At 73.1% G+C, this 57,671-nt stretch carries 48 protein-coding genes (1 of these 48 only partly in view); 16 read left to right on the top strand and 32 right to left on the bottom strand.

From position 1 onward, the window contains the following. Positions 1–31: 31 nt before the first annotated feature. The 5 genes from ACWCSV_RS17895 to ACWCSV_RS17915 form a co-directional block, all read right to left on the bottom strand. Positions 32–232, bottom strand: a complete 201-nt coding sequence (locus tag ACWCSV_RS17895) for a hypothetical protein (protein ID WP_451143202.1) — start codon at positions 230–232, stop codon at positions 32–34. 325 nt (positions 233–557) lie between these two features. Then, on the bottom strand, positions 558–917 hold the full coding sequence (locus ACWCSV_RS17900; protein WP_390963399.1) for a hypothetical protein: 360 nt from the start codon (positions 915–917) through the stop codon (positions 558–560). Further along, a complete protein-coding gene (locus ACWCSV_RS17905; protein WP_327177870.1) occupies positions 914–1,282 on the bottom strand; it encodes a WhiB family transcriptional regulator in 369 nt (122 codons plus the stop codon). Before ACWCSV_RS17905 ends, ACWCSV_RS17900 begins: the two co-directional genes overlap by 4 nt. A 172-nt stretch (positions 1,283–1,454) precedes the next feature. Next, complete coding sequence (locus tag ACWCSV_RS17910; RefSeq protein ID WP_451143204.1) at positions 1,455–1,790, bottom strand: hypothetical protein; 336 nt, start codon at positions 1,788–1,790, stop codon at positions 1,455–1,457. Between the two features lie 176 nt (positions 1,791–1,966). Continuing rightward, positions 1,967–4,189 (bottom strand): ATP-dependent DNA helicase UvrD2, encoded by a 2,223-nt coding sequence (locus ACWCSV_RS17915; RefSeq protein ID WP_451143206.1) that lies wholly within the window; start codon positions 4,187–4,189, stop codon positions 1,967–1,969. Positions 4,190–4,676: 487 nt separating this feature from the next. On the opposite strand from ACWCSV_RS17915, the gene ACWCSV_RS17920 reads away from it, so the two are divergent. Further along, positions 4,677–4,934, top strand: a complete 258-nt coding sequence (locus ACWCSV_RS17920; protein WP_266708857.1) for a glutaredoxin domain-containing protein — start codon at positions 4,677–4,679, stop codon at positions 4,932–4,934. A 232-nt stretch (positions 4,935–5,166) separates the two neighbouring features. Here ACWCSV_RS17920 and nudC read toward each other — a convergent pair whose 3' ends face one another. The 5 genes from nudC to ACWCSV_RS17945 all read right to left on the bottom strand — a co-directional run bounded on the left by nudC (position 5,167) and on the right by ACWCSV_RS17945 (position 15,687). Further along, entirely contained in the window at positions 5,167–6,114 is a 948-nt protein-coding gene (gene nudC / locus ACWCSV_RS17925; RefSeq protein ID WP_451143208.1) for an NAD(+) diphosphatase, read from the bottom strand. A gap of 37 nt (positions 6,115–6,151) precedes the next feature. Further along, positions 6,152–7,555 carry a dipeptidase gene (locus tag ACWCSV_RS17930; protein ID WP_451143210.1) on the bottom strand — a complete coding sequence of 468 codons (1,404 nt, stop codon included), beginning with the start codon at positions 7,553–7,555 and terminating at the stop codon, positions 6,152–6,154. 10 nt (positions 7,556–7,565) lie between these two features. Continuing rightward, complete coding sequence (locus ACWCSV_RS17935) at positions 7,566–11,096, bottom strand: UvrD-helicase domain-containing protein (RefSeq protein WP_451143212.1); 3,531 nt, start codon at positions 11,094–11,096, stop codon at positions 7,566–7,568. A 214-nt stretch (positions 11,097–11,310) separates the two neighbouring features. Continuing rightward, positions 11,311–14,775, bottom strand: coding sequence for an ATP-dependent helicase (locus ACWCSV_RS17940; RefSeq protein ID WP_451143214.1), 3,465 nt, complete (start codon positions 14,773–14,775; stop codon positions 11,311–11,313). A gap of 384 nt (positions 14,776–15,159) precedes the next feature. Continuing rightward, positions 15,160–15,687, bottom strand: a complete 528-nt coding sequence (locus ACWCSV_RS17945) for an MGMT family protein (RefSeq protein WP_451143338.1) — start codon at positions 15,685–15,687, stop codon at positions 15,160–15,162. Between the two features lie 228 nt (positions 15,688–15,915). Between ACWCSV_RS17945 and ACWCSV_RS17950 the strand changes: the two genes are divergently transcribed. Together ACWCSV_RS17950 and ACWCSV_RS17955 are read left to right on the top strand one after the other, a co-directional pair. Next, positions 15,916–18,765: a lysylphosphatidylglycerol synthase domain-containing protein gene (locus tag ACWCSV_RS17950; RefSeq protein WP_451143216.1), complete on the top strand. Its 2,850-nt coding sequence runs from the start codon at positions 15,916–15,918 to the stop codon at positions 18,763–18,765. Between the two features lie 139 nt (positions 18,766–18,904). Next, positions 18,905–20,491: an alpha/beta hydrolase gene (locus ACWCSV_RS17955; RefSeq protein WP_451143218.1), complete on the top strand. Its 1,587-nt coding sequence runs from the start codon at positions 18,905–18,907 to the stop codon at positions 20,489–20,491. A gap of 84 nt (positions 20,492–20,575) precedes the next feature. On the opposite strand, the gene moeZ is transcribed toward ACWCSV_RS17955, so the two are convergent. The 12 genes from moeZ to ACWCSV_RS18015 form a co-directional block, all read right to left on the bottom strand. Then, positions 20,576–21,754: an adenylyltransferase/sulfurtransferase MoeZ gene (gene moeZ / locus ACWCSV_RS17960; protein ID WP_327177860.1), complete on the bottom strand. Its 1,179-nt coding sequence runs from the start codon at positions 21,752–21,754 to the stop codon at positions 20,576–20,578. A gap of 85 nt (positions 21,755–21,839) precedes the next feature. Beyond that, a complete protein-coding gene (locus ACWCSV_RS17965) occupies positions 21,840–22,673 on the bottom strand; it encodes a spherulation-specific family 4 protein (protein ID WP_451143220.1) in 834 nt (277 codons plus the stop codon). Next, positions 22,661–23,626: an NAD-dependent epimerase/dehydratase family protein gene (locus ACWCSV_RS17970; protein WP_328719545.1), complete on the bottom strand. Its 966-nt coding sequence runs from the start codon at positions 23,624–23,626 to the stop codon at positions 22,661–22,663. The genes ACWCSV_RS17965 and ACWCSV_RS17970 overlap by 13 nt, the downstream gene beginning before the upstream one ends. A 318-nt stretch (positions 23,627–23,944) precedes the next feature. After that, a complete protein-coding gene (locus ACWCSV_RS17975) occupies positions 23,945–25,309 on the bottom strand; it encodes a hypothetical protein (protein WP_451143222.1) in 1,365 nt (454 codons plus the stop codon). After that, on the bottom strand, positions 25,302–27,281 hold the full coding sequence (locus tag ACWCSV_RS17980) for a DUF3492 domain-containing protein (RefSeq protein WP_451143224.1): 1,980 nt from the start codon (positions 27,279–27,281) through the stop codon (positions 25,302–25,304). The genes ACWCSV_RS17975 and ACWCSV_RS17980 overlap by 8 nt, the downstream gene beginning before the upstream one ends. Positions 27,282–27,479: 198 nt before the next feature. Next, positions 27,480–29,153 carry a dipeptide ABC transporter ATP-binding protein gene (locus tag ACWCSV_RS17985; RefSeq protein WP_451143226.1) on the bottom strand — a complete coding sequence of 558 codons (1,674 nt, stop codon included), beginning with the start codon at positions 29,151–29,153 and terminating at the stop codon, positions 27,480–27,482. Then, a complete protein-coding gene (locus ACWCSV_RS17990; RefSeq protein ID WP_451143228.1) occupies positions 29,150–30,139 on the bottom strand; it encodes an ABC transporter permease in 990 nt (329 codons plus the stop codon). Before ACWCSV_RS17990 ends, ACWCSV_RS17985 begins: the two co-directional genes overlap by 4 nt. Beyond that, complete coding sequence (locus ACWCSV_RS17995) at positions 30,136–31,119, bottom strand: ABC transporter permease (RefSeq protein WP_451143230.1); 984 nt, start codon at positions 31,117–31,119, stop codon at positions 30,136–30,138. The genes ACWCSV_RS17990 and ACWCSV_RS17995 overlap by 4 nt, the downstream gene beginning before the upstream one ends. A gap of 2 nt (positions 31,120–31,121) precedes the next feature. Next, the gene (locus tag ACWCSV_RS18000; RefSeq protein WP_451143232.1) at positions 31,122–32,846 is read right to left on the bottom strand and encodes an ABC transporter substrate-binding protein; all 1,725 of its coding nucleotides are present in this window, start codon (positions 32,844–32,846) and stop codon (positions 31,122–31,124) included. A gap of 386 nt (positions 32,847–33,232) precedes the next feature. Continuing rightward, on the bottom strand, positions 33,233–33,328 hold the full coding sequence (locus ACWCSV_RS18005) for an Ms4533A family Cys-rich leader peptide (protein WP_327177851.1): 96 nt from the start codon (positions 33,326–33,328) through the stop codon (positions 33,233–33,235). A 78-nt stretch (positions 33,329–33,406) separates the two neighbouring features. After that, positions 33,407–34,852, bottom strand: coding sequence for a DUF3152 domain-containing protein (locus ACWCSV_RS18010; protein ID WP_451143234.1), 1,446 nt, complete (start codon positions 34,850–34,852; stop codon positions 33,407–33,409). Positions 34,853–34,860: 8 nt separating this feature from the next. Further along, positions 34,861–35,826, bottom strand: coding sequence for an alpha/beta fold hydrolase (locus tag ACWCSV_RS18015; RefSeq protein ID WP_451143236.1), 966 nt, complete (start codon positions 35,824–35,826; stop codon positions 34,861–34,863). A 114-nt stretch (positions 35,827–35,940) separates the two neighbouring features. Here ACWCSV_RS18015 and ACWCSV_RS18020 point away from each other — a divergent pair, with 114 nt between their 5' ends. The 4 genes from ACWCSV_RS18020 to ACWCSV_RS18035 all read left to right on the top strand — a co-directional run bounded on the left by ACWCSV_RS18020 (position 35,941) and on the right by ACWCSV_RS18035 (position 38,030). Then, on the top strand, positions 35,941–36,156 hold the full coding sequence (locus tag ACWCSV_RS18020) for a hypothetical protein (protein ID WP_451143238.1): 216 nt from the start codon (positions 35,941–35,943) through the stop codon (positions 36,154–36,156). A gap of 314 nt (positions 36,157–36,470) precedes the next feature. After that, positions 36,471–37,106 (top strand): TetR/AcrR family transcriptional regulator, encoded by a 636-nt coding sequence (locus ACWCSV_RS18025; protein WP_327177847.1) that lies wholly within the window; start codon positions 36,471–36,473, stop codon positions 37,104–37,106. Positions 37,107–37,229: 123 nt separating this feature from the next. Further along, positions 37,230–37,457, top strand: coding sequence for a DUF3107 domain-containing protein (locus tag ACWCSV_RS18030; protein ID WP_386894763.1), 228 nt, complete (start codon positions 37,230–37,232; stop codon positions 37,455–37,457). A gap of 297 nt (positions 37,458–37,754) precedes the next feature. Next, on the top strand, positions 37,755–38,030 hold the full coding sequence (locus tag ACWCSV_RS18035) for a hypothetical protein (protein ID WP_451143240.1): 276 nt from the start codon (positions 37,755–37,757) through the stop codon (positions 38,028–38,030). A 115-nt stretch (positions 38,031–38,145) separates the two neighbouring features. Here ACWCSV_RS18035 and ACWCSV_RS18040 read toward each other — a convergent pair whose 3' ends face one another. Beyond that, positions 38,146–38,892 carry a ferritin-like fold-containing protein gene (locus tag ACWCSV_RS18040; protein ID WP_390963425.1) on the bottom strand — a complete coding sequence of 249 codons (747 nt, stop codon included), beginning with the start codon at positions 38,890–38,892 and terminating at the stop codon, positions 38,146–38,148. 453 nt (positions 38,893–39,345) lie between these two features. Here ACWCSV_RS18040 and ACWCSV_RS18045 point away from each other — a divergent pair, with 453 nt between their 5' ends. Both ACWCSV_RS18045 and ACWCSV_RS18050 read left to right on the top strand, forming a co-directional pair. Further along, positions 39,346–41,433, top strand: a complete 2,088-nt coding sequence (locus ACWCSV_RS18045; protein WP_451143242.1) for a DEAD/DEAH box helicase — start codon at positions 39,346–39,348, stop codon at positions 41,431–41,433. A gap of 142 nt (positions 41,434–41,575) precedes the next feature. Further along, entirely contained in the window at positions 41,576–42,427 is an 852-nt protein-coding gene (locus ACWCSV_RS18050; RefSeq protein ID WP_451143244.1) for an alpha/beta fold hydrolase, read from the top strand. Positions 42,428–42,571: 144 nt separating this feature from the next. On the opposite strand, the gene ACWCSV_RS18055 is transcribed toward ACWCSV_RS18050, so the two are convergent. Beyond that, a complete protein-coding gene (locus ACWCSV_RS18055) occupies positions 42,572–43,480 on the bottom strand; it encodes an NYN domain-containing protein (protein ID WP_451143246.1) in 909 nt (302 codons plus the stop codon). Between the two features lie 211 nt (positions 43,481–43,691). Here ACWCSV_RS18055 and ACWCSV_RS18060 point away from each other — a divergent pair, with 211 nt between their 5' ends. Further along, positions 43,692–43,844, top strand: a complete 153-nt coding sequence (locus ACWCSV_RS18060) for a hypothetical protein (RefSeq protein ID WP_327177840.1) — start codon at positions 43,692–43,694, stop codon at positions 43,842–43,844. A 106-nt stretch (positions 43,845–43,950) separates the two neighbouring features. Here the strand turns inward: ACWCSV_RS18060 and ACWCSV_RS18065 are convergent, their stop codons facing one another. The 3 genes from ACWCSV_RS18065 to ACWCSV_RS18075 form a co-directional block, all read right to left on the bottom strand. Continuing rightward, on the bottom strand, positions 43,951–44,556 hold the full coding sequence (locus ACWCSV_RS18065; RefSeq protein ID WP_450771563.1) for a MarC family protein: 606 nt from the start codon (positions 44,554–44,556) through the stop codon (positions 43,951–43,953). A gap of 205 nt (positions 44,557–44,761) precedes the next feature. Then, complete coding sequence (locus tag ACWCSV_RS18070; RefSeq protein WP_451143248.1) at positions 44,762–45,628, bottom strand: PHP domain-containing protein; 867 nt, start codon at positions 45,626–45,628, stop codon at positions 44,762–44,764. A gap of 124 nt (positions 45,629–45,752) precedes the next feature. Continuing rightward, positions 45,753–46,430 (bottom strand): DUF6758 family protein, encoded by a 678-nt coding sequence (locus tag ACWCSV_RS18075; protein ID WP_390963435.1) that lies wholly within the window; start codon positions 46,428–46,430, stop codon positions 45,753–45,755. 247 nt (positions 46,431–46,677) lie between these two features. Between ACWCSV_RS18075 and ACWCSV_RS18080 the strand changes: the two genes are divergently transcribed. Further along, entirely contained in the window at positions 46,678–47,910 is a 1,233-nt protein-coding gene (locus ACWCSV_RS18080) for an MFS transporter (RefSeq protein WP_451143250.1), read from the top strand. A 90-nt stretch (positions 47,911–48,000) separates the two neighbouring features. Here ACWCSV_RS18080 and ACWCSV_RS18085 read toward each other — a convergent pair whose 3' ends face one another. Then, complete coding sequence (locus tag ACWCSV_RS18085; protein ID WP_451143252.1) at positions 48,001–48,585, bottom strand: suppressor of fused domain protein; 585 nt, start codon at positions 48,583–48,585, stop codon at positions 48,001–48,003. Between the two features lie 417 nt (positions 48,586–49,002). Here ACWCSV_RS18085 and ACWCSV_RS18090 point away from each other — a divergent pair, with 417 nt between their 5' ends. Beyond that, positions 49,003–50,130 (top strand): magnesium and cobalt transport protein CorA, encoded by a 1,128-nt coding sequence (locus ACWCSV_RS18090; protein ID WP_451143254.1) that lies wholly within the window; start codon positions 49,003–49,005, stop codon positions 50,128–50,130. 59 nt (positions 50,131–50,189) lie between these two features. Continuing rightward, positions 50,190–50,705 (top strand): hypothetical protein, encoded by a 516-nt coding sequence (locus tag ACWCSV_RS18095; protein ID WP_451143256.1) that lies wholly within the window; start codon positions 50,190–50,192, stop codon positions 50,703–50,705. 48 nt (positions 50,706–50,753) lie between these two features. Here the strand turns inward: ACWCSV_RS18095 and ACWCSV_RS18100 are convergent, their stop codons facing one another. Next, positions 50,754–51,509 carry a hypothetical protein gene (locus tag ACWCSV_RS18100; RefSeq protein ID WP_451143258.1) on the bottom strand — a complete coding sequence of 252 codons (756 nt, stop codon included), beginning with the start codon at positions 51,507–51,509 and terminating at the stop codon, positions 50,754–50,756. Positions 51,510–51,739: 230 nt separating this feature from the next. Here ACWCSV_RS18100 and ACWCSV_RS18105 point away from each other — a divergent pair, with 230 nt between their 5' ends. Genes ACWCSV_RS18105 through ACWCSV_RS18115 form a run of 3 tightly spaced genes read left to right on the top strand, consistent with a single transcriptional unit; the run spans position 51,740 to position 54,740 of the window. Next, the gene (locus tag ACWCSV_RS18105) at positions 51,740–53,014 is read left to right on the top strand and encodes a magnesium transporter MgtE N-terminal domain-containing protein (RefSeq protein WP_451143260.1); all 1,275 of its coding nucleotides are present in this window, start codon (positions 51,740–51,742) and stop codon (positions 53,012–53,014) included. Next, the gene (locus ACWCSV_RS18110; RefSeq protein WP_451143262.1) at positions 53,004–53,564 is read left to right on the top strand and encodes a DUF1003 domain-containing protein; all 561 of its coding nucleotides are present in this window, start codon (positions 53,004–53,006) and stop codon (positions 53,562–53,564) included. The genes ACWCSV_RS18105 and ACWCSV_RS18110 overlap by 11 nt, the downstream gene beginning before the upstream one ends. Positions 53,565–53,606: 42 nt before the next feature. Next, a complete protein-coding gene (locus ACWCSV_RS18115) occupies positions 53,607–54,740 on the top strand; it encodes an Mrp/NBP35 family ATP-binding protein (RefSeq protein WP_390963445.1) in 1,134 nt (377 codons plus the stop codon). Positions 54,741–54,808: 68 nt separating this feature from the next. Here the strand turns inward: ACWCSV_RS18115 and ACWCSV_RS18120 are convergent, their stop codons facing one another. The 3 genes from ACWCSV_RS18120 to ACWCSV_RS18130 form a co-directional block, all read right to left on the bottom strand. Then, positions 54,809–55,477 carry a hypothetical protein gene (locus ACWCSV_RS18120; RefSeq protein WP_451143264.1) on the bottom strand — a complete coding sequence of 223 codons (669 nt, stop codon included), beginning with the start codon at positions 55,475–55,477 and terminating at the stop codon, positions 54,809–54,811. Positions 55,478–55,599: 122 nt separating this feature from the next. Then, the gene (locus ACWCSV_RS18125) at positions 55,600–56,112 is read right to left on the bottom strand and encodes a sec-independent translocase (RefSeq protein WP_451143266.1); all 513 of its coding nucleotides are present in this window, start codon (positions 56,110–56,112) and stop codon (positions 55,600–55,602) included. A gap of 120 nt (positions 56,113–56,232) precedes the next feature. Beyond that, positions 56,233–57,671, bottom strand: partial view of a S1C family serine protease gene (locus ACWCSV_RS18130; protein WP_451143268.1) — the 3' portion only. It continues 169 nt past the right edge of the window; only the last 1,439 of its 1,608 coding nucleotides appear in the window; its start codon lies beyond the right edge, outside the window; it ends in the stop codon at positions 56,233–56,235.

The raw sequence follows: 57,671 nt of genomic DNA on the forward strand, positions 1-57,671 counted from the left end.
GGGCGGGCTCACCGGGGCTCGGGGATCGAGCTCACCAGGAGGCGGGGTCGAGCCGGCCTTCGATGGCCCGGATGTGGGTGCGGGCGCAGCTCTCGCAGAAGTACTGGCGCACGCCCCGCTCCACCGTGCACATCCAGGTGGGTGGTGCGCTCGTACTGGCGGTGGTGCCGCACCGCGCGCAGTGCGCATGGGGGGCTTCCGGCAGCGGGTGGTGATACGTCTCCTCGTCCACGCCGTGACGATAACTCCGCAGCTGACGGGCGGCGCGGCAGAACGCACGGCCGGAAACGAGACCGGGGTCCGCCCGACACATGGACGAAACCCCACGTCCTGCCCCGCTCCTGGGGCTCCTCCGCGCTCGGCCTCCCCCGTGCACGCGTGCGTGTCCCGCCCGTCCACGCGTCCGCGCGCAAACGAGCCCGCCCGCCGGGGCCGGCCCTGTTCGGCGGGCCCCGGCGGGCGGGGTGGTCACTCCTGCGTGGAGTGATGCGTACGTGCGGTGGCTCGTGCGTGGGGCACTCTGCTCCGGGGTGCGCGCGGCTCCTGCCGCATGCCCTCTACTGCATGACCGCCATGGCGAGCGCGCGGCGGGCGCGCAGCGACGCACGCTCGGCCTTGCGCTGCATCCGCCGGGCGTAGACCAGGCGGACGGCCAGGCGTTCCGCCTCGGCGACGGCCAGGCGGTCGTGCATATGCGCACGAGCCATGGCTTCTGGGATGAGTTGCATCTCGCGGTTCCTGTTCTGACGCGAGTCGTTCGCGCCGGAGGTGGTGACGTCGGGGGTGGCAGAGCCGACGGGCTCCTTCGTGGGGGTGGTCATGGGTGCCTGATTTCGCGGGTCATGAGTGTGGGGGCGGTCGATGGTGCCGACCAGGTGCAGTACTGCGGGAGACATCGCTCCCAGGTCGGCGGTCACGCCGCGACCGGGTTCTTGCGCGGACGGCCCCGGGGCCGCTTCCGGGCGACGACGACGCCCTGGACGAAGAGCTCGCCGCCCCAGACGCCCCAGGGCTCGCGGCGCTCCTGCGCGCCGGCGAGGCAGGCCTCGACGAGCGGGCAGGTCCGGCAGAGGGACTTGGCGTACTCGACGTCGGCCGGCGACTCGGCGAAGAAGACCTCGGGGTCGTAGGAACGGCAGGGCACCGGAGTGCCGAGATTCTCGATGGCGTCGTCGAGGGCGGTGAGGGTGGAGAGGGGGAACAAGGTGGGGTCCTCCGTGGAACCAGGCGGGACGATCATGTCGGAAGGCGGTACGGACGGGGCGTGCGCTTCGAGTTGCACGGTGAGTGGTGTCCTCGTCTGGTCGTTCCGGCTGTTGGCCGGTTATCGGCTGGTACCAGGTACTGCTTGTCCCGAGGCTCCTTCGTTCCGTCTCATCCGTTCGGACAAAACAAAAGGGCCGCGGATCCCGAGTGGGGTTCCGCGGCCCTGAAGGTGCCGACCTGATGCTGGATCAGGCTGGATCGCTCCAGGGTTCAGGCCCACGGAAGGCCCACATCGTGTGGTGGTGCGTCATCTGGCTCTTGCTTGCGAATCCGGCACCGGCCGCCGCAAAGGCATAGGCCTGAGCCTTTTCCGCCTTCGCTCCTGCTGCCGCCGATGCCTGCATCGGTCGCTCATTGCGCTCCCGGACTACGGGCAGGGACGCCAGAGGCAGCGGACGCGCGGCGGAAATGCCGGACAGACCGGTGCTGATGAGCGAGACATCCGAGGAGCCGAGGAGGCCGAGCGAGCATGCGGAGACGACGGGGCGATCGGTCATTTTGACGGTCTTGATGATGCTGATCACTGGAATCGCCTCCTCTCGGCGTCTCGGGGGACCGGTCGGAGCCGGTCCTGCGTATTCGGATGGGTACAGACAAGTACAGCACGGAAGGTGGGCTTCGGAGAAGCCGCTGTTTCCGTGGTTAAGAACCTATGGTGACGACTGGTGCGGGCGCAAACTATTTTTCCGACGAGTTTTCCTCACTCCTCCCCGACACCCTCGTGATCTCCCTCATTCACCTCCTCACCTGCGCAGATGGCGAGTACGTCGCTCCCGAAGCGGCTCATCTTGCGGGTGCCGACGCCCGCGATGACGATGAGCTCGCGTTCGCTGCCGGGTACGGCCTCCGCGATGGCCATCAGGGTCTTGTCGGTGAACACGCACCAGGCGGGCTGGGAGAGTTCCCCGGCGCGGGCGGCCCGCCAGGTGTGGAGCCTCTCGTAGAGCGCCTCGTCCATGTCGGAGGGGCAGTCCTCGCAGCGCATCAGCTTCATCTCGCCGGCCTCGGTCAGCGTCCGGCCGCAGACCCGGCACCGCACCGGCCCCCACTTCTTGCGCTGGACGGTGCCGTCCGCGCGGGTGGCCGTGGTGGCGGTCCCCGTGCGCGTACCGCGATCGATGCCGCCGCCGCCTCCGGCGCCGCCCCGGGCGCTCCCGGAGCCGGTGCGGAGTCCGTTGAGGAAGCGGGTGGGCCGCCGGCCGGCCCGGCCTCCCGGGGAACGCGACACCGCCCACGAGAGCGCCAGGTGGAAGCGGGCCCGGGTGATCCCGACGTAGAGGAGGCGGCGCTCCTCCTCGACCTGCTCGTCGGTCTTGGCGTACGCGATCGGCATCATGCCCTCGGTCAGCCCGACCAGGAACACCGCGTCCCACTCCAGCCCCTTGGCCGCGTGCAGCGATGCCAGGGTGACGCCCTGGACGGTCGGCGCGTGCTGGGCGGCGGCGCGCTCGGCGAGTTCCCGGACGAGATCGGCGAGCGTCGCGCCGGGCTTCGCGCGTTCGAAGTCCTCGGCCAGCCGGACCAGCGCGGCCAGCGACTCCCAGCGGTCGCGCACCGCCCCGGAGCCGGCGGGCGGCCGGTGCGTCCAGCCCTGGGTGGAGAGCACGGCCCGCACCTGGGAGGGCAGGCCCTCGGCGCCGTCGAGCAGGGCGTCGTTCCCCCCGGCGCGGGCGGCACCCCGCAGGGCGACCTCCGCCTCCCGGACCTCCCTGCGCTCGAAGAACCGCTCGGCGCCGCGCAGCTGGTAGGGCACCCCGGCGTCGGCGAGGGCCTGTTCGTAGACCCCGGACTGGGAGTTCACCCGGTAGAGGACGGCGATCTCCCCCGCCGGGACGCCCGCGGCGATGAGGTCGCGGATGCGGCGGGCGGTGCCCTCCGCCTCGGCCGGCTCGTCCGCGTACTCCGTGTAGACGGGCTCCGGGCCCTTCTCACGCTGGGAGACGAGTTCGAGACGGTGCTCGGCGGCCCGTCCGCTCGCCTGGCTCAGCAGCCCGTTGGCGAGGTGGACGACCTGGGGGGTGGAGCGGTAGTCGCGGACCAGCTTGATCACGGTGGCGTTCGGGTGGGCGGTGCGGAAGTTCAGCAGGTGGTCGGGGGTGGCGCCGGTGAAGGAGTAGATCGTCTGGCTGGCGTCGCCCACCACGCAGAGGTTGTCCCGGCCGCCCACCCAGAGGTCGAGCAGCCGCTGCTGGAGCGGGCTGACGTCCTGGTACTCGTCGACCACGAAGTGCTGGTACTGGGCGCGGACGTGGTCGGCGATGTCCCGGCGGTCCTGGAGGATCGCGACGGTGAGCAGCAGCACGTCCTCGAAGTCGATCACCGACCGGTCGCGCTTCAGCTGTTCGTACATCGCGTAGATCTTGGCGAGCTCCGCCGGGTCGCGGGGGGCGTCGCGGAGGCTCTTGGCGACGGCCGCCGGGTAGTCCGCCGGGACGGTCTGGGTGACCTTGGACCACTCGATCTCGCTCGTGGCGTCACGGAGTTCGTTGCGGTCGAGGCGGACCTCGCAGCGGGCCGCCGCCTCGGCGACCAGCTGCACCTTGCGCTCCAGCAGCCGGGGCAGCTCGCCACCGACTGCTTTCGGCCAGAAGTACTGGAGCTGGCGCAGCGCGGCGGAGTGGAACGTGCGCGCCTGCACCCCGGACGCGCCGAGCTGGCGGAGGCGTCCGCGCATCTCCCCGGCGGCCCGGTTGGTGAACGTGACGGCCAGCACGGTCGAGGGCTGGAGGATCCCGGCGCGGACGCCGTACGCGATGCGGTGGGTGATCGCGCGGGTCTTGCCGGTACCCGCTCCGGCCAGCACGCACACCGGCCCGTGCAGGGCGAGGGCGACCTCGCGCTGCTCGGGATCGAGCCCGTCCAGGACCGCGTCCGGGGACTCGGGCACCTGGGGGAAGAGAGTGGAGTGCGTTGCTGCTGTCACCCTGCCATGCTGCCAGGTCGCCGAAGGGCACCGGAATTGTTGTCCACAGGGGTGACCCATCCGTCATACCGGAGCGGTCTCCCGGTCGGGACGGCAGCGGCCAGGGGCGGCAGGGGGCCAGACCCGGGACGGCAGGGACCAGGCCCGGGACGGCAGGGGCCAGGACCGGGACGGCAGGGGCCAGGACCGGGACGGCAGGGACCAGGCCCGGGACGGCAGGGGCCAGGACCGGGACGGCAGGGGCCAGGACCGGGACGGCAGGGGCCAGGACCGGGACGGCAGGGGCCAGGGTCGGGACGGTCCGGGCAGGCCGGCCCGGGGCAGGCCGGGAATGGTGGCAGGGGTGCGAGCGTTGTGCGAGCGGGCCCCGCGTTCGCCGTTCCTCACGGGTGCGGCGTGCGGAGACCCGGACACCGCACCTTTTCGGCCTTTTCCGGCGTCGGGCGTGCGGCGAAACGGACGAGACGACCAGAGGAGCACCAGCGACATGCCGGGCACTGTGACGATGTACAGCACCACGTGGTGCGGCTACTGCCGCCGCCTCAAGGGCCAGATGGACCGCGAGGGCATCGGGTACACCGAGATCAACATCGAGCTGGACCCGGAGTCGGCCGCCTTCGTCGAGAAGGCGAACGGCGGGAACCAGACGGTCCCCACCGTCCGGATCGTTCCGGCGCAGGGCGGCTCCGAGGTGGTCATGACCAACCCGAGCCTGGCCCAGGTCAAGCAGGCGCTCGGCGCCTGACCGCCACGCTCCACCCGCCGTACGCGACGCACGAGGCCCCCGCCGGTGAAGAACCCGGCGGGGGCCTCGTGCGCTGTGTGATCATCCGATGGGTGATCGGCCGCTGCCTGAGCGCCTGCAACGGCCCAGCGGTCCCCCTTCGGCCCGAAGGTCTCGGAGACCCCGTCGGCCCGAAGGCCTCGAAGACCCCGTCGGCCCGAAGGCCTCGAAGACCCCGCGGGCCCCGACGGGCTCAGCCCAGGGGGCGGGCCTTCGGGAGGGGCTTGCCGTACCACATCTCGATGAGCCGGGCCGCGATCGAGATGCCGTTCGGGGGCAGCACCGCACCCGACTCGAAGGCCTCCGTCAGCTCGTCGCGGGAGAACCAGCGGGCCTCCTCGATCTCGTCGCCGTCCACGTCGATCTTGGACGTGGTCGCCCGTGCGAAGAAGCCGAGCATCAGGCTGGAGGGGAAGGGCCAGGGCTGGCTGGCGACGTACTCGACCTCGCCGATGGTGATCCCGGCCTCTTCCAGCACCTCGCGGGCGACCGACTGCTCGATCGACTCGCCCGGCTCCACGAACCCGGCGAGGGTCGAGAACCGGCCTTCGGGCCAGTGCACCTGGCGACCGAGGAGGGCCCGGTCCTGGTCGTCGAGGACCAGCATGATCACGGCGGGATCGGTACGGGGGTAGTGCTCGGCGCCGCACGCCTGGCAGCGGCGGATGTGCCCGGCCGCAGCGATCATGGTGCGCTCGCCGCAGCGGGAGCAGAAGCGGTGCAGCCGCTGCCAGTTCTCCAGGGCCACCGCGTGCACCATCAGACCGGCGTCTCGGGCGCTGAGGAGCAGGCCCGCCTCGCGCAGTCCGGCCGGCCGGGCCTGCTGGTCCATCCGTCCGGGCAGGGAGTCCTTCTGGAGGGCGAAGTAGCTGACGCCGTCCTCGTCGGTGCCGAGGAAGTAGCGGTGGGTCTCGGTCAGCGGGGCCTCGAAGGCCGGTGTCATGACGATCTCGGTGCCGCCGTCGGCCGTGTCGTCGACCAGGACCTGGCCGCCGGAGACGACGAAGACCTTGGTGGTGGGATGGCTCCACGCGACGGCGAGCCACGCCTCGTCCAGGCGGTGGTGGGCAGCGCGGTCGATGCCGCTCGGTGCGGTGAGGCCGATGGGACGGTCGATGTGGTCGTTGTCGAAGGTACTCAAGGTGCTGCTTCCTACTCCCCCGGGGCGGATCGGGTACTCAGTTGGTTCGGCGGAGTGCGGCGGCCAGCTCACCCCAGAGGTGGGCGGTGGTCTCCACGCCCTTGAAGAGGAGGCCGAGCTCGACTTTCTCGTCGGGTGCGTGCCAGCCGTCGGACGGTACGGAGATGCCGAGGAAGAGGACGGGTGCGCCGAGCACGTCCTGAAGATCGGCGGCGGGGCCGGAGCCCCCTTCACGGGTGAAGAGGACCTGTTTGCCGAAGGCCCTTCCCATGGCCCGGGCCAGCGCCTGGAGGGCGGGGTGGTCGAGCGGGGTCAGGCAGGGGCGGGTCGCGGGCGCGAAGGTCATCCGGTGGCGGATGCCCTCCGGAATCCTGCTCTCGGCCCAGGTGCGTACGAGCTTCTCCACCCGGTCCGGTTCCTGGCCGGCGACCAGCCGGAAGCTGATCTTGACCAGGGCGGAGGCGGGGATGATCGTCTTGCTGCCGGCGCCCTGGTAGCCGCCGCCGATGCCGTTGACCTCGGCGGTGGGGCGCGCCCAGACGCGTTCGAGGGTGGTGTAGCCGTCCTCGCCGGAGGCGGCGGTGGACTTGGCGGTACGCAGCCAGGTGGCCTCGTCGAAGGGCAGCTCGGCGAAGAGCGAGCGCTCGGCATCCGTGAGCTCGGCCACACCGTCGTAGAAACCGGGGACGGCGACGCGGCCCTGCTCGTCGTGGAGGGCGGTGACCAGCCGGGCGACCTCGGTCGCGGGGTTGGGGACGGCGCCGCCGAACGATCCGGAGTGGATGTCCTGCTCGGGGCCGTACAGCTCGATCTCGCACTCGGCGAGGCCGCGCATGCCGGTGCAGACGGTCGGGGTGTCCTCGTCCCACATGCCGGTGTCGGAGACGATCACGGCGTCGGCGGCGAGGCGGTCGGCACGCTCCTCGACCAGGGCGCGGAAGTGCGGGGAACCGGACTCCTCCTCGCCCTCGATCAGCAGCTTGAGGTGGACGGCCGGGGTGGTGCGGCCGGTCGCGGCGAGGTGCGCGCGGACACCGAGTGTGTGGAAGAACACCTGGCCCTTGTCGTCGGCGGCGCCCCTTCCGTACATCCGGCCGTCCCGGACGACCGGTTCGAACGGGTCCGTGTGCCAGCCGTCGGCGCGGGCGGCCGGCTGTACGTCGTGGTGGCCGTAGACCAGGACGACGGGGGCCTCGGGGTCGTCGGAGGGCCACTCGGCGAAGACGGCCGGGGCGCCGGGCGTCTCCCAGACCTCGGAGACCGGGAATCCGGTCGCCCTGAGCTTGTCGGACAGCCACGCGGCGCTGCGCCGTACGTCCTCGGCGTGCTCCGGCTGGGCGGAGACGGAGGGGATGCGGAGCCACGCCGCGAGGTCGTCGAGGAAGGACTCGCGGTGCTGCTCGATGTACGGGTGGACGGCGCTGTCCGGGGTGTCGCTCATGCCATTGAGCCTAACGGGCCCGCGAAGGTGGCTCGTCCCGGAGCAGTCGCTCCAGCTCCGGACGGCCGGGCAGCGAGCGCGGCCGGACGGTCTCGCCGGTGCGCACGTAGAGGAACGTCGCGGTCACGGAGTCGAGCGGCAGTTCGTGGAGTTCGGCCCAGGCGAGCCGGTACACGGCGAGCTGGAGCGGGTCGGCGGTGCGGTGGCGGCTGGTCTTCCAGTCGACGATCTCGTGACTGCCGTCGTCCGCGCGGTACACCGCGTCGATCCGGCCCCGGACGGTCCGTCCCGCGAGCGAGATCTGGAACGGGGTCTCGACCCGGTACGGGGTGCGGCGGGCGTACTCGGTCCGTTCGAACGCCTCCTTCAGCTCGGCGAGCTCGCGCTCGTCCTCGATGTCGGCGTCGGAGTCCCCGCCGCCCGGGAGTTCGTCGAAGCCGAGCATCGGCAGCGGGAGCTCTTCCCAGCGGGACTCGACCCAGGCGTGGAAGCGGGTGCCCCGGCGGGCGGCGGGCTGCGGCGGGCGGGGCATCGGGCGGGCCAGTTCGCGTGCGAAGGCGTCCGGGTCCTCGGCGAGGAGGAGGAGCTGGGTGGCGGAGAGCGAGGCGGGTACGACGACGTCCCGCACGGTGGCACGGGCGCGGCGCAGCTCGCCGGCGAGGGCGTCGAGGTCGCGGTCCCAGGAGGCGAGGGTGCGGCTCTCCTCGGGGGTCAGCTCGCTCTCGGGGGTCAGCTCGCTCTCGGGGGCCGGCCCGCCGGGGGGCCGGGCGGCGGGGACGTACGGGAGGGGACCGGCGGGCCCGGCGGGGGCGTCGACGGCGGCCTGCGGGGTCTCCCCGGGCCGGTCGGTGGCGAGGGAAGCCCGGTCGGTGGCGAGGGAGTCCCAGTCGTCCCAGTCCGGCTCCTCCTCGTACGGCTCCTCGTACGGCTCCTCGTACGACTCCTCGTACAGCTCCGCGTCCTCCTCTCCTTCGAGGGGTGCGGGCGGCGGCTCAGGCTCCGCTCCGCCCTGCGGGAGTGCCTCCGCGCCCGCCCAGGCGTCCAGGTGCGCGAGGACCGTGTCCCGGGCGGCGCGGCGGCGGGCGGTCGCGGCGGCGTCCAGGGGCAGCGGCCAGGCGATGTCGGCGTCCTGGGCGGCGAGTGCCGGATTCTCCTCGTCGGCCTCCGGCTCCTCGGCCCAGACCTCGATCTCGCCGTACCCGGCGGCGCAGTGCTCGTACAGCGCGTCCAGGAACGCCGACGGGCCCCGGGTCTTCTTCTGCGAGGGGCCCCACCAGTGGCCGGAGCCGAGCAGCAGGGAGCGGGGGCGGGTGAAGGTGACGTAGCCGAGGCGGAGTTCCTCGGTGTGCTGGTGTTCCTTCATCTCCCGCTGGTACGCCTTGAGCGCCTTGGCGTCGTAGGTGTCCAGCGCCGGGAGGGTGGCCGCGTCGCCGCGCAGGGCGTGCGGGAGCACCTGCGCCTGGGAGGTCCAGGATTCGCGGGCGCGGCTGCTGGGGAACTGGCCGGTGACCAGGCCGGGGACGGCGACCACGTCCCACTCCAGCCCCTTGGACTTGTGGGCGGTGAGCACCTTGACGGTGTTCTCGCCGCCGGGCAGGGCGTTGTCGAGCCCCTTCTCGTACTGGGCGGCGGTGCGCAGGAAGCCGAGGAAGGCGAGGAGGGTGGCCTCGCCGTCGAGGGAGGCGAAACCGGCCGCGACGTCGAGAAAGTTGGCGAGGGTCTCACGGCGGCGGGCGGCGAGCGCGTGCGGGGAGGCGGAGAGCTCGACTTCGAGGCCGGTGGTGGCGAGGACCCGGTGCAGCACGTCCATCAGCGGGTCGGCGAGCGAGCGGCGCAGGTCGCGGAGTTCGGCGGCGAGGCGGGCGAACCTGACCCGGGCCTCGGCGGAGAAGGGCAGCCCGTCGTCCTCGTCGCCGCCCTGGTCGAGGAAGGTGTCCAGGGCGTCGGCGAGCGAGATCACCTCGGCCGGGTCGGTGCCCTCGACGGCTTCGGCGAGCCGCAGGTCGGCGTCGGCGTCCCCGTCGCCCGGGGAGGTGCGGTGGACGAGGTGGCGGGCCCTCCGGCCGAGCAGGGCGAGGTCGCGGGGGCCGATGCGCCAGCGCGGGCCGGTGAGCAGCCGGACGAGGGAGGCGTTGGCCCCCGGGTCCTGGAGGACCTCGCAGACGGCGACCAGGTCGGCGACCTCGGGGAGGTGGAGCAGCCCGGACAGCCCGACGACCTCGACGGGGATGTCACGGGCCACCAGCGCGGCCTGGATCTGCGGGAAGTCGGAGGCGGTGCGGCAGAGCACGGCGATCTCGGCGGGCTCGGTGCCGGTCCGCACGAGGTGGGCGAGGGAGTCGGCGAGCCAGTCGATCTCCTCGGTGTGGGTCCTGAGCAGGGCGCAGCGGACGATGCCGTCGTGTTCGGCCCCGGGAGCGGGGCGCAGCGCCTCGACGCCCTCGTGCCGGGCGCGCAGCGGTTCGGCGAGGCCGTTGGCGAGCTGGAGGAGGCGGCCGCCGCTGCGGCGGTTCTCGCTGAGGCTGTGGCGGGTGGCGGGGGTGCCGTCGGCGTGCGGGAAGTGGCGGGGGAAGTCGTCGAGGTTCGCGACGGAGGCGCCGCGCCAGCCGTAGATCGCCTGGCAGGGGTCGCCGACGGCGGTGACGGCGTGGCCGGTGGTGCCGCCGGGGCCGTGGCCGAAGAGGGCCGAGAGGAGCAGCCGCTGGGCGACTGAGGTGTCCTGGTACTCGTCCAGGAGCACCACCCGGAACTCGTCGCGCAGCAGGGCGCCGACCTCGGGCCGGGTGAGGGCGAGGCGGGCGGAGAGGGCGATCTGGTCGCCGAAGTCGGCCAGGTCCCGGCCGCGCTTGGCCTGCCGGTACCGCTCGGTGAGGGTGAGGAGTTCGCCCCGGGCCCGGGCGGTCTCGGGGAGTTTGCGCAGCTGTTCGTTGGAGAGCGTGGCTCCTTCGAGGGTGCCGAGGAGGCCGGTGTCGTACGCGGCGAGGGCGTCGGGCTCGACCAGGTGCTCGGCGAGCTCGGCGTCGAGTGCGAGGAGGTCGCCGACGAGGGTGGGGAAGGAGTGGGTGAGCGCCGGGTAGGGGCCCGGGGCGTCCCGCAGCACCCGGGCGGCGAGCTGGTAGCGGGTGGCGTCGGCGAGCAGCCGGGTGGTGGGTTCGAGTCCGATCCGCAGCCCGTGGTCGGTGAGCAGCCGTCCGGCGAAGGCGTGGTACGTGGAGATGCTCGGCTCGCCCGGCGGGTTGTCCGGGTCGATGGCGTCGGGGTCGGTGACCCCGGCGGCGATCAGGGCCTTGCGGACGCGTTCGGCGAGCTCGCCCGCGGCCTTGTTGGTGAAGGTGAGGCCGAGGACCTGTTCGGGGGCGACCTGGCCGGTGCCGACGAGCCAGACCACGCGGGCGGCCATCACGGTCGTCTTACCGGAGCCGGCTCCGGCCACGATCACCTGCGGGGCGGGCGGCGCGGTGATGCAGGCCGTCTGCTCCGGGGTGAAGGGGATGCCCAGCAGCTCCTTGAGCTGCTCGGGATCGGTGAGACGTGAGGACACCCAAGAACGGTAACCGGCCCCGCCGACATCGTGTCCCGGACCGTGGCCACCGCCCCCGGGACCGTACGTACGCGGTCGCCCGGGCCGTACGTACGCGGTCGGCCGGGCCGTACGTACGCGGTCGCCCGGGCCGTACGTACGCGGTCGGCCGGGCCGTACGTGCGCCGTCGCCCGGGCCGTACGTCCGGCGGTCGGCGCGCGGTTGTGGTCACCGTCACTCCACCACGTGGCGCCCCTCGGGCTGGGCGCTGCAGGAGGCGCGGAAGGTGCAGTGGCCGCAGTGCGTGCCGGTGGTGGGGGTGAAGCGTTCGTCGAGGACGCGTCCGGCGGCGGTGGCGAGCAGGTCGGAGACCCATTCCCCGGCGAGCGGCTGCTGGGCCTGCACCTGGGGCGAGGTCTCGCCGCCCTCCTTCTTGGGGGCGGGGCGGCGCAGCTGGACGAGTTCGGCGCCGCCGGGTTCGGGGCGCCGCCCGTCGAAGACCTCGTCGACGGCGCCTTCGCGGACGGCCAGCTGGTAGACGGCGAGCTGGGGGTGGCGGGCCACCTCCTCCTTGGTGGGTGCCTGCTTGCCGGTCTTGAAGTCGACGACGTACGCCCGGTCCTCGGCGTCGCGTTCGACGCGGTCCATGGAGCCGCGGATGCGGACGGCGTACTCCCCCGCCTCGAGGGTCACGTCGAAGCCGTGCTCCCCGGCGACGGGGGTGCGGCCGGAGCGGTCCATGACGTGCCAGTGGAGGAAGCGTTCGAGGGCGGCGCGGGCCTGACCCTTCTCCTGGTCGGACTTCCAGGGGGCGTCGAAGGCCAGGCCGTTCCAGACCGTGTCGAGCCGTTCCATCAGGACGTCCAGGTCGGCGGGGGTACGGCCGGAGGCGACCTCGTCGGCGAGTACGTGCACCACGTTGCCGAAGCCCTGGGCGGCGGTGGCGGGGGCGTCGGCCTTGACCTCGCGGCCGAGGAACCACTGGAGCGCACAGGTGTGGGCGAGCTGGTCGAGGGCGCTGCCGGACAGCACGACGGGCTGGTCCCGGTCGCGGAGCGGGACGGCGGACCGGGTCGGCTCGTCCAGGCCCCACCAGCGGTGCGGGTGGGCGGCGGGCACCAGCGGGCGGTCCTCGTCGTCGGTGAGCGCGGCGAGCCGGGCGAGGCGCTGGGCGGCGGCCTCGCGCAGCGCGTCGGAGGCGGCGGGGTCCACGGTGGTGGCGCGCAGTTCGGCGACGAGGGAGGCCACGGCGAGCGGCCTGCGGGGGCGGCCGGTGACGTCGCGGGGCTCGACGCCCAGTTCGGCCAGGAACCGGGACGGCTGGTCGCCGTCGTCGGCGGGTGCCTTGACGGCGGTGACGATCAGGCGTTCGCGGGCGCGGGTCGCGGCGACGTAGAAGAGCCGGCGTTCCTCGGTGAGGAGCGCGCCGGGCGTCAGGGGTTCGGCGAGTCCGTCGCGGCCGATCCGGTCGGCTTCCAGCAGGGAGCCCCGGCGGCGCAGGTCGGGCCAGAGCCCTTCCTGCACCCCGGCGACCACGACGAGCCGCCACTCCAGGCCCTTGGAGCGGTGGGCGGTCATCAGGCGGACCGCGTCGGGCCGGGCGACCCGGCGCGACAGGGTGTCGGCGGCGATGTCCTGGGCGTCCACCTCCTCCAGGAAGTTGAGCGCGCCGCGCCCGCCGGTGCGTTCCTCGGCGCGGGCCGCCGTCTCGAAAAGGGCGCACACGGCGTCCAGGTCCCGGTCGGCGTTGCGCCCGCCGGCGCCCCCGCGCAGCGCGGCGCGCTCCAGTCGGCCGGGCCAGGGGGTGCCGTTCCACAGGGTCCAGAGCGCCTCCTCGGCGGTGCCCCCTTCCTGGAGGAGGGTCCGGGCCCGGGCCAGCAGGGTGCCGAGGCGCTGGGCGCCCCGGGCGTAGACGGGGTCGTGGGTGGCGAGGCGCTCGGGTTCGGCGAGGGCCAGTGCGAGCAGCTCGCCGGAGGGCGGCGGTACGCGGTTGCCGGCGGCCCGCTCGTCGTCGCGCAGGGCCCGGCCGAGGCGGCGCAGGTCGGCGGCGTCCATGGCGCCGAGCGGGGAGGTGAGCAGGGTGAGGGCGGTCTCCTCGTCCAGCACGCTCTTCGCGGGAGCGGTCACGGTCGCGGCCACCGCGCCGTTTCCGTCCGTGTCGCCGGTGTCGCCGGTGTCGCCGCTGTCGCCGGCCGGTGGCTGACGCAGGGCGGCCTCCGCCACCGCGCGCAGGGCGGTGAGCAGCGGGGCGACGGCGGGTTCGTGGCGGAGCGGGAGGTCGTCGCCGTCGACCTCCAGCGGCACCCCGGCGGAGGTCAGCGCCCGGCGCACGGAGGGCATCGAACGCCCGCCGGCGCGGACCAGCACCGCCATCTCGTTCCAGGGCACGCCGTCCTCCAGATGGGCGCGGCGCAGCAGGTCGGCGATGTTGTCGAGTTCGGTGGAGGCGGTCGGGTAGGTGTACGCCTCGGCCCGGCCGCCCTCGCGGACGGCGGAGAGTTCGCGGTGGGCGCGCACCTTGTCGGCGGGCAGCCGGGTGAGCGGCATCCGGCGTGTGAGCAGCCGGGTCGCGGCGAGCAGGCCTGCGCCGGAGCGCCGGGAGGTGGTGAGGACGCCCACGGGCGCGGGGGCCCCGTCCGCACGCCGGAAGACATCGGGGAAGTCGAGGATGCCGTTCACGTCGGCGCCCCGGAAGGCGTAGATGGACTGGTCCGGGTCGCCGAACGCGATCAGCGTCCGGCCGCCGCCCCGCGCCTCTCCGCCCGGCGCCTCTCCACCCGGTACCGCTCCGCCCGGTGCGCCCGCGCCGGGACCCGTGCCCGCCGGCGTGCGCCCCACGCGGTTGCCGGCCAGCGCGTGCAGCAGCCGTACCTGGGACGGGTCGGTGTCCTGGTACTCGTCGACGTACACGGCGTCGTACTCCCCGGCCAGCCGCTCCGCGACCTCGGGGCGTTCGGCGAGCAGGACCGCGCGGTGCACCAGTTCGGCGTAGTCGAGGACGCCCTGCGCGTCCAGCACGTCCAGGTACTCCGCGAGGAACTGGGCCGCCGCGCCCCAGTCGGGGCGGCCGGTGCGGCGGGCGAAGTCGTCCAGGGCATCCGCGTCGAGGCCCAGCTCGCGGCTGCGGGCCAGGACGGCGCGCACCTCGTCGGCGAAGCCTCGGGTGGTCAGGCAGGCCCGCAGTTCGTCGGGCCAGCGGATGTGGGTGCGGCCGGACTTCTCCAGGTCGAGCTGGCCCGCCAGCAGTTCGCGGACGGTGACGTCCTGTTCGGGCCCGGAGAGCAGGCGCAGCGGGTCGGCGAAGAGGTCGGCGTCCTGGTGGGCGCGGATCAGGGCGTAGCAGTACGAGTGGAAGGTGGTGGCCTGCGGTCCGCGGGCCGCGCCGAGCCGGGCGGCCATCCGGTCGCGCAGTTCCACGGCGGCCTTGCGGCTGAAGGTGAGCACGAGGATGCGGGCCGGGTCCGTACCGGCGGCCACCCGCGCGGCGACGGACTCCACGAGCGTCGTGGTCTTGCCCGTGCCGGGTCCGGCGAGCACGAGGAGCGGTCCGCCCGGGTGATCAACCACCGCGCGCTGCGCCGCGTCCAGCACAGGGGGCTCCACCGACCCGGGGGGCGTGCGCACCAGCCGGTACGCGCCCGGCGCCCGCCGTCGCGTTTCGCGGGGCGGGTCGTGCCGGGTGGTGGAGGAGGAGCTCACTGGTTCGCCGGTCCTGTTGGTGGTGCGCTGAAGGGTGACGCACGGGCTGGTGGTGCGCTGACGGGTGACGCACGGGTTGGTGGTGCACCGGACTGATGCCGGCGCGCGGGCTGGTGGTGCACCGGCCGGGGCGGGTCGGGGGAGGTCGGGAGAGGTGGGAGGGGTACGCGGATGGAAGCGGTACGGCAGAGGCCCGGCTCCGCGCCGGGCATCGACGCTACGCCAGTGGGGGCGCGGGCGGACGCGGGTCCGCTGCGTCGCTCGTCACGTGCGCGGTTCGCGCGGGCCCGCCCGGGGTGTACCCGGCTCCGTCGGGCCCGTCCGGCGACGCGCGGGACAGGGGACCGGAGGAGGGCGACTGCCGGGCTCCGATGGCCGAAGCTGTCAGGTGTGAGCTTCCTCGCCCCTGTCCGGTCCGGCGGTCCCGCCGGGTTCCCCGGTACCGCCGTCCCACCGCGCGCGCCGCATGTCGATCCGCGGCAGATGCCCCTCCGCCGACCGGGCGGCACCGCGCAGCGGGGTGCCCTCGTCGCGGTAGTGGCCCAGGGCGCGGAGTTCGTGGCCGGGCAGGAGCGTGCCGTCGGACCGTACGACGCGCCACCAGGGCACCGCGGAGCCGTAGAGCGCCATCGCCCGGCCGACCTGGCGCGGTCCGCCGTCGCCCAGCCACTCGGCGACGTCGCCGTAGGTCATGACGTGGCCGGGCGGGATCAGGTCGGCGACGTCGAGGACCCGCTCGGCGTACTCCGGGAGCTCGGCGTGGGCCTGCGCGGCCGGGGCACCGGCCGTACCACCCTCCGCCGCCCGCCGGCCGGAGGTGGCGTCGGCCACACCGTCGTCCGCGCCGTCGTCCGCGCCGCCGTGCCGGGGCGTCCGGTCCTGTCTCATCCGTCCCATCTTGCCGTACGCCACCGACATCGGGGCGCCCGTGCGGACATTTCCGGAAGTCCCGGCGGGGAGCGCGCGAACCGCGCCGGCCGGGAACGCGCGCCCGGGCAAAGGAGCGAATCCTCCCCCTCGCGCGCGCGGGCAGTGCACCCTGATGGCTCCGTGTGTCCTCCCGCCGTGCCACCATCGTGCGGGCGGTGACCGGTGATACGAGAACACGAAGATCGACCAGATGCGACGAAGGAGCAGGGCGTGCAGCCATCCCGGGCGGCGGACGCCTCCGATGCCGACTCGCAGCCAGGCGGCTCCGGCTCCACGCCGGATCCCACCGGTGACCCCACCCGTACGGAGAAGGCCGCGGCCACCGAAAGCCCCGGCGACACCGGCGAGGCATCCGGCGCGTCAGGCGCACCGGATGCCGCACCCGGCACCACCCCCGACGGCCCGCCGCGCCTGACCGGCTCGACCCGTGCGGGCACCGGCGAGGGTCCCACCGAACGCGTCTCGGGCGACGAGCCGCTGCTCGCCGCCCGGGTGCACCGCCCGTCCGACCTGCTGCGGCTGCTCGTCGGCGTGCTCGCCATCGCGGTGCTGCTGGCCGTCGCCGCCTTCGCCCAGGGCACGACGACGGGTCTGGAGGACGACATCTCCCGGGGCACCGAGCAGGCGCCCGACCTCCTGATCAAGATCGCCGGGCTGGTGTCGAGCATCGCGGTGCTGCTCGTCCCGGTCGCCTTCGCCATCGAGCGCCTGATCAAACGCGACGGGCTCCGCATCGCGGACGGGGTGCTCGCCGCCGTGCTCGCGCACGGGGTGACCCTCGCCACCGATCTCTGGGTCTCCCGGTCCGCCCCCGGCTCGATCCAGGACGCGCTGACCCAGCAGCAGCCCGGTCACGCGCTGACCGACCCGGTGCACGGCTACCTCGCGCCCGTCATCGCGTACATGACGGCGGTGGGCATGGCGCGGCGCCCGCGCTGGCGGGTCGTGCTCTGGGTGGTGCTGCTGCTCGACGCGTTCGCCATGCTGGTGGGCGGGTACACCACCCCGTTCTCGATCATCCTCACCGTGCTGATCGGCTGGACCGTCGCGTACGGAACGCTGTACGGCGTCGGCTCCCCGAACGTCCGGCCCACCGGCCAGCACCTGATGGCCGGTCTGCGGCACGTCGGTTTCCGGCCGGTCGCCGCCCTGCGCGCCGAGGAGCCGCCCGAGAACCCGGACCAGAACGACCGGGGGCGGCGCTACCGGGTCACCCTGGAGGACGGTCCGCCGCTCGACGTGACCGTCGTGGACCGGGAGCAACAGGCGCAAGGGTTCTTCTACCGGGCCTGGCGGCGGATCACGCTGCGCAGCATCACCCAGCGGCGGACCGTCCAGTCGCTGCGCCAGGCGCTGGAACAGGAGGCGCTGCTCGCGTACGCGGCCATCGCGGCCGGGGCGAACGCGCCGAAGCTGATCGCCACCTCCGAGCTGGGCCCGGACGCGGTGATGCTGGTGTACGAGCACATCGGCGGCCGGTCGCTGGACGCCCTGGAGGACGCGGAGATCACCGACGAGCTGGTGCGCGGCGCCTGGGAGCAGGTGCGGTCGCTCCAGTCGCGGCGGATCGCGCACCGCAGGCTCGCGGGGGACGCGATCCTGGTGGACGACGAGGGCCAGGTGTACGTCACCGATCTGCGCGGCGGCGAGATCGCGGCCGGTGACCTGATCCTGCGGATGGACGTGGCCCAGCTGCTGACCACGCTCGGTCTGCGGGTGGGGGCCGAGCGGTCGGTGGCCGCGGCGCTCGCCGTGCTGGGGCCGGACGCGGTGGCCGGGTGTCTGCCGCTGCTCCAGCCGATCGCGCTGACCCGCTCCACCCGGGCGACCCTGCGCAGGCTCGCCCGCGAGCGGGCGCAGCGGGAGCGCGAGGCGGCGCTGGAGGCCTCGGACGCGGCCCGCCGGGACCGTGCGGAGTCCGCTTCCTCCTCGGTGGCCTCCCCCGTCGACCGGAAGTCGGAGCGGAAGTCCGAGCGGAAGTCGGTGCGTACGGAGAAGCAGGCCGAGAAGCGGGCCCTGGACGAGGCACGGGAGGAGGCCCGCGAGGAGGACCTGCTCACCCAGATCCGCCGCCAGGTGCTGCTGATCCGCCCGCAGGCCCCGGTCGAGCCGGTCCGGCTGGAGCGCATCAAGCCGCGCACCCTGCTGAGCTTCATCGCCGGGTCCATCGCCGCGTACTTCGTCATCTCGCAGATCACCCAGGCCGACTTCGGCACGGTCGTGGAGGAGGCGGAGTGGGGCTGGGTGGCGGCGGCGCTGGGCTTCTCGGCGCTGAGTTACGTGGCCGCCGCGATGAGCCTGCTGGGCTTCGTGCCCGAGCGGGTGCCGTTCCGGCGGACGGTGCTGGCGCAGGTGGCCGGGTCGTTCGTGAAGATCGTGGCCCCGGCGGCGGTCGGCGGGGTGGCGCTGAACACCCGTTTCCTCCAGCGCCAGGGGGTGCGGCCCGGTCTCGCGGTCGCGAGTGTGGGTGCTTCGCAGCTGTTCGGGCTGGGCTGCCACATCCTGCTGCTGGCCCTGTTCGGGTATCTGACGGGTACGGAGAAGACGCCGGACTCGCTGACCCCGTCCCGTACGGTCATCGCCGGGCTGCTCACGGTCGCGGTGCTGGTGCTGGTGGTGACGGCCATCCCGTTCCTGCGGAAGTTCGTGGTGACGCGGGTGCGGTCGCTGTTCGCGGGGGTCGTGCCGCGCATGCTGGATGTGGTGCAGCGTCCGCAGAAGCTGGCCACCGGCATCGGCGGGATGCTGCTGCTGACGGTGCTGTTCGTGCTCTGCCTGGACGCGTCGGTCCGGGCGTTCAGCGGGCCGGACGTGCCGCAGCTGTCGTACGCGAGTGTCGCGGTGGTCTTCCTCGCGGGCAACGCCCTGGGTTCGGCGGCGCCCACCCCGGGCGGCATGGGCGCGGTGGAGGGTGCGCTGACGATCGGTCTCATCGCGGTCGGGCTGCCCAAGGAGGTCGCGGCTCCGGCGGTGCTGCTGTTCCGCGTGATGACGCTCTGGCTGCCGGTGCTGCCCGGCTGGCTCTGCTTCAACCAGCTGACGCGCCGGGGCCAGCTGTAGCGAGGGGCGTGCGCCGCCGGAAGTGCGTGCGCGTACGGCTCCCGGCGGCGGACGGTGTCCGCGTCCCCACTACCGTGGCGGCACACATGTCGTGCCGGGGCGGTCCGCCGCTCCGGGCACCGGGGAGGACGACGACACCATGTACATGCACCCACGCGCTCGCCGCGTCACGGCTCTGACCGGGGCGGCGCTGCTCACCGCGGTCGCGCTCGCGGGCTGCGACGGCTCCACGGAGGCCGCCCCCTCGGACAAGGGCAGCGCGACGGCGGGGACTCCGGCCGCCTCCGCGACCGCCACGCCCGCACCCGCCACCACCGCACTGCCGACCGCGCTCACCTCGCAGAAGGCCGACTGGACGAAGTGCGAGGCCCCCGAGGGCGGTGAGGCCCCCGGCAGTCGCTGGCGGTGCGCCACCGTCCAGGTGCCGCTGGACTACGGGAAGCCGGACGGGGAGACGATCGGCATCGCTCTGATCAAGCGTCAGGCGACCTCCACCGGGCGGCGGATCGGCTCGCTGCTCTTCAACTTCGGCGGCCCGGGCGGCTCCGGGGTGAGCATCCTGCCCCAGGCCGCGACCTCGTACGGGAAGCTCAACGCCCGTTACGACCTGGTGAGTTTCGACCCGCGCGGGGTGGCCGCCAGCGAGGGGGTGGACTGCCGGAGCGACGGCGCGACCGAAGCGGCCCTGAAACGCGTCGACATGACCCCGGACACGCCGGCGGAGGAGGCGGCCTTCCTGAAGGACGGCGCGGACATGGGCGCCGGCTGCGAGAAGGGCTCGGGCAAGGTCCTGCCGTACCTGACGACCACCAACACGGCCCGCGACATGGACCTGATCCGCCAGGTGCTCGGCGACCGGAAGCTGTACTACTTCGGCATGTCGTACGGCACGGAGCTGGGCGGTACGTACGCCCACCTCTTCCCGGAGAACGTCGGCCGGGTGGTGCTGGACGCGGTCGTGGACCCCACGGCGGACACACTCGGGCACGCCCGGAACCAGGCGACCGGCTTCCAGCGCGCACTGGAGAACTACCTGAAGGACCGGGGCGAGGACCCGGAGGCGGGGAGCGCGCGCATCGCCCGGCTGCTCGCGAAGCTGGACAAGGACCCGCTGCCGACCGACTCCGGCCGCATGCTCAGCGAGTCGCTCGCCGTCACCGGCATCGTCGCTCCCCTCTACGCCCAGAGCAACTGGCCGACGCTGACGCAGGCGCTCGACGAGGCGGAGAACAACGGCACCGGCAACACACTGCTCGCGCTGGCCGATTCGTACAACGGCCGTGACGAGAACGGGCATTACGACACGATGTCGCAGTCCCAGCGGGCCATCTCCTGCGCGGACAGCACCGCACGGCCGACCGCCGACGAGGCCCGGGCGCTGCTGCCGGAGTTCCGGAAGCTCTCGCCGGTCTTCGGCCCGTTCCTCGCCTGGGACACCGCCGGCTGGTGCGCCGGCTGGCCGGTGGCCGGGGAGCACGCCACCCCGGAGGCGAGCGCCCCGGGCGCGGCGCCGGTCCTGGTGATCGGGACGACCGGCGACCCGGCGACCCCGTACGAGGGCGCGAAGCGGATGGCGGAGGAGCTCGGCGAGGGCGTCGGCGTGATGCTCACCAACAAGGGCGAGGGTCACGGCTCCTACGGCAACGGCACCTGCGTGACCGCGAAGACGGACGCCTACTTCCTGGACGGGACGGTTCCGGCGGACGGCTCGGTCTGCTCGTCCTGACGCGGTACGGACACGGGTCCGGGTACGCGAGGAGGGGCCGTGCCACGGTGTGATCGTGGCACGGCCCCTCCTCGGCGCGCGGGTCTAGTACACCGGCTTCGACGGCTCGATCTGGTTGACCCAGCCGATGACGCCGCCGCCCACGTGCACCGCGTCGGCGAAGCCCGCCGACTTGAGGACCGCGAGGACCTCGGCGCTGCGGACACCGGTCTTGCAGTGCAGGACGATGCGCTTGTCCTGCGGCAGGCCCTGGAGGGCGTTGCCCATCAGGAACTCGTTCTTCGGGATCAGCTTGGCACCCGGGATCGAGACGATCTCGTACTCGTTCGGCTCGCGGACGTCGATGATCTCGATCTTCTCGTCGGCGTCGATCCACTCCTTGAGCTGCTTGGGAGTGATCGTGGAGCCGAGCGCCGCCTCCTGGGCCTCCTCGGACACGACGCCGCAGAAGGCCTCGTAGTCGATGAGCTCGGTGACGGTCGGGTTCTCGCCGCAGACCGCGCAGTCGGGGTCCTTGCGCACCTTGACCTGGCGGTACTGCATCTCCAGCGCGTCGTAGATCATCAGACGGCCGACGAGCGGGTCGCCGACACCGGCGAGCAGCTTGATGGCCTCGGTGACCTGGATGGAGCCGATGGACGCGCAGAGCACGCCCAGCACCCCGCCCTCGGCGCAGGAGGGAACCATGCCCGGCGGGGGCGGCTCCGGGTAGAGGCAGCGGTAGCAGGGGCCGTGCTCGGACCAGAACACGGACGCCTGTCCGTCGAACCGGTAGATGGAGCCCCAGACGTACGGCTTGTTCAGCAGTACGGCGGCGTCGTTGACGAGATAGCGGGTGGCGAAGTTGTCCGTGCCGTCCACGATCAGGTCGTACTGGGCGAAGATCTCCAGCACGTTCTCGGCTTCGAGCCGCTCCTCGTGCAGGATCACGTTCACGTACGGGTTGATGCCCAGCACGGAGTCCTTGGCCGATTCGGCCTTGGAGCGGCCGATGTCGGCCTGGCTGTGGATGATCTGGCGCTGCAGGTTCGACTCGTCGACCTCGTCGAACTCCACGATGCCGAGCGTGCCGACACCAGCGGCGGCCAGGTACATCAGGGCGGGCGAGCCGAGGCCGCCGGCGCCGACACAGAGCACCTTCGCGTTCTTCAGCCGCTTCTGTCCGTCCATCCCGACATCCGGGATGATCAGGTGGCGGGAGTACCTGCGGACCTCATCGACGGTGAGCTCGGCAGCCGGCTCGACCAAGGGTGGCAGCGACACAGGAACCTCAACAATGCAGGTGGTCGGTTTCTACGTACTTCAGTTACGTACGGTTGTTCTCCCGGTAACACTGCCACGCCCCCACTCATTCCGAGATACCCGGTCCGATCCGCGAGACGATTTCGTCCCAGTAACCGGGCAGCGCCGCGAATGGATCGGTTTGTCGGTTACGTCCATCCCGGTCGGTGAAGAAGATCGTGCCGGCGCCCTGCCACCGCGCGATGCGCATCGCCTCGTCCAGGTGGGTGCGCGGGACGCCGTGGACGAAGTGCGCGAACCGCTCGGGCGGGTACTCGGCCGTCCACTGGGCCACCTGCGACCAGCGGTAGTCGGGCCAGCACCCCCGGAAGGTGACGAGTTGGTCGGCGGCCTCGGCGTAACCGGGGTACGGATGGGTGCCGAGCCCCAGCACGATCCGCCCGCCGTCACCCGCCGGGGCACCGCGGTCGACCTCGCTCTGCGCGACCAGTTCGCGCAGGGTGACGGTGAGCCGGCGGACCGCCGGGAGGCCGGCCCGCTCGGTGGGGCAGCGGCCGAGGTAGAAGCCGCCGACCCGGTACCAGTCCAGGAACCGCTTGGCGTCGACGACGAGATCGCCGAACGGCCGTGCCCCGTGGACGAGATCGAGATGGCCGAGCAGCCGGCCGCCCGTGGCGGCGGCGCCGGGAGCGCACCCCTGCAGGGCGCGCTCCCGGGCGATGTGCAGCTTTCCCGCCGCTTCCAGGCAGTGCGGGTCGGGCCGGGTGCCCGGCCCGTCCGCGATGTTGAGGACCGCCCAGTGCAACGGTGTGCCGGGCCGGGTGAGTTCCGCCCACTCCGTCGGAGCGAGCAACGGGTGAGCGTATCCAGGCACACCGAAACCCATCTGCTCATTGCCGCTCGCCCGGCGGGCCGTTCCCGTGCCGGTCAGATGCGGCACGCCGCCTCCATCCAGATATCGGCGAGGGACTCCTCCAGGTTGATCCGGGGGCGCCAGCCCAGTCGGTCCCGGGCGGTGCGCACATCGGCCTGCTGCCAGGCGCCGCAGCCGTCCGGATAGGGCGACGGGGTGGCCGCGAGGTGCTCCATCACCGATTCGGCGGAGGTGCGCTGGGCACCGATCGGGAGGCGGCCGGGCGGCACCTCCAGCTCGTGGAGCACACCGGCGAACCCGGAGACCCGGGCGAGCACCGCGGCGGCGTCGCGCAGCCGGACGGCGCGGCCGGTACCGATGTTGACGACGCCCTGGGCGGCGGAGAGCGAGGCGGCGTGCACGGCCCGCGCCACGTCCCGTACGTCCACGAAGTCGCGCTGGACGCCGAGCCCGCTGAGCTTCAGCTCGCCGTCGCCGGACTGCATCGCGCGGCGCATGGCCTCGGCGAGCCGGCCGAGCGGGGAGCCGGCCGGGGTGCCGGGGCCGACCGGCGAGAAGACCCGCAGCACGACGGCGTCGAGCCCGGAGCCGAGGACGAGTTCGGTGGCGGCCAGCTTGCTGACGCCGTACGGGCCGCCGGGGCGCGGCACGGCGTCCTCGGCGGTGGAGGACCCGGGCTGCGAGGGCCCGTACTCCGAGGCGCAGCCGACCTGGACGAGTCGCGCCCCGCAGCCGCTGCGGCGCAGTGCCTCGCAGACGGTGGCGACGGCGACGGTGTTGTGCCGGGTCAGTTCGCGGGCCTGGCCCCGGGTGGCCCCTGCGCAGTTGACGACGACCCCGGGGTGGACGGCGTCCAGGAAGCGGGTGAGCGCCCCGGGGCTGCCGCCCGCGAGGTCGAACCGTACGTCGGCGTCGTCGCCCCGGCCGAGGGCCGTGAGATGGACGGCCGGGTCGGCCAGCAGGCGGTCCGCGACGAAGCGGCCGAGGAATCCGTTGGCGCCGAGCAGCAGAACCCTCATCGTGCACTCCCTGGGTGCCGGCGGCGAGTGGCCGGTGCGGCGGGTCGGCGGGTCATGTCCGGTTTCTCCTTGATGGGAAAGGCGTGTGCGGTACGGATCTCCCGCGGCGTCGGCTCCGCGGGCGGTGGGAAGTACGGGGTGGGGCGCGGTGGTACGGGGTGGTCGGTGCGCGGTGGAACGGGGGTGGTGGGTGCGCGGTGGTACGAGGTGGTGCGGTCGTCGGCCGGACCGGGCACGGTCCGGCTGCGGGGCCCTCGCGGCCGGTGCGCGCGGCACTCGGTGCCCGGGGCCGGTGGGCCCGGTGCCGGCGCGCGGGGGTCAGTGCCGGTGGTGGGCGGAGGCTCGGGAGAGCGCCACGGCTGCGTGCGCCAGCAGCCCGAGCGCCCCGCCGCCGCAGGCCAGGGCGGGCACGGCGCCGGTACCGCCCGCCATCACCAGCAGGTCGACGGGCCGGGCCAGGAGGCCGAGGCCGGGCAGCCGGCCGCTCAGCACGAGGAGCGGGGCCACCGCCTCGACCGCGCAGGCGGCGGCCAGCGCGGTGACGGCGGGGACCGGAAGGCCGTGCGCCGTCTCCAGCCTGGCCAGGAAGAGCAGCAGTCCGAGGGCGTAGGCCGAGAGCGGGACGCCGTGTCCGCCGTACCCGAGGCCGGCGAGGAGCATGAGCGGCGGCAGGGCGGCGAGGAAGAGGGCGACGCTCGTCAGCAGCACCGGTCGCACCCCCGCGCCGAACTCCTCGAGCGCCCGGCTGCCGCCGAGTTTGCGCCGGGCGTGCACCGCGAAGAGGTGGGCGCACCAGGCGGCCGGGACCACGGCGAGGGAGAGGCCGAGGAGCGGGGCCGGGGTGCCGGGCCAGTGGCCGTCCGGGCCCCCGCTGAGGACCTGGGCGAGCAGCTCCTCCCCGTACACCGCGTAGCCGAGGAGCCAGCAGGTGTAGCGGGCGGTCCGGCCGGAGCCCGCCGGGGCGTGCAGCGGGCCGGTGGCCAGGGCGGACCGCAGCGCGAGGAAGACCAGCAGGACGCCGGCAGCCGTCAGGACGTTGCGTGCTCCGGTGCCGAGCGCCCCCTCCGTCACCCGGAGCGCCCCCACGGTGGCGAGGCAGGCGGCCCCGGGCAGCAGCGCGTGCAGCGTCCAGGCGGCACGGTGGTCGGGATCGTGCCCGGTCCGCCGGTCGGCCACCGCCCGGACCGGGCCGGTGGCGGGCCGGGGTACCCGGGCGTAGAGCTCCTCGGCCAGCGAGAAGACGTCCCGGTGGCGGTAGCGGGCGGCAGCCCGGTCGGTGAGCCCGTGCGCCTCCAGACCGGCGGCGATCTCCAGCGGGTCGACGGCGCGCTCGCAGAGCTCGCGGTGGCGGTGGAGCAGGGCGCGCACGGGGTCGGCCGGCGTGGGGACGGCCCTCGGGTCGGGGATGGCCGGCGCGAGGCCGTTCGGCACGGGGACGGTCGCGATGGGGACGGTCGGTGCGGTGTCCGTGGGCGCGGTGTCCGTGGCCGCGGTGCCTGCCGGCTCCGCGTGTTCCGCCTCCGCGCTCTCCTCCGGAGCGCGCTCGGCCGCCGGGGCGGGTGACGACGCGGGGGCGGGCGAGGGACCGTTCGGCACGTCGAGGGCTTCGGGCGCGCGGCCCATGAGGATTCCTCCGTACGGTTCGTTGCCCGGGGCGGACAGGTGGTCGAGGGGGTCACGCATCGCCGTCACCCGCTCCGGCAGCCGCGGCGGCGCCGACCTTCTCGGGTGCCACCGCCCAGGACGTGGTCCGCCCGGCGGCGGCCCTGACGGGCCGTCGCCCCGCTGGTTCGGTACGGGGGCGGCCGTGGCGTACGTACTCCTCGGGTGGGACAGCGAAGGGGCGGGGCGCCGAGGCGTCCGGTGTTCCGCCGCTCCGTGCGCTCCCGGCCGCCGGGCGGCCGGTGGCGGGCGCGGTGCCCGTCGGGTGCGGCGGGTGGCCCGTGGTCAGCTCCTCGTAGAGCGCGCGGAAGGCGGCGAGGTTCTGCTCCACGGTGAAGAGTTCGAGGGCGCGCTCCCGTGCCGCCGCACCCAGGCGCGCACGGCGCTCCGGGTCGCGCAGCAGCGCCAGGCAGGCGTCCGCGAGCGCCGGGGTGTCGCGCGGGGGGACCACGAGGCCGGTGCCGCCGATGACCTCTGTCACCGCGCCCACGTCCGTCGAAACAGTGGCCCGGCCGCAGAACATCGCTTCCACCAGGCTGATCGGGAAGCCCTCGACGACGCTGGACAGCACGACGACCCCGCCCGCCGCGTACGCCCCGGCGAGATCGTCCGCTCCGGAAGCCCCGCCGATCTCCTCGAAGGTGACCGGGCGCACCACGCCCCCGGGTCCTCCGGCCCCGGGCTTCCCCGCCCCCCGCGCGTCTCCGCCCCCGTTCCCGTCCCCGGCCTCGTCTCCGGCCCTGTCCCCGTCCCCGTCCCCGTCCCCGTCCCCGACAAGGGTCCCGGGGAAGAGCAGCTCCGCCAGGGCGCGGCAGTGCGCGAGGTACGCGGCGCCTTCGGCACCCTCGGCGGGGGCGCCGAAGATCCGCAGCCGGGCCCCGGGTTCGGCCCGGTGCACCTCGGCGAAGGCGTGCAGCAGGGCGACGAGGTCCTTGGCGGGCTCGACCCGGCCCACCCACACCAGGGTGTCCGGACCGGCACCGTCCCCCTCCCCCACCTGCGGGAAGCGCCCGGTCTCCATGCCCGGGTACACCGTGCGCAGCTTCGCGGCGTCCGCACCGCAGCGCTGCTGCCAGCGGCGTACGTGGGTGTTGCCGGGGGTCACGACGGCGGCCTGGCGGTAGACCTCGGCCGCCAGGAGCGCGTGGAAGTTGGCGAGCAGGGCGCGTACCGGCGCACCGAACGGCGCGTCCGAGGCGGAGAGGTAGTGCGTGCGGAGCGGCAGTCCGTGCTCGGTGACCAGGAGGGGAACACCGAAGAAGCGTTTGGCCAGCAGCCCGGGGAGGGCGGCGGTGCCACCGGAGGCCGCGTGGCAGACGTCCACGCCGCCGAGCGCCTCGGCGGTGTACCAGTCGAGGGAGAGCGGCAGCAGCAGACGGGCGAGTTCGGCGGCGAAGGCCAGGTGGTCGGTGACGGTGGCGCGCTGCACGGTACGGCCGGTGCCACGGGCGCGGCAGGCGGATTCCAGCACGCGCAGGGCCGTCTCGGAACGGAGTGCGGCGGGCAGTCCGCCGTGCTCCCGGGCCAGTTCGGCGAGTCCGTAGAGAGCGTCGCCGAAAACCTCGGCCGGCCCTTCCGCCGCCCGCCCGGCCCCGCCCGGCGCGTCGCACCCGGCGGACACCGGCGCACCGGCACCGGAGGCGCCGACCGCCGTGGCGAGCGCCGTCAGATGCGCCGTGAAGCGCCGGCGCTCGCGGCGCCCGTAGGCGCCCCCGCTGCCCGTCACGAACCGGCTGAGGCGACCGCCCCGTTCGTCCTGACGCGCACTCGCGTCCGGAGTGCCGGGCCGCGTGGTCCACAGCGGCGCGGTACGCACCTGCCCCACCTGGGGCGGCAGGCTGACCCAGCCGAGCTTCTCCTGGTGGGCGGAGCGGCTCAGCGCGTAGAGGTCGAACTCGTGCTGGGGCAGACCACGAACCAAGCGGTCGCACCACAGTCTGGACTCACCGTCCGCATACGGATAACCGCCGTCGGTGAGCAGGCCGATACGCACGAGTACACCCCCGATCTCCCATGTGGGCGGCCACCGTTGGCCGGTGACCAGCGTCGGGACGACCGTAAGCGGATACGCCGGTGGCGCGACGGACGGTTGTCCGTCACGCCACCAGAAGGGGTGAACCGGCGTAACTTTCCCGCTCTTTGTGCGTTTCGCCGCGAAACACCCCTCGGGGCGCCTCCGCCGCACGCCCTGTCAGGCCGCGGTGAGCTCCTTGCGCGCGGCCCGCCGGGCCGCCGCCACCCCCGGGTCGAGAGCGGGCACGGCTGCCAGGAGCTGCCGGGTGTACGGGTCCCGGGGAGAGCCGTACACCTCCTCGACGGCACCCTGTTCGACGATCCGTCCGTGGCGCATGACCGCGACCCGGTCGCTGACCTGCCGGACCACGGCGAGGTCGTGGGCGATGAAGACGAGGCCGATGCCGAGTTCCCGCTGGAGTTCCGCGAGGAGCGCGACGACCTGGGCCTGGGTGGTGACGTCGAGCGCGGAGACGGGCTCGTCGCAGACGATGATCCGGGGTTCGGCGGCGAGCGCGCGGGCGATCCCGACCCGCTGGCGCTGCCCGCCGCTGAACTCGTGCGGGTAGCTGTCGTACCGGGCCGCGTCCAGCCCCACGCGCTCCAGGAGTTCGCCGACCCTCAGCCGGATGCGGGTGTCGTCGCGCTCGCCGGCCGCGCGCAGCGGATCGGCGACGGACTCGCCCACCGAGCGCCTCGGGTTGAGGGAGGCGACCGGGTCCTGGAAGATCATCTGGAGCTCGCGCCGGTGCGGGAGCAGTTCCCTCGCCGACAGCGCGCCGATCTCCGCGCCCGCGTAGCGGAGCCGGCCGTCGGTCGGGTCGAGAAGACGTACCAGCATGCGCCCGAGGGTGGTCTTGCCGCTCCCGCTCTCACCGACGATGCCGAGCGTCTCGCCGGCCCGGAGGGTGAGCGAGACTCCGTCGACGGCCGTGACCCGGTCGCGGCCCCGGCCGAACTCGCACCGCAGGCCCAGCGCTTCGAGCAGCGGCTCCCCCTCGTCGGCGGCCCCGGGGACGGCGGCCCCCTCGTCGGCGGCCCCGGCCCGGGGGGCCGCGGGAACGCGTGGGCCGCGCGGCGCGTCGACGCGGGGAACGGCCGACAGGAGCGCGCGGGTGTACGGGTGCCGGGGAGCGCCCAGCACCTCGGCGACCGGACCGCGTTCGACGTCCCGGCCGCCCCGCATCACCAGGATGTCGTCGACGGTCGAGGCGGCGACCCCGACGTCGTGGGTGACGAGCAGCAGTCCCATGCCGGTCTCCCGGCGGAGGTCGTGGAGCAGGTCGAGGACCTGCGCCTGCACGGTGACGTCCAGGGCGGTGGTCGGTTCGTCGGCGATGAGCAGTTCCGGCTCGCAGGCCAGCGCCATGGCGATGAGCACCCGCTGCCGCATGCCGCCGGAGAACTCGTGCGGCCGGGAGCGCGAGCGGCGTACCGGGTCCGGGATGCCGACCCGGCCGAGGACGTCCACCGCGCGGGCCCGGGCGGCGCGCCGGGACACCCGGTGGTGCACCCGGTACACCTCGGCGATCTGGTCGCCGACGGCGTAGTAGGGGTCGAGCGAGGAGAGCGGGTCCTGGAACACCATGGCGGCCTTGGCTCCGCGCAGCGCCCGCAGTCCCGCGTCGTCCGCGGCCTGTACGTCGACCCCGGCCACGGTGACCGAGCCGCCCACGGCCGCCCCGGTCCCCCGGTGGAGGCCGAGCAGGGCGTACGCGGAGGCGCTCTTGCCGGAGCCGGACTCCCCGACGACCCCGAGGGCGGCGCCCTTCTCCAGGGTGAAGGAGAGGTCGTCGACGGCGCGCACGCCGCCGAAGTCGATGGTCAGACCGGATACATCGACCAAGCTCATGACAGCACCACCCGACGGTCGGCCGCCGCGTGCAGGATGTCCGCGACGACGTTGGCGAGGACGACGAAGAATCCGGTGACGAGCACCAGTCCGACGACGACGGGGAGATCGACGGTCTGGACGGCGTCGACGAGTTCCCGGCCCACGCCGGGGATGTTGAAGAGCGACTCCGTGAGCACGGCGCCGCCGAACATCGTGCCGATGTCCACCGCGCCGAGTGCGATCACGGGTGCGAGCGCTCCGCGCAGGGCGTGCCGGACGACGATCCGCCGTTCGCTCACCCCGTAGGCGCGGAAGGTGCGCACATGGTCCTCGGCGAGGGTCTCCAGCATCGCCGCGCGGGTCATCCGGGCGTACGGGGCGGCGGAGACGAGGGCCAGCGAGACCCAGGGCAGCAGCAGGTTCCAGAACCACTGTTCGGGGTCGTCGGTCAGCGGGACGTAGACGGGGAACGGGAGGATCTGCAGCGTCGAGCAGCAGACGATGATCAGCATCAGGCCCAGTACGAACACGGGCGTGGCCATGCCCGCCAGCGTCACCCCGGTGAGGATCCGCTCGGTCGCCCGGCCGCGCCGCCACACCGAGAGCAGCCCGGTGCCGACTCCGACGAGGATCCAGAGCACGAAGGCGCCGGCGGCGAGCGAGGCGGTGGCGGGGAGCTTGCCGAGGATCAGCCGCATGACCTGCTCGTCGTCCCGGTAGGAACGGCCGAGGCAGGGTGCCGGGCAGTGCTCGGTGCCGGTGCCGGTCGAGTAGTCGTGGCCGGTGAAGAGTGACTGGACGAAGTGGGCGTACTGCACGTACACCGGGTCGTCTAGCCGGAGTTGCGCGGTGACCTGGGCGACCTGGGCGGGCGAGCAGCGCGGGCCGCAGGCGATCTGCGCGACGTCGCCCGGGGCGACGTAGAAGACGGCGTACACGAGGACGCTGAGGGCGAGGAGCACGAGGAGCGCTCCGCCGAGACGCCGCAGCAGGAAGCGGGTCATGCGCCGGCCTCCTTCTTGGTTCCGGTGCCGACCCGCAGCCGCGAGGCGACCCGGGGGTCGAGGGCGTTGCGTACCCCCTCGCCCAGCACCGTCAGCGCCAGCACGGTGACGAAGAGGAGCAGGGCGGGGACGAGCAGGTAGGTGGGCGCGGCCTGGTACCAGGTGTCCGCGTCGCTGAGCATCTGTCCCCAGGACGGCGTGGGCGGCTTGATGCCGACGCCGAGGAAGGAGAGCGCGGCCTCCATGACGATGTTGCCGGGGAAGAGCAGCACGGCGTAGGTGATGACGGGTGCGGCGAGGCCGGGCAGCAGTTCGCGCCGGGCGATCCGCGCGCCGCTCCAGCCGCTGAGCCGGGCGGCGGAGACGTGGTCGGCCTGTTTGAGGGCGAGGGTCTGGGCGCGTACGACCTTGGAGAGGTGGGCCCAGCCGACGAGCCCGACCATGCCCGCGATCAGCACGGGACGGGGAAAGCCCGCGGGGACCACGGCGAGCGCGCCGAGTGCGGTGACCATGACGGGGAGGGCGACGACGACGTCGGTGGCACGGCTGATCACCTGGTCGACGAGGCGGTTGCCGAGTCCGGCCGCCATGCCGAGGGTGACGCCGATGGCGGCCTGGACCAGGGTGGCGGCGAGTGCCACACCGAGCGAGACGCGGGCGCCGTAGACGACGCGGGCGAACAGGTCGCGTCCGGTGAGGGGTTCGACGCCGAGCCAGTGGTCGGCGCTGATCCCGCCGAAGGAGCCGAGGGGGACGCCGCCGGTCGCGGAGTCCACCAGGTCGGCGTGGAAGGCGTTGGGGTCCTGGCCCTCGGCCGCCGCGAGCAGCGGGGCGGCCAGGGCGGTGAGGGCGAGCAGCGTGACGACGACGGCCGCCACGAGTGCGGAGCGCCGGGCGCGGAGCCGGCGCCAGAACGGGAGCGCCCCGGAGGCGGGGGCCGTGTCGGTCCCCGCCTCCGTGACCAGCAGAGCTTCGCTCATGGCTACTTGACCGAGACCAGGGCGATGTCGAGGACGCCGGTCCAGTCGCTGATGACGACGTTCTTCACGTCCGCGCCGTAGAGGCGCTGGTAGACCGGGTGGAAGAGCGGCACGGTCAGTGCCTGCTCGCCGATCTTCTTGTCCAGGGCGCCCCAGCGCGCGGCGGCGGCGCCGAGGTCGGTCAGCTGGTTGATCTCGTCGATCTCCTTGTTGACCGAGGCGTCGTTCAGGCGGCCGGTGTTGAAGTTGTAGCCGTCCTCGACGATCTGGCGGCCGTCGAAGATCGGCGCGAGGAAGGGGCCGCCCGAGGGCCAGTCGGCGCCCCAGCCGGCGAGGAAGAAGCCGGGCTCGGTCTTCACGTTGTACGCGGTCTCCGAGTAGGCGTTGTCCTCCAGGCCCTGGAGCTTGACCGTGATCCCGGCCTTCTTCAGGGCTTCCTGGATCGCGGTGGCGACCTCGGGGCTGGTGGCGAAGTTCTTCTCGTTGTCGTGCGTGAGGGTGACGGTCAGCCCGTTCGGGTAACCGGCCTCCTTCAGCAGCGCCTTGGCCTTGGCCGCGTCGCCCGTGTCACCGGAGGGGAAGGCGTCGTACGGCGTGTACCCGAACGACTTCTGCTCGGGCAGGAAGGTGGTGGCGGGCTCGGCGAGCGAGGAGCCGCCGGCCGCGTTGATGACGGAGGTGCGGTTGACGGCGTACGAGATCGCCTGGCGCACCTTCGGGTTGTCGAACGGCTTCACCTTCGGGTTGAAGGCGATGTAGTTGGTGTAGCCGAAGTGGCCTTCGCCGACGCGGGCGGCGAGGGCCTTGTCGCCGGTGACCTTGGCGAGCTCGGCCGGCCCCAGGTTGGTGTCGGTGGTGACGGCGGCGGCGTCGGCCCCGCGCGAGGCGGAGAGGCGCTGGTTGACGACGGCCGGGTCCAGACCGGAGCGGACGTCGATCTTGTCCGGGTAGGCCTTGCGCTCGGAGTCGGTCTTCTCGGACCAGTAGGGGTTGCGCTCCAGGACGAGGTGCTCGCCGTCGCCCTCGTTGGAGACGACCTTGTACGGCCCCGAGGAGACGGGGTGGTTCTCGTAGGTCGCGCCGGTGTCCTTGGCCTGCGGCACCGGTGTGGTCTGGGTCTGCGTCGCCAGGTAGGGGAACTCGCCCTCCGGCTTGTTCAGGTGGAAGACGATGGTCCGGTCGTCGGGCGTCTCGATCGACGCGAGGCCCTTCTTGTCCTTGTACGGCCCCGCGTAGTCGGCGCCGCCGATCAGCCAGTCGCGCAGGTAGGGCGCGCCGCCGGAGAGTTCGGCGGCGAAGGAGCGCTCGATGCCGTACTTGACGTCCGCGCTGGTGATCGCGGTGCCGTCCTCGTACTTCAGCCCGTCCTTGAGCGTGTACGTCCACACGGTGGCGTTCTCGCTGGGCGTGCCCAGGTCGGTCGCCAGGTCGGGGACCACCTCCGCGCCGGCGGCACCGGCCTCGCGGTTGCGGGTGGTGAGGGTGCGGAAGACCAGCGAGGGGACGGCGCCGCCGCCGGAGGTGTAGAGACGCGCCGGGTCGAAGTTCGTCTGGGGGGCGCGGTTGAGGACGCTGAGGGTGCCGCCCTTGGCGGGAGCGGCCGAGGAGGCACCGGAACCGGCGTCGCTCCCGCTCTCCTTCGGGCCGCAGGCCGCGACGGACGAGCCCACGACGAGAACCACGACGGCCGCTGCGACGCGGCGGGATATGACGGACGGTTGACGCATCGGAAGAGGACCTCTCGGTACCGCTCGGCCGGATCGGCGAGCTGAAGAAAGCAGGAGAAAGCAGGAGAAAGCGATGGAAGGCGGCCGGTCGGGAGATGGCGCCGGAGCACGGGGGGCCGCGGAAGCGCGGGTGCTTCACCGGGGGCCCGTACGCGTCGCGCGAGGGCCTGGGGGAAGGAGGTCCGCCCGGCCGCCCGGCGCGTCGGGAATCGGGCCAGGTCCCGGAGGAAGCGGACCCGGGCCCGGGCCCGGAGGAACCGGGCCCGGGTCATCCGCCGGAAGGGGCCGCGCCTGCGGGCCGGTGGGTGCCGGGGACGTGGGCCGGAGCGCCGTGCCGGATGCCCTTCGGGGCTGCGGACGACGGCCGGAGCACGACCGGGCAGGGGTCAGCGACAGAGAATGTCGGCGACGCAGTGCCTGGTCACGCCGATGAGCGCGCGCTCCAGGGCGGCGCTCTCGGAGGTGATCAGAATGCGTGACATGCGGAGAAATATGAACGACCGCTCATCGGCATGTCAATGCGAAATGAGACGGTCGTACCAATATATGGACAAGCTGAATCAACTGACCGGGTACACCCACGGGTTGGGCTTGCACTTGATGCCGTCGATGTCGAGTGATTTCGTCTGCTGCTGCATCACGGGCGCGAGCGTTCCCGGGGTCCGGCAGCTCACGTGGTTGTGTCCGAGCCGGTGCCCGACCTCGTGGTTGATGAGCATCTGCCGGTAGGGCAGGAGCTTGTCGGGGCCGAAGGTGACCGAACCCTGGGCCCACCGGTAGGCGTTGATCATGACGCGCTCGGTGGCCGCGGAGTCGCAGGAGACGTTGTCCTCGGTGGTGTCCAGACCGGACTTCTCGCACCAGACTCCGGTGGTGCCGGGGCTCGCCAGGGTGATGACGAAGTCGGGCGTGCCCGTGGAGATCCGCTCGAACGTCATGTCCCCGTGGTGCGCCCAACTGCGGTCGTCGTTGAGGGTCTTCTGCACGGCTTCGGCGAAGAGACCCTGGTCGAGGCCGAGTCCCGCCTCCACGTCGATCCGGTAACGGTACTTGTGCCCGGTGCCGGGCGCCTTCGCCGCGCCCGGGACGACCTCGAACTTCCCGCCGCCCGCCAGGTCGGCGGCGAGGGGGTAGGGCGTGGCCATCTTCTCCTCGTACGACATGGCCTTGAGCGGTGCGGACTTGGCCGTCCCGGGGGTCGGGCGGGTGTCGGAGCGCGAGGCTCCCTGGCCGCTCCCCCGGGTGTCGGACGCCTGCGGGGAGCCGTCTCCGCCGGGCCCCCGGGCCACCTGTCCGGCCACGATCACGGCGAGCACGGTGGTCACCGCGGCCGCCGCGATACCGGTGAACGTCCGCCCCTTGCCGCCCCGGCCGCCCGTGCCCGGGGTGCCTTCGGTGCCGTCGCCCGCGCCGTCTCCGGCGCCGCCGTCCGGGCCGCCGTCCGGTTCGTCGTCGCGCCGGTCCCCGGCCGCGGGCCCCTCGGTGGGCGCGGACACCCGCGAGGGGACGGGCCGCACCGGAAGTCCTACGGACGGGGCGTCGAACGCCTCCACGAACTCGGGCCGGGGGCCAGGTATCAGCGGCGTGGCACCGGGCGCGGGCCGGGACACCGACCGGCCGACCGCCGCATGCGCAGCGCCCTCCGGCCGCCGGCCGGGCGGGAATTCGCCCGAACGTGTCTGCTGCCGGGCCGGGCCGACGGACTGTGCGGGCCGTCCGGACTGCGGGGCCTCGCCGCGGCCGTAGCGCGGCTGCGGTCCCGTGCCCCAGCCGCCACCGGGTTCACGCTGTTCGGGATGGCCGCCGCGCACCTGCGGGACGCCCTGGAACGGGGTGTCCGCGGCCGCGTCGGCCGGCCGCTGCCCGTCGCGTCCGGCGGGCGCCGGTTCGGGCGCCCGCCTGCGGCGGCCACTGCCGGAGCCCGCCCCCGGCGCACCGGCCTGGGCCGGTGCGGCTTCGCCCGCCGGGCCTTCGGCCCCGGCGCCCCTTCGGCTGTGTCGTCCCACGCCCCGGATCAGCTCCCGTCGTTGTCGTCCACCAATTCCCGGATCGCCTGGGCGACCGCCTCCGGGTACTCCATCATCGCCACGTGCCCGGCCTCGGGCAGTGACAGCAGGCGCGAGTCGCGGAACGCCCCGGAGGCCTTGCGCGCCATCCGGTACGAGACGAGCTTGTCCCGTCCGCCGTACACCAGGAGCGTCGGCGCGAGCACCCGCTCGGCCTGGCGCCACAGTCCCTGCTGCCCGCCGAGCGTGTACGCGTCGACGATGCCGCGGGCGGAGCGGGCCATGGCGTCCCAGAAGTACGGCAGTTCCAAACGCCGTTCCATCTCGGCCACCGCCTGGCGGAACCCCTCCTCGGTGATCCGCGACGGATCGCCGTAACAGAGTGCCATGACCCCGCGGGTGCGCTGCTCGGCGGTCATGCCCCGGCTGAGCCGGGAGAAGAGCGCGGCGACCCCGGGAAGCGCGAGCAGCCCGGTCGGTACGGCCGGGCGCTGGACGCGGATCTCGGGCAGGGCGGGCGAGATCAGGGTGAGGGAGCGCACCAGGTCGGGGCGGACGGCCGCGACCCGGGTGGAGACCGCGCCGCCCAGCGAATTGCCGATGAGGTGGACCGGACCGCGCGCCTGCGCGTCGAGCAGCCGGATGACCGCCCGGGCGTGCGCGGTCACCGAGTAGGCGCCGTCGTCCGGCGGCGGGGAGTCGCCGAAGCCGGGCAGGTCGACCGCCTCGCCGTCCACCACGTCCGCCAGCAACGGCATCAGGGCGGACCAGTTCTGCGAGGACCCGCCCAGCCCGTGGACGTACAGCGCCGGAGGGAGCCCGGCGCGCACGCCGGGCCGGGAACGGACGGTCAGGCTCAGCCCGGCCAGGGGGACGGTGCGCAGACTCTCCCCGGACCCGACGTGCACGGCACTGACCGTGGGGGCGACCGCCGCGGCGGCGGCCTGGACACCCGGCAGCTCGGTCGAAGACATGCGGCAATGTTACGAGACGATCACGCGCTGATTCATGTGTTCGCGGTCACAGGCCGCATCGCGGGGCAGGAGTCAAGCTCATAGGCTTCGGATGAGGGACGGAAGGGAGTCACCATGACGGTCGACCCGAGCGACCCGGAGACGTTCGAGAACGAGCAGCCGGACCCGCCGGGACTGGAGGCCCCCGACGCGGACGCCGCGGAGCAGCGTACGGAGGTCCGGCAGGAGGACGACGACCCGCTGACGGAGGCCGGCGACGAGGAGGCCGACGCGGCGGACGTCGCGGAGCAGACCAAGGTGGTCGTCGAGGACGAGGACGACTACCGCTGAGCCCGCGCCCCACCGGCCGCCACCGCGGCCGGTGCCGGGGCGGACCGGGCCCGACCGCCCGCCCGCCGGGAGGGAGGGTCCGGGAAATGACCGAAAGTCGCCCCGCCCTGGATGATTACCGACGAAACGTGCATGTCAGGACCGCTTCGTCCCGGCCCGGACGAGGTTGCGACCCCGGTCCATGGCTACCGGAGTTGTCCGGTCCGTGAAATTCTGCGTCCGCGCCGCGCGCACCCGGGTTACCCAAAAGTACGATGGCCATGCGGCGCGGTCAGCAGTGGACACCGTGTCGGAACACACATTTGGGAGGCGGCGTGAGCGCCATCGAGCAGACAGAGGCAGCGCGCCCGCGGGGCACTCGCCTGCCCCGCCGCGCCCGACGCAACCAGCTCCTGGGCGCCGCCCAGGAGGTCTTCGTCGCACAGGGGTACCACGCCGCCGCGATGGACGACATCGCCGAGCGGGCCGGCGTCAGCAAGCCGGTCCTCTACCAGCACTTCCCCGGGAAGCTGGAGCTGTACCTGGCCCTCCTCGACCAGCACTGCGAGTCGCTGCTCCAGGCCGTGCGCACCGCGCTCGCGTCGACGACGGAGAACAAGCAGCGCGTCGAGGCCACCATGGACGCCTATTTCGCGTACGTGGAGGACGAGGGCGGCGCCTTCCGCCTGGTCTTCGAGTCGGACCTGACCAACGAGCCCGCCGTGCGCGAGCGGGTGGACCGGGTGTCCCTCCAGTGCGCCGAGGCGATCTCGGACGTCATCGCGGGCGACACCGGCCAGTCCAAAGACGAATCGATGCTGCTGGCCGTCGGGCTCGGCGGGGTCGCGCAGGTGGTGGCCCGCTACTGGCTCTCCAGCCCCTCCGGCATCCCGCGCGACACGGCGGTGCAGCTGCTCACCTCGCTCGCCTGGCGCGGCATCGCGGGCTTCCCGCTGCACGGGGCCGAATAGCGGTACCCGGCGTGTTCGCTGCGGGCGTGGCCGGTCGGGCCCTGAGCGCTCGGCCCACCGGGCTAATGTGGCTGCGTACGGCGCGGCTACCGCGCAGGGACTGACCGTCGGAGGGACATAGCCGTGGAGGTCAAGATCGGGGTGCAGCACACGCCCCGCGAGATCGTTCTGGAGAGCGGGCTTTCCGCCGAGGACGTCGAGAGCGCGGTCACCGAGGCGCTCGGCGGCAAGGCGCAGCTGCTCAGCCTCACGGACGACAAGGGCCGCAAGGTCCTCGTGCCGGCCGACCGGATCGCGTACGTCGAGATCGGCGAGCCGGCGGCCCGGCGTGTCGGGTTCGGCGCGCTGTAAGCGGCACCAGGCGCGGCACGACGGAGCGGCCCGGCGGGATTTCCCGCCGGGCCGCTCCGTACGTCCGGGGGCCGGCGCACCGTCCCGTACGCCGGACCCGGCCCGCCCGGCGGAACGCGAGGCTCCGCCGAAAGGTTTCCCCCGTGTCACGGCAGGGTTGCGTGACGCAGGTCACGGGTAGGACGGCGGAAGGCCTTCCGCCCGGATCGTCCGGGCGAAGGGCCCCGGGCCGCCAGGCCCGCACGTCGCCCCCGCGCCTGCGGGGACGAACCGACGAACTCCGCGAGGTGATGCTCCGTGATCTGGGAATCCTTCGGCTCCGCCGTGGTCGGTCTCGCCCTGTCCTGGGCCGCCCTCCGCGTCCTGCCCGGCCGGCTCCCGTCGGCCCGTGCGGTGTACCCCACCGGTGCTCTGGGAGCCCTGTTCGGGGCGTATCTGACGGACGGTGTGCTCTACTCCGGGCACGCCACGGCCACGGTGGCCGGTGCGCTGGTGGTCGGGGCGGTGACGCTGTCGCTGCTGATCCGGCCGCGCCGCCGGAGCCGGATCACCGGCTCGGCGGCCGCGCGCTGAAGCGTGTCGCGAAAGTAGCGCCGTCCGCCCGGCGGGCGGGTCCGGCGGGACTTTCGCGACACGCTCTGGCCGGCTGCGGCCGCTCAGGCCGCACGCTCTGGCCGGCCGCGGCCGCTCAGGCCGCGAGGCCCAGGGCGGCCATCCGCTTGGTGTGCGCCTCGGTGATCCGGGAGAACATCCGGCCGACCTCGGCAAGGTCGAAGCCGTCCGCCACGCCGCCCACCAGCATCGTGGAGAGCGCGTCGCGGTCGGCGACCACCCGCTGGGCCTGCGAGAGCGCCTCGCCCATCAGCCGCCGGGCCCAGAGGGCGAGCCGGCCGCCGACGCGGGGGTCGGCCTCGATCGCGGCCCGTACCTTCTCCACCGCGAAGTTCCCGTGGCCGGTGTCGTCCAGGACGGCGAGCACCAGGTCCCGGGTGTCCGTGTCGAGCCGGATGGCGACCTCGCGGTAGAAGTCGCTGGCGATCGAGTCGCCGACGTACGCCTTGACCAGGCCCTCCAGCCAGTCGGAGGGGGCGGTCTGGCGGTGGAAGTCGTCCAGCGCCTTGGCGAACGGCTCCATGGCCCCGGTCGGGTTCTCGCCGATCGTCGAGAGGCGGTCGGTGAGCTGCTCGAAATGATGGAATTCCGCGGAGGCCATCTTCGCCAGTTCCGCCTTGTCGCCGAGGGTCGGCGCGAGTTTGGCGTCCTCGGCGAGCCGCTCGAAGGCGGCCAGTTCCCCGTACGCGAGGGCGCCCAGCAGATCCACCACGGCGGCGCGGTACTGCGGGTCGACCGATGCCGTCGACCAGCTTCCGGCGGCGATGCCGGTGGGTGCGGGGGCTTCGTCGGGCGTGCGAGCGGCGTTGTCAGGCGTCTCCATGGAGCGCACAATAGCCCGCACGGCCCTGGTGGTAAGGGCCCGGTCCACCGCCGAGATCACACCGTTCCGATGAATTCGCCCAACACACATGCGCGAATCCGGGGTACAGTGGTATTGCGCCTACTGAGCATTTTCGTATGCCAGGGGCGCGACCTTGAATGAGGATGCCCGGTCGGTGGCCCGATCGGCTCCGACCCGACAGCCCTCCACGCGGGTCGTACACACCGTACGACCGCAGATGAGGGGCCCCCTCAGCGGCACGAGCGCTCGAGCGACGGCAGTGGTCCCGCGCCACCCGCGCCCTCCCCGAGGGCCGGATGACCAACCCCGGCACGGTACGACCCCCAGCGTTCGCCTCGGTCCGCGTCTCACAGAAGAGGCAGCACCCTGACTACCTTCCGCGACCTCGGGATTCTCCCCGAGACGGCCGAGGCCCTCGAAGCCGTCGGCATCATGTCCCCCTTCCCGATCCAGGAGATGACGCTCCCCGTCGCGCTCTCCGGCAGCGACGTCATCGGCCAGGCGAAGACCGGTACCGGCAAGACGCTGGGCTTCGGCCTGCCGCTGCTGGAGCGCGTCACCGTCCCCGCCGACGTCGAGGCGGGCCGCGCCGCGCCCGAGAAGCTGACCGACGCGCCGCAGGCGCTCGTCGTCGTCCCCACCCGTGAGCTCTGCCAGCAGGTCACCAACGACCTCCTGACCGCGGGCAAGGTCCGTAACGTCCGCGTCCAGGCCATCTACGGCGGCCGGGCGTACGAGCCGCAGGTCGAGGCGCTGAAGAAGGGTGTCGACGTGGTCGTCGGCACCCCCGGCCGGCTGCTCGACCTGGCGGGCCAGCGCAAGCTGGACCTGTCCCACATCCGTGCGCTCGTCCTCGACGAGGCCGACGAGATGCTGGACCTGGGCTTCCTGCCCGACGTCGAGCGCATCATCACGATGCTGCCGCCGAAGCGCCAGACGATGCTCTTCTCGGCGACGATGCCCGGCGCCGTGATCAGCCTCGCCCGCCGCTACATGTCGCAGCCCACGCACATCAACGCCACGTCGCCCGACGACGAGGGCACGACGGTCAAGAACACGACCCAGTTCGTGTACCGGGCGCACAACATGGACAAGCCCGAGATGGTCTCGCGCATCCTCCAGGCCGACGGCCGGGGACTGGCGATGATCTTCTGCCGCACCAAGCGCACCGCCGCCGACATCGCGGAGCAGCTGGAGAAGCGCGGTTTCGCCTCCGGCGCGGTCCACGGCGACCTCGGCCAGGGCGCCCGTGAGCAGGCGCTGCGCGCCTTCCGCAACGGCAAGGTCGACGTCCTCGTCTGCACCGACGTCGCGGCGCGCGGTATCGATGTCGAGGGTGTGACCCACGTCATCAACTACCAGTCCCCCGAGGACGAGAAGACGTACCTGCACCGCATCGGCCGTACCGGCCGCGCGGGCGCCAAGGGCACCGCCGTCACGCTGGTGGACTGGGACGACATCCCGCGCTGGCAGCTGATCAACAAGGCGCTGGACCTGAAGTTCCCGGACCCCCCGGAGACGTACTCCACCTCGCCGCACCTGTTCTCGGACCTCGGCATCCCCGAGGGCACCAAGGGCATACTGCCGCGGGCCGAGCGGACCCGTGCGGGTCTGCGCGCGGAGGAGCTCGAAGACCTCGGCGAGACCGGTGGCCGGGGCCGCAAGGCTCCCGCCTCCTCGGCTCCCGCCCGTGAGGCCCGCGAGGAGCGCCCCGCGCGCACCCCGCGTCAGCGCCGCCGCACCCGCGGCGGAACCGGCCAGGAGGAGGGCGCCGCCACGGTGCCCGCACCCGCCGCCGAGGCCGTACCGGCCCCGGACAGCGGCCAGACCGCCGGGGCGGCGGAGCCGCGCACGCCGCGCCGCCGCCGTCGTGGCCGGGTCGGTGTCGCGGAGGCCGTCGCCGCCGAGGCGGCAGCCGTCGCCGTGGTGGAGGCTCCCGCACCGGCCGCCGAGGCGCCCGAGGTCGTCGTGGAGGCTCCCGTGGCCGTCGAGGCCACCAAGCCGGCCCGTCGCCGCCGTACCCGTGCCGCGGCTCCGGCCGAGCCGGAGTTCCAGACGGTGGCGGCCGTCGCCGTGGGCTTCGCAGAGCCCGCCGCCGAGGTCAAGGCCGAGACGAAGCCGCGCCGCCGCCCCCGGGTCGTGAAGCCCGCCGAGGACGAGGTCGACTTCCAGATCGCCCCGCCCTCGGAGCCCGAGTCCGAGAGCCGCCCGCGCCGCCGTCCCCGTACGGCCGCCAAGCCGGCCACGGAGACGAAGGCCGAGACGAAGCCCCGGACCCGCAAGGCCGCCGCGCCGAAGACCGCCGTGAAGGCCGAGCCCGAGGCGGCCGTGGCCGCACCGGCCGCCGACGCCGCGGAGGAGAAGCCGAAGCGCCGTCGTCGCGCCGTCGCCAAGCCGGAGACCGCGGTGGTCGCCGAGGCCGAGGCCGTGGTGGGCGAAGCGGCCGAGGCTCCGGCCCGGACCCGCCGCCGGCGCACGACCCGCCCGGCGACCGCCGAGACGGCGTCGACCGAGAGCTGACGCTCACGGCTCCGCACGAACGGACGGCCCCGCTCCCCGCACACCGGGGGACGGGGCCGTCCGGCGTTTCCGGCGCACCGTCCACCGGCCCACGCGCCCGCCCGGCACGCCCCGCGTCCCCGCGACCCCCTAACCTCGTCCCATGAGCCGGCCGCCGACCTTCACCCCGCCCCCCTGTGCCCGTGCCCGCGCACTGCGCACCCCGCGCGGCGACTTCGCCGTCCTGGACGCCGTGCCGCCTGCCGGCACGCGCGGCACGGTCCTGATGCTCCCCGGCTACACCGGGAGCAAGGAGGACTTCGTCGCCCTCCTCGAACCGCTGACCGCCGCGGGTTTCCGAGCCGTCGCCGTGGACGGCCGGGGGCAGTACGAGAGTCGGGGTACGGGCCGTCAGGAAACCTATGCGCAGGGCGAGTTGGCCCGGGACGTCCTCGCGCAGGCGCTGGCGCTCGGCACTGCCGACGGCACGCCGACGCACCTGCTCGGCCACTCGCTGGGCGGCCAGATCGCCCGTGCGGCCGTGCTCCTCGACCCCGCGCCCTTCCGCTCGCTGACGCTGATGTCGTCCGGACCGGCCGAGGTCTCCGCCGGGCAGCGGGACAAGGTGAAGCTGCTCGGCGACGCGCTGGCCGCACTGACCATGGAACAGGTGTGGGACGCGATACGGGCACTGGACCCGCCGGAGGACGCGGACACCGGCGGCGGCGAGAATCTGCGCCGCCGGTGGCTGATGAACGACCCCGCGCAGCTGATCGCCACCGGACACCAGCTGTCCGTGGAGCCGGACCGGGTGGACGAGCTGGCCGCGACCGGCCTGCCCGTCCACGTCATCTCCGGGGAGCGCGACGACGTGTGGCCGGTCGAGTTGCTCACCTCGATGGCCGGCCGGCTGGGCGCCCGCCGCACCACGGTCGCGGGCGCGGAGCACTCCCCCAACACCGCACGCCCCGAGGAGACGGCGGCGGCGCTGGTGGCGTTCTGGTCCGGCCTCTGAGCTTCCAGAGGCCTGCGGGCTGCCCGCAGTCCGCGGGCTCCCCGAAGCCTGCGGGATTTGCGCAGTCCGCGGGCTCCCCGAAGCCTGCGGGATTTGCGCAGTCCGCGGGCTCCCCGAAGCCTGCGGGATTCCCGGAGTCTGCGGCTAGAACTGCGCCTGGAGGTGCTGCCAGAAACCGTCGCGCAGCGCCCGGCGCAGCGGGGCGTGCCCGCGCAGGGAGTGCTGGAGCAGTCGTTCCGCCTCGACCAGGAGGTCCTGGTCGACGGAGCCCGGCAGGTACGGGTGGCCCGGCATCAGGTCGACCAGGGACTCCCGGCCCTTGGCGGCGAGCCAGGCGGCGGCGACCTGTGCTCCGACGAAGCGGACGTCCTCGCGGGAGGGCGCCGGGCCCTCGTCCTCGTACGTGGTGACCGGGCGGCGGGTGACGTACGGGCGGCAGAAGTCCAGGTCGAAGGTGCGCTGGCTGTCCACCTCCCAGAGCAGCGGCTCGGCCTGGTTGCGCCCCTCGGCGGCCTCGATGCCCCAGAGGTGCACCCGGGCGCCGTAGCCCTGCGCGGCCTCGACGGCCGAGACGAGGTCCTCGTCGCCGCCGACGAGTGCGGCGTCGCTGATCGCGCGGTGGCGGGCGAGCGATTCGAGGTCGGTGCGGATGAGGGAGTCGACGCCCTTCTGCTGGTTGTTGGCGTTGAGGTTGCCCAGGCGCACCTTGACGTCGGGCAGTTCGGCGATGGACTGCTGCTCGGTGGTGTGAATGCGGCGCCGGGCGCCGTCGTACCAGTAGACGCGGAGCAGCCTGCTGTCCGCGAAGATCGTGCGGGCCTGTTCGATGAACGCCTCGATCAGTCCACCGGAGTCGAGGTCGAAGGAGCGGCGGTCCTCGGTGCCGGTGACGAGGAGTCCGGCGGCGGCGTAGACATAACCCGCGTCGACGAAGATCGCGTGGGTGGAGGGGGTCTTCGAGACCTCGGCGAGGACGCGCTGGAGCAGTTGGTTCGTCAGGTCCAGGCGTTCACGGACGTCGTCCGGGGTAGTGGGGAAATCGGCTTCGGTCATGGGCGACCCGACGTCCGTGTCGGGGCGACTGCCCGCGGGTACTTAGACATCCAAAAAATTTCCTTAGCGTAGGGAATGTTTTCCGGGGGGTGCGCCGTTGTACCCCTCGTAGGGAGCGGGACCGTGCGGCCTCGCTTCCTTATCCTTGCGGACGGGAATCCCCGTCCGACCAGTAGTTCTCCAGCAGGAGGATCGGACGAAGGGAAGCCCTGTGCGCTTCGAGATCATGCGACTCGACGATGTCGACGGTACCGCCGTGGACAGCACCGTCGTAGACGCCGCCTCCGTCAACCGGATCGTGCAGCAGGCCGCGGCAATGGGCCAGCGCATCTACATTCGGCCGGCCGAAAGCCCGGCCTCGTAACACCTTCCGGCAGTACGCCTTGATGAGATGACGAGTCGCCCCCGTACGGATCTCCGTACGGGGGCGCTGTGCGTCCGGGGCCCGGTACCGGGCGGCCGGGGCAGGTTCAGCTGTTCTGGATGACCTGGGTGACGCCGTTGATGATCTGCTGCACCGCGATGGCGGAGAGCATCATCCCGGCGAGCCGGGTCACCAGCACCACTCCGCCGTCCTTGATGACCCGGATGATCAGCAGCGAGTAGCGCATGGTCAGCCAGAGCACCACGTGCATGACGACGATCGCCGCCCAGACCGAGATCTGGCTGCTGACGGTGTGCGCGTGCTGCACGGCCAGGATCACCGAGACGATCGCGCCGGGTCCGGCGAGCAGCGGCATGCCGAGGGGTACGAGCGCCACGTTGACGTCCTTCGTCTGCGTCGGCTCGTCCGTCTTGCCGGTGAGCAGGTCCAGCGCGATGAGCAGCAGGAGCAGACCGCCGGAGATCATCAGCGCGGGTACGGAGACGTGCAGGTAGTCCAGGATCTGCTGGCCGAGGACGCCGAAGACGGCGATCACCCCGAAGGCGACCGCGACCGCCTGGAGCGCCATCCTGCGCTGGGTCTTCGCGGGGCGGCCCGCGGTGAGGGCAAGGAAGATCGGCGTGATCCCCGGCGGGTCCATGATCACGAAGAGGGTGAGGAAGAGGGAACCGAAAACAGCGACGTCGAACACGGTGAGCCTTGCGGGAGAAGAGAACAAGCAGGTCGGGGGGTGGCCGCGCGCGGGTGGCCCCGGCCCACCGGAGCGCGGGGCTACGGGACCGGCCGGGGTGCGGTGACGGCGGGGGAGGGTGCGAAGGGCGCGGGGCACCGGGGTGCGGCCGGGCACGGCTGTGACGGCCGGAGAGCCCGGAAAGAACAAGGGGTTGGTGCGACCCTCAGCGGCGGAGGGCTCCACCGGCGCCCGGCACCGGGAAGGCTCCCGTGGCACGCCGGGTGATCTCGCCGTAGATCTCGGGGTCGGTGGTGTACTCGCCGAGCGCGACGGTCTTGCGGCTGCCGTGGTAGTCGCTGGAGCCGGTGGTGAGCAGCCCCGCTTCGGCGGCGAGGCCGCGCAGCCGGGCGCGGGTGGCCTCGTCGTGGTCCATGTGGTCGACCTCGATGCCGTCGAGTCCCGCCGCGGCGAGCCGGGCGATGGCGGATTCGGGGACGACGGAGCCGCGCTTGACGGCCGCCGGGTGGGCGAAGACGGTGACCCCGCCCGCCGCCTTGACGAGCCGGACGGCCTCGAAGGGGTCGAGTTCGTGCTTGCCCGCGTGCGCCCGGCCGCCGTCGGCGAGCCACTCGGGGGTGAACGCGTCGGAGACGGTGGGGACGACGCCCAGTTCGACCAGGGCGGCGGCGACGTGCGGGCGGCCCACCGAGCCGTCCCCGGCGATCCTCGCGACCTGGTCCCAGGTCACCGGCACACCGAGTGCCTGGAGCTTGCCCACCATGGCCTTGGCCCGCGGTACCCGGTCGTCCCGGACCAGCTCGCGCTCGCGGGCGAACACGGGCTCCTCGGGGTCGAAGAGGTACGCCAGCATGTGCAGGCCCACCCCGTCGAGGCGGCAGGAGAGTTCGGCTCCGGTGACGAGGGTGAGGCCCTCGGGGAGGGCGGCGAGCGCCTCGGCGTGGCCGCGCACGGTGTCGTGGTCGGTGAGGGCGACGACGTCGAGTCCGGCGGCGGCCGCGTTGGCGACCAGCTGGGCCGGGGTGTCCGTGCCGTCGGACGCGGTGGAGTGCGTGTGCAGGTCGATACGCACGACGGTGACTCCTGTGCTCGCGGCGGACGGTGGGGACGCTCCAGGATAACGAACGCCCGGGCCTCACCCGGACGGCCGCACCCGGCCGCCCCGCCGGGCACCACCCGGCGCGCGCCCACCGCCCTCAGCGCGGCGCGGGGCCCTGCCGGGGCGGGCCCTCGGGGATGCCGAGCAGGCGCGGGGTGAGGGCACCGCAGGGCACCAGGTCCGTTTCGGCGCCGGCGTCGCGGAGGTCGGTGAGGACCAGCTCGTCGTACATGAGCAGCGCCGACTGCTGGGGCCAGACGATCGCCCAGAGCCAGAGTCCGCGCGCCTCGCCCGCGAAGACGGCACGGTCCTCGGGGACGCCGTGCACCTGCCAGAGCGGGGTCGGGCGCCCGGCGGCGAGCACCTTGGCCACGGGGGGACCGTCGACGCGCATCCGGGGGCCGGGGTCGGGGCCTTCGATCCCGGCGTAGCGGGCGCCGAGCCCGACGCCGAGTTCCTCGGCGACCAGCAGCAGCTCGCCCATTCCGCCGAGCGGTCCTGGCCCTGAGCAGACGAGTGCGGTGGCGCGGCCGCCGCTGCGGTCGTCGCCCGCGTGCGCCACGCCCGTGAACAGCCAGCCGACCGGCAGCGGCCACGGCATCCACACCGGCACCTGTGCGCGGTGGACCACCACTCCGAGGGCCTCGACGCTGGGCGGGACCACCGGTTGCATCGGATGGACCGGCCCGTGCGCGGGGCACTGCCAGGAGTCGGCGAAAAGACCGGGCGCCCTGACCCGGCCACCGCACTTCGGGCAACTGGGTTCGCCCCTCATAGCGACCCACGGTCCCCCTCCCGGGTCGCCACGTCAAGGACGGTCACCCGTCCGCAGCGTGGCTCCCACCAGGGGTAATAGATGTAGCTTGCATCTATTAGCCGACCTAACTTATTCTGTGTATCGCACAGGCATCTGCCCCGGACCGCGCGCCACGGGTCGTGCGCCAGGACTCCGTGGCCGTCAGGACCGCATCCATGAGGACCGCGGCCGTCAGGACCGCATCCATGAGGAGAGTGGGAACACCATGCAGGGAGAGGACCCGTTCGACGAAGGGGCCACCAGCATCCTTCGCCAGCCCAAGGCGGTCTGGGCGACCGCAGGCGCCTCGGTCGTGGCCTTCATGGGCATCGGCCTGGTCGACCCGATCCTGCCGTCCATCGCCAAGGGACTGGATGCGACGCCGAGCCAGGTGTCGCTGCTGTTCACCTCGTACTTCCTGATCACCGCGGTCGCGATGCTCGTCTCCGGCTTCGTCTCCAGCCGCATCGGCGGGAAGAAGACCCTGCTGGCCGGACTGGCGCTGGTCGTGGTGTTCGCCGCGCTCTCCGGCACGTCCTCCTCGGTGGGCGAGCTGGTGGGCTTCCGGGCCGGCTGGGGACTCGGCAACGCGCTCTTCGTCTCCACCGCGCTGGCCGTGATCGTCGGCGCCGCCGCCGGTGGCAGTGCGGCGGCGATCCTGCTGTACGAGGCGGCGCTCGGCCTCGGCATGGCGTGCGGCCCGCTGGTGGGCGCACTGCTCGGCAACGCCAGCTGGCGCTACCCGTTCTTCGGCACCGCCGCCCTGATGGCGATCGGGTTCGTCTGCATCGGCGCGTTCCTGAGGGAACAGCCGAAGCCGGCCAGGAAGACCTCGCTGCTCGACCCGGTCCGGGCGCTCGGCCACGGCGGACTGGCCTCGGTCGCGGGCTCGGCGTTCTTCTACAACTACGCGTTCTTCACCATCCTCGCCTTCACCCCGTTCGTGCTGGACATGACCCCGTACAAGTCCGGTGCGGTCTTCTTCGCCTGGGGCCTGCTGCTCGCCGTCTTCTCGGTCTTCGTCGCCCCGCGGCTCCAGGCGCGCTTCGGCTCGCTGAAGGTGCTGGGCGCCTCGCTCGTGCTCTTCGCGGCCGACCTGCTGGTCCTCGGGTACGGCGACCACGTCACCGCGATCGTCTGCACCATCGTCTCGGGCGCGTTCATCGGCATGAACAACACCGTCTACACCGAGCTCGCCCTCGGCGTCTCCGACGCACCCCGGCCGGTGGCGAGCGCCGGCTACAACTTCGTCCGCTGGTTCGCCGCGGCCGCCGCCCCCTACCTCGCGCCGAAGATCGAGGAGTGGAGCAATGTGCACATCCCGTTCGTGGTCGCCGCCGTCGCGGCCGTGGCCGGCGCGCTGATCGTCCGGATACGCCGCTCCGCGCTCACTCACGAGGCCGAGGAGGTCCGGCCCCGGCACGCCACCGAGGACGGCGTCTCGGCCTTCACCGGCTGACGACCTCGGAGAACGGAAAGGAGAAGAGGGACCCCGCCGGCCGGCGGGGCCCCTCTTCGTACGGCCGCGGCACGGACACGGACGGGTGATTCAGTCCAGCGGTACGGAGGTACGCAGCGGGTCCCGCAGGTCCGTGCCGTGCGAGAGCCAGCGCTCCTGGAGCTCCTGGCCGCCCCGGACCCTCTTCCAGGCGGCCTCGTTCGCGGTCATCGGGAGCAGCGGCAGGAAGCGCACCGGGTCCATCGGCTCGTCCAGCTCCAGGTCCTCCACCAGCCCGCCGGACTCGGCGACCAGCACGGAGGAGAAGGGGGCGGACGGCCAGAGCGGGTCGCCCAGGTCGAGGGACGCGCCGGGTGCCACGATCACGCCTTCGACCTGCGGGGACGCCGCGAGTACGGCGAGCGGGCGGAGCACCTGGTCGGTGTCGGCGAGCCCGGCGCGTACGGAGAGCACCAGCTCGGCGCGGGGGCCCTTGACCGGGTCGGCGAGCGGTGAGGCGGGGTCCGCCATGGGCTGGGCGGACATGCCGAGGGTGGCGTACCGGACCACGTCGCCGTCGAGGAAGCGCAGCACCTCGATGCGGTCCGTGCCGAGGAAGGTCACTGCGGCGCGGGCGTCCGGCTCCCCGAGAGCGGTGCGCAGCCGGGCTTCGACGAGCGCGAGAATTTCTTCCATGTCGCGAGCATAGAACGCGTATCGAACGGGCAAAGTACGGGATTGACCCTTGGCCGGGCTGATAGCCTGGCCGCCGGTCGGGACAGCGCGCGACGCGGCGCCCTCTCCGTCCCGACAGCACGTCGTCCCCCACGGGGGACCGGCCGGAGGAGGTGGGGACTGCCATGGATCCAAGTCGACCGTGCAGTACCAAGCGCTCTTCCGTCTCCACCGTATCCCGGTGATTTCTTAAGCCCTCTCGGTCAGGGCTCGTGGCTTGTCGCACGGCGGAAGAGCATCCCGTTTTTGCCTGTCTGTAGCGAACGCCGTCGCCACCGCTCCGCGGTGCCGCCCGCTTTGCGGACGTGGTTCACACGTCTCCATTCCGGGCTGTTCCGCCTGCGCGCACCGCACGGCCCTTTCGTGTAGGAGCCAGCCATGTCCATGATCCGTGACCTGCGCGCCGCCGTGCGCCCCTCCCTGCGTCCGTCCCTCCGCAAGGAACCCGTCCCGCACACCGGTTACGACCCCACCCGCGACCCGTCCGCCTCCAGTGCCGTGGTGGACTGCGCGGTCTACCGCGACGGCCGCCGCATGGAGGCGTCCGCCTGCCAGACCCCGCACGAGGCGATGCTGCGGGTGCGTGAGGGCGGCGGTTTCGCCTGGATCGGGCTGCACGAGCCCACCGAGGCCGAATTCGCCGTCATCGCGCGGGAGTTCGGGCTGCACCCGCTGGCGGTGGAGGACGCGGTCCACGCCCACCAGCGGCCGAAGCTGGAGCGGTACGACGACACGCTCTTCACGGTCTTCAAGACCATCCACTACGTCGAGCACACCGAGCTCACCGCGACCAGCGAGGTCGTCGAGACCGGCGAGGTGATGTGCTTCACCGGCCGGGACTTCGTGATCACCGTCCGGCACGGCGGCCAGGGCTCGCTGCGCGCGTTGCGCCACCGCCTCCAGGACGACCCGGAGCTGCTCGCCAAGGGCCCGTCGGCCGTACTGCACTCCATCGCCGACCACGTGGTGGACGGGTACATCGCGGTGGCGGGCGCGATGCAGGACGACATCGACGAGGTGGAGATCGACGTCTTCTCCACCCCGACGAAGGGCAGCGCGCGCGGCACCGACGCCGGGCGGATCTACCAACTCAAGCGCGAGGTACTGGAGTTCAAGCGGGCCGTATCGCCGCTCCAGCGGCCGATGCAGCTCCTCAGCGAGCGGCCGATGCGGCTGATCGACCCGGACATCCAGAAGTACTTCCGCGACGTGGCCGACCACCTCGCCCGGGTGCAGGAGGAGGTCCTCGGCTTCGACGAACTGCTGAACTCGATCCTCCAGGCCAATCTGGCGCAGGCGACGGTCACCCAGAACGAGGACATGCGCAAGATCACGTCCTGGGCCGCCATCGTCGCCGTACCCACGATGATCTGCGGGGTCTACGGCATGAACTTCGAGCACATGCCGGAACTCCAGTGGACCTACGGCTATCCGATGGTGCTGGGCGTCATCGCGGTGGTCTGCTTCTCCATCCACCGGACGCTGAAGCGCAACGGCTGGCTGTAGGCCCTGTCCGTCGCCGCCCGCCCGGCGGGAATGCCCGGACAGGGCCTAGGCTCTCCGCCATGACTGCTGACTCGTTGCTCGGGCAGGCCCTCGTCGAGGAGGCCACCAAGAAGTCCGGCCTGGTCTGGGTGCGCGCCTCCGGCGCCGCCCGGGCGCTCTGGCACGTCTGGCACGAGGGCGCGGCGCTGCTCGTCGGCGGCCCCGGCGAGCAGCCGCTCCCGGAGGGGCTGGCGGACGGCGGGCGGGCCGAGGTGACGGTGCGCAGCAAGGACAAGGGCGGCCGGATCGTGACGTGGACCGCCGAGGTGGCCGAACTCGCCCCGCACTCCGAGGAGTGGGAGGCGGCGGTCGCGGAGCTCAAGGGGAAGCGGCTGAACGCGCCGGACGCCGAGCGGCTGACGGAGCGCTGGGCGGCCGGCTGCCGGGTGGTGCGGCTGACGCCCGTGGCGCACACCACCGACCTGCCGGACGGCTCGCTCGCCGCCCGCCCGCTCGCCACCCCGGCGATCACCCGGGAGCCGGTACCGGCCGGTCTGCCCCGGCTCCTGCTGAAGAAGCGGCGCGGCAGGAGCTGAGCGCGGCTGCCGCCGCACCGGCCGAACGGCCCCGGTCGTACGAACGGCTCAGCCGGAGTTCTTCGGCAGCTGGCCGCCGTAGTCGACGGTGTCGTCCTGCGGCGGGGCCGCCAGTTCGAAGGAGCGTCCCCAGTCGGCGAGGGTGACCGTGCCGCCCCCGCCGCCGCGCGCCACCCTGACGGGGTACGGGGTGCCCTTGAGGGCCACGTCGAGCGCACCGCCCTCGCCCTTGCCGCCCAGGAGCTGGATGACGGGGACGCCGGTGATCTTGTCGCGGTCGCCCTTGTTGACGGTGCCGTGCAGGGACAGCAGCCCGTCGAGCAGGGTGTCCTTCTCGGTGAAGCCGCGCAGCCGTTTGTACGTGGGGTCGTCCTCGGGGACCTTGACGTACTTGCCGTCGAGCTTCTCGGCGGCCTCCGCGTCGTCCCCGCCCGTGCCGTCCTGCTCGGCGCTCCAGAAGGCGGCGTCCGCCTTGAGGTAGAGGTCGTCGCCGACCCGGAGCACGGCGAAGGTGTTCTCCTTCGAGGTGACGGAGCCGGTGCCGCCGTCGGCGTTGAGCCGCATGTCGAGGGTGTAGCTGCCGTCCTTGCTGATGAGGGTGCCCGCGAGGTGGACGGCGGTGGCGGCGTCGGCCGCGGCTCTGGCCCGGCTGTCGATCTCCGCGGCGGAGAGCTTGCCGATTCCGTTCGTGCCCTCGTCGGGGTCGTCGCCCGCGCAGGCGGTGAGGCCCAGGGCGAGCTGCGCCCCGAGCGCCACGGCGAGCGCGGTCCGGCGGGCCCGTACGGCGGGAGCGTAGGAGGTCACGCGCACTTGCCTCTCGTCATACGTGTGGGATGGCAAGCGGCAGCGTACCCGGGGTTCGGCTCCCTTCCGGAAGGGAGCCGTCCGGGCGTGCTCCGGGGCCGGTACGGAGCGGTACGCAGTGGTACGGGCTAGCCTGAATCCGGCATACCGGCGTCATCGACGCCCCTGACGTACCGTGAAATGGCCACGTCAGGCATCGCACGCGGCAACCGGCACGGAAGGGGTGCGCAATGGCATCGGGCGCGCCCAGGGTCTTCGTCTCGCACCTCTCCGGAGTTCCGGTCTTCGACCCCAACGGCGACCAGGTCGGCCGGGTCCGCGACCTGGTCGCGATGCTGCGCGTCGGCGGCCGGCCGCCCCGGCTGCTCGGCATGGTGGTGGAGGTGGTCAGCCGCCGGCGCATCTTCCTGCCGATGACCCGGGTGACGGGCGTGGAGTCCGGCCAGGTCATCACCACCGGCGTGGTCAACATGCGCCGCTTCGAGCAGCGCCCCACCGAGCGCCTGGTGCTCGGGGAGTTCCTGGACCGGCGGGTGCGGCTCTCGGAGTCCGGCGAGGAGGTCACCGTCCTCGACGTGGCCATCCACCAGCTGCCGGCCCGCCGCGACTGGGAGATCGACAAGTACTTCGTCCGCAAGGGGCGCGGCGGTGCGCTGCGCCGCAAGGGCGAGACGCTGACCGTCGACTGGTCGGCGGTCAGCGGCTTCGCGCTGGAGGAGCACGGGCAGGGCGCCGAGAACCTGGTCGCCACCTTCGAACGGCTGCGTCCCGCCGACGTCGCCAACGCGTTGCACCATCTGACGCCCAAGCGCCGGGCGGAGGTGGCCGCCGCCCTCGACGACGACCGGCTCGCCGACGTGCTGGAGGAGCTGCCGGAGGACGACCAGGTGGAGATCCTCGGCAAGCTGAAGGAGGAGCGCGCGGCGGACGTGCTGGAGGCGATGGACCCGGACGACGCGGCGGACCTCCTCTCCGAGCTGCCCGAGGAGGACAAGGAGCGGCTGCTGACGCTGATGCGCCCGGACGACGCGGCCGACGTGCGGCGGCTGATGAGTTACGAGGACCGGACGGCGGGCGGTCTGATGACGACCGAGCCGATCGTGCTGCGCCCGGACGCCACCGTCGCGGACGCGCTCGCCCGGGTGCGGCAGTCGGACCTCTCCCCCGCGCTCGCCGCCCAGGTGTACGTGTGCCGGTCGCCCGACGAGACGCCCACCGGCAAGTACCTCGGCACCGTCCACTTCCAGCGGCTGCTGCGGGACCCGCCGTTCGCGCTGGTCAGCTCGATCGTGGACAGCGACCTCGTGCCGCTGCCGCCGCACACCCCGCTGGCGGTGGTCACCAGCTATCTGGCCGCGTACAACCTGGTCTCGGTGCCCGTGGTGGACGAGAGCGGCTCGCTGCTGGGCGCGGTGACCGTCGACGACGTGCTGGACCACCTGCTGCCGGAGGACTGGCGGGAGACCGACTTCCACGGCGAGGAGGGGATCGCCCGTGGCCGCTGAGGAGCGTGCGAAGGCGGCGTCCACCGGTTCGTCCGGGATGGTGCGCCCGCCCAGGTTCCGGCTGGACCAGCCGAAGTCCCCGCGCCGACGGCTCCTTCCGGAGTACGACCCCGAGGCGTTCGGCCGGTTCTCGGAACGGATCGCCCGTTTCCTGGGCACCGGGCGGTTCATCGTCTGGATGACGCTGATCATCGTCGTCTGGGTGCTCTGGAACATCTTCGCGCCGACCGCGCTGCGGTTCGACGAGTATCCGTTCATCTTCCTGACGCTGATGCTCTCGCTCCAGGCCTCGTACGCGGCGCCGCTGATCCTGCTCGCGCAGAACCGGCAGGACGACCGGGACCGGGTCACCCACGAGCAGGACCGCAAGCAGAACGAGCGGTCCATCGCCGACACCGAGTTCCTCACCCGGGAGATCGCGGCGCTGCGGATGGGGCTCGGCGAGGTCGCCACCCGCGACTGGATCCGCTCGGAGCTGGAGGACCTCATGCGGGACCTGGAGGACCGGCGCGTCCTCCTCCCGTACGAGAGTGACGAAGGCGACCGCTGAGGGGCTGCCCGCGCGTAGCGTCGCGCGCCGTAACATCGTCGTATGGCTACGGAAGACGCGGTGCGTGAAGCACTGGCGACAGTGAACGACCCGGAGATCCACCGCCCGATCACCGAACTCGGCATGGTGAAATCGGTCGAGATCGATCCTGACGGTGTGGTGGCTGTCACGGTGTACCTCACGGTCTCCGGCTGCCCGATGCGCGAGACCATCACCAGGAACGTGACCGACGCGGTCGCCGCGGTGGAGGGCGTCTCGCGGGTCGAGGTCACCCTCGACGTGATGAGCGACGAGCAGCGCAAGGAGCTGGCGGGCGCGCTGCGCGGCGGCACCGCCGAGCGCGAGGTGCCCTTCGCCAAGCCCGGTTCGCTCACCCGTGTCTACGCGGTCGCGTCCGGCAAGGGCGGCGTCGGCAAGTCCTCGGTGACGGTCAACCTCGCGGCGGCGATGGCGGCCGACGGACTCAAGGTCGGCGTCGTGGACGCGGACATCTACGGCCACAGCGTGCCCCGCATGCTCGGCGCGGACGGCCGGCCCACCCAGGTCGAGAACATGATCATGCCGCCGTCGGCACACGGCGTGAAGGTCATCTCCATCGGCATGTTCACCCCGGGCAACGCCCCGGTGGTCTGGCGCGGCCCGATGCTGCACCGCGCGCTCCAGCAGTTCCTCGCCGACGTCTACTGGGGCGACCTCGACGTCCTCCTGCTCGACCTGCCGCCGGGCACGGGTGACATCGCGATCTCGGTCGCGCAGCTCGTGCCGAACGCCGAGATCCTCGTCGTCACCACCCCGCAGCAGGCGGCGGCCGAGGTCGCCGAGCGGGCCGGTTCGATCGCGGTGCAGACGCACCAGAAGATCGCCGGCGTCGTGGAGAACATGTCGGGCATGCCGTGCCCGCACTGCGACGAGATGGTCGACGTGTTCGGCAGCGGCGGCGGGCAGCGGGTGGCCGACGGTCTGACGAAGACGGTCGGCGCCGAGGTGCCGGTGCTCGGCTCGATCCCGATCGACGTACGGCTCCGTGAGGGCGGCGACGAGGGCAAGCCGGTCGTGCTCTCCGACCCGGACTCCCCGGCGGGCCGGGCGCTGCGCTCGATCGCGGAGAAGCTGGGGGGCCGTCAGCGCGGCCTGTCCGGCATGTCGCTGGGCATCACCCCGCGCAACAAGTTCTGAGACGGCCGAGGAGCCGGGCGGTCCGTTCTCCGCGGACCGCCCGGCTCCTCCGTCGTGATGCGTACGGCTCAGGCGGCGTAGGCGGCGACGTCCTCGACGGCCGAGAAGCCGAGCCCGTACGCGCTCATCCCCCGCCCGTACGCACCGAGGTGCACGCCCTTCGCGGACCCGGCCAGCACCCAGCCGAACTCGGACTCGCGGTAGTGGAACTCGACCGGCACGCCGTCCACCGGCAGCGAGAGCGTCGACCAGGGGGCCTCGTCCAGCTCGTCGGCGAGCTCGAACGCGATCTCGGTCTGCTGGTCGAGCCAGTCGTCCCGCAGGCCGTGGTCGAGCTGCTGCGGCCAGGTGCAGGCGAGCAGACCGGAGCCGGCCAGCCAGGCCGCCGTGGACACCGTGGTGGCCTCCAGCGTCCCGGTGCCGTCACCGCTGCCGCGTACGGGGCTGCTGGCCACGGTCACCACGACGGCGAACCGCTCCTTCTCGGGGCCCGCGTCGGGGCGTGCCAGCGGCTCGTCGCCGTGGCCGATCGCACCGTGCTGGACGGTGCCGTCCGCCGCCCTGCCGACCGGGGTCAGCCGGCGCGGACCGGTGAACGCCTCGTCCAGCGCGTACCAGGGGAAGGACGCCTGCAGATAGCCGTCGACGACCGCAGGCCGGGCCGAGGGCACCCCCTCCGCCGCCGCGGTGTCCGTGCTGGGCGCGCCATCCGTGTCAACCCGACTCGTGGTCTCCATCTGCCCGGCCGCCTCCTCGATCTCAGATCCGGAGCGGCCCGCCCCCCGCGGGCTCGGGCATCCTCGCAACCGGACAGATGGAGAATAGCCATACCGTCCGGACGAGCTGGGATTGACGGGTCTCAGGTGGCGTCGGCGTCGAACGGCGGACGGTCGTCCTGAACGGCCGGAGCGGCCTTCTTCAGGGGGTCCGCCTTCGTCAGGGGGTCGGCTTTCGCCAGGGTGTCGGCGGCGGGGGACTTCGTCAGCGCGCCGGCGTCGGAACCGGCCGAGGCCACCGTCGCCGCCGCCGCGGAGGCCACGCTCTCGCGGCCGTGCACGGCGTCGGTCATGTCGGTGATCTCCTTGCGGAGGTCGAAGCTCTCGCGGATCTCCTTGAGCCCGAGATCGTCCTCGCCGTCCATCAGCTGCTTGCGGATGAACGTCTTCGGGTTCAGGTCCTCGAACTCGAAGTCCTTGAACTGCGGTCCCAGCTCGGAGCGGATGTCCTCCTTGGCACTGTCCGAGAACTCGCGGATCTTGCGGATCGTGCGCGTGACGTCCTGGATGACCTTCGGCAGCTTGTCCGGGCCGAAGACCAGGACGGCGAGAATCCCGAGAGTAAGCAGCTCAAGTGCGCCTATGTCGTTGAACACTTTGCCGCTCCTCGTGTGCTCCGCGTGTTCGTCGCGTGGTCTCCCACCGGCACGGCCGGAAAGTCCGGCCGTGCAAACGGTACCTGGCCAAGCTGTACGGACGGTACCTCGCGTGGACGTTCAGGTGCCGGTCACGGACCCCAGGGTCAAAGTCATGGACAGCTCTTTACCCCCGCGTGTGAGCTTCAGGTCGAGCCGGTCGCCGGGGCGGTGGGCGCGGATCTTCACGATGAGCTCCTCGCCGTTGTGGACGCGTACGCCGTCCACCGCCGTGATGACGTCGCCCGGCCGGATGCCCGCCAGGTCGCCGGGGCCGCCCTCGGTGACGGCGGCGGAACCGCCCTCGCGCCCGGTGTCCACCTTCGCGCCGTCGCCCAGGTACTCCATGTCGAGGGTGACGCCGATGACCGGGTGGGTGGCCTTGCCGGTGTTGATGAGCTCCTCGGCGACGCGCTTGCCCTGGTTGATCGGTATGGCGAAGCCGAGGCCGATCGAGCCCGCCTGGGCGCCTGTCTCGGCCGCGCCGGTGTCGGCGGCGCGGATGGCGCTGTTGATGCCGATCACCTGCGCCCGGGCGTCGAGGAGCGGGCCGCCGGAGTTGCCGGGGTTGATCGGCGCGTCGGTCTGGAGGGCGTCGACGTAGCTGACGTCGGTGGAGCCGGCCGCCTCGCCGCCCGAGGTGATCGGGCGCTGCTTGGCGCTGATGATCCCGGAGGTGACGGTGTTCGACAGGTCGTACGGGGCGCCGATGGCCACCACCGGGTCGCCGACCTCGACGTTGTCGGAGTTTCCGAGCGCCAGCGGCCTCAGTCCGGAGACCCCGCTGACCTTGACCACGGCCAGGTCGTAGCCGCTGTCCGTGCCGACCACCTCGGCGCTCGCGCTCTCGCCGCCGCTGAACGTCACGGTGATGTCGCCGGACGAACCGGCGGGCGCGACGACGTGGTTGTTGGTGAGGATGTGGCCCTGGTCGTCGAGGACGAACCCGGTGCCCGTGCCGAATTCCTCGCTGCCGCTGACGTGCAGGGTGACCACGCCCGGCAGGGCGCTCGCGGCGATCCCGGCGACGCTGTCCGGTGCCCGGCCCGCGGGCACACCCTCGGCCTGCGGGAGGTGCACGGTGGTGAGGCCGCCGTTCCGTTCGACGTACGCGCCGACCCCGCCGCCGACGGCGCCCGCGACCAGCGCGAGGAGTACGGCCCCGACGAGCAGCGACCCGCGCCGCCCGCCCGGGCGCCCCGCCGCCGGGATGACCCCGGAGTTCCCCGGGACGGTACGGAGCAGCGGCTGCCGCGGGGAACCCGCGGCCCACGGGTCGTAGTGCTGCCAGGGCGTGCCGGGGGCCGCCGCGAACGTCGTGGTGGGGGCCGTGGGGGCCGTGTGTGCCGTGGGCGTCGCGTACACCGGCGGTACGGGGGTGCCGTGCGCCGGGGTCGTGGCGGGGTGCTGGACCGGCGGGGCGGGCGCCCAGGGGCCGGGGCCGCCGTAGGGCGGGGTGCCGTACTCGTCGGGCTCGTGCAGCGGGCATGCGGCGCCGGGGGTACGGGGCCCGGGGACCT

The sequence above is a fragment of the Streptomyces sp. NPDC001770 genome (genome assembly GCF_053596135.1).

Coding starts and splice junctions, on each gene's coding strand:
- ACWCSV_RS17920 (WP_266708857.1), top strand. CDS start 4,677: ATGCCGGGCACTGTGACGATGTACAGCACCACGTGGTGCGGCTACTGC.
- ACWCSV_RS17930 (WP_451143210.1), bottom strand. CDS start 7,555: ATGAGCGACACCCCGGACAGCGCCGTCCACCCGTACATCGAGCAGCAC.
- ACWCSV_RS17955 (WP_451143218.1), top strand. CDS start 18,905: ATGTACATGCACCCACGCGCTCGCCGCGTCACGGCTCTGACCGGGGCG.
- ACWCSV_RS17970 (WP_328719545.1), bottom strand. CDS start 23,626: ATGAGGGTTCTGCTGCTCGGCGCCAACGGATTCCTCGGCCGCTTCGTC.
- ACWCSV_RS17975 (WP_451143222.1), bottom strand. CDS start 25,309: ATGCGTGACCCCCTCGACCACCTGTCCGCCCCGGGCAACGAACCGTAC.
- ACWCSV_RS17985 (WP_451143226.1), bottom strand. CDS start 29,153: ATGAGCTTGGTCGATGTATCCGGTCTGACCATCGACTTCGGCGGCGTG.
- ACWCSV_RS17990 (WP_451143228.1), bottom strand. CDS start 30,139: ATGACCCGCTTCCTGCTGCGGCGTCTCGGCGGAGCGCTCCTCGTGCTC.
- ACWCSV_RS17995 (WP_451143230.1), bottom strand. CDS start 31,119: ATGAGCGAAGCTCTGCTGGTCACGGAGGCGGGGACCGACACGGCCCCC.
- ACWCSV_RS18000 (WP_451143232.1), bottom strand. CDS start 32,846: ATGCGTCAACCGTCCGTCATATCCCGCCGCGTCGCAGCGGCCGTCGTG.
- ACWCSV_RS18005 (WP_327177851.1), bottom strand. CDS start 33,328: ATGTCACGCATTCTGATCACCTCCGAGAGCGCCGCCCTGGAGCGCGCG.
- ACWCSV_RS18015 (WP_451143236.1), bottom strand. CDS start 35,826: ATGTCTTCGACCGAGCTGCCGGGTGTCCAGGCCGCCGCCGCGGCGGTC.
- ACWCSV_RS18020 (WP_451143238.1), top strand. CDS start 35,941: ATGACGGTCGACCCGAGCGACCCGGAGACGTTCGAGAACGAGCAGCCG.
- ACWCSV_RS18040 (WP_390963425.1), bottom strand. CDS start 38,892: ATGGAGACGCCTGACAACGCCGCTCGCACGCCCGACGAAGCCCCCGCA.
- ACWCSV_RS18045 (WP_451143242.1), top strand. CDS start 39,346: ATGTCCCCCTTCCCGATCCAGGAGATGACGCTCCCCGTCGCGCTCTCC.
- ACWCSV_RS18050 (WP_451143244.1), top strand. CDS start 41,576: ATGAGCCGGCCGCCGACCTTCACCCCGCCCCCCTGTGCCCGTGCCCGC.
- ACWCSV_RS18055 (WP_451143246.1), bottom strand. CDS start 43,480: ATGACCGAAGCCGATTTCCCCACTACCCCGGACGACGTCCGTGAACGC.
- ACWCSV_RS18075 (WP_390963435.1), bottom strand. CDS start 46,430: ATGAGGGGCGAACCCAGTTGCCCGAAGTGCGGTGGCCGGGTCAGGGCG.
- ACWCSV_RS18080 (WP_451143250.1), top strand. CDS start 46,678: ATGCAGGGAGAGGACCCGTTCGACGAAGGGGCCACCAGCATCCTTCGC.
- ACWCSV_RS18085 (WP_451143252.1), bottom strand. CDS start 48,585: ATGGAAGAAATTCTCGCGCTCGTCGAAGCCCGGCTGCGCACCGCTCTC.
- ACWCSV_RS18090 (WP_451143254.1), top strand. CDS start 49,003: ATGTCCATGATCCGTGACCTGCGCGCCGCCGTGCGCCCCTCCCTGCGT.
- ACWCSV_RS18095 (WP_451143256.1), top strand. CDS start 50,190: ATGACTGCTGACTCGTTGCTCGGGCAGGCCCTCGTCGAGGAGGCCACC.
- ACWCSV_RS18105 (WP_451143260.1), top strand. CDS start 51,740: ATGGCATCGGGCGCGCCCAGGGTCTTCGTCTCGCACCTCTCCGGAGTT.
- ACWCSV_RS18115 (WP_390963445.1), top strand. CDS start 53,607: ATGGCTACGGAAGACGCGGTGCGTGAAGCACTGGCGACAGTGAACGAC.
- ACWCSV_RS18120 (WP_451143264.1), bottom strand. CDS start 55,477: ATGGAGACCACGAGTCGGGTTGACACGGATGGCGCGCCCAGCACGGAC.